Here is a 48546-nt window from a genome sequence, read left to right on the forward strand (position 1 = left end):
GCCCAAGTGACGATTAAGCGCTCATATCAAGAAGAAGTAGTGAGCAAATTAACGCCGCTCGCAAGCCAGTTTGACCAAGTGCAGTATGGCGCATTATCTTTTGACGCTGACAAGTATCCGTTATTTGGCTTTAAGTCGCACAACTGGGACAGCAACAAAAAGACCATTTTAGTAACCGGTGGCGTACACGGTTACGAAACCAGTGGTGTCCATGGTGCAATTCAATTTTTAGCCACTAAAGCCAAACATTACAGCCAGTATTTTAATATTGCCGTGGCGCCGTGTGTCAGCCCGTGGGGTTATGAAACCATTAACCGTTGGAACCCAAAAGCAATAGACCCAAACCGCTCATTTTATGCCAATAGCCCAGCTGAAGAGTCGGCGGCATTAATGGCGTTTGTGGCCACATTAGGTGAGGTGTATGCCCACATCGATTTGCATGAAACCACCGACACAGACGAGCTAGAGTTTAGACCTCTGTTATCTGCCCGTGATGGCGTTGAATACGATAAAGGCGTTATTCCTGACGGATTTTATTTGGTTGGCGACAGTGATAATCCAACCCCTGAGTTTCAAAAAGCCATTATCGATTCGGTGGCCAAAGTGACTCATATTGCACCAGATGATGACGGTCAATTAATTGAAGTACCGATTGAACAATTTGGGGTGATTAATTACCCGGTTAAAAAGCTCAGCCTGTGCGCAGGGATCACCGTGAATCATTTCAATACCACCACAGAAGTGTATCCAGACAGCCCACATGTCACGATTCAGCAATGTAACGATGCACAAGTGGCTGCCATTACGGGTGGCTTAGATTACATTGTGGATTATTTAAAGACTTAACAAAGTCGTTAAATTGTAAATGCTTTGCTGTTGCGGTTTTTCATTGCATCAACAGCAAAGCATTATGATTGGGTTTAGGTTGATAAATAGACCAAAAATCCTTACAATGTCGCGCTTTATATCTACCCCTTCGGCGATGCCGTATATCAGTTTAAATCTCACTATTATTTGCTTGGCATTTGGTTAAGAGCTGACATGAGTCATACAGATGTCAACTCGCACCATTAAGCTATAATGTGATACCGGTTTAAACACACAACACGATTTGGAATTTCATTTTGATTACAACAGCTAACATCACAATGCAGTTTGGCGCTAAGCCACTGTTTGAAAATATCTCTGTCAAATTTGGTGGCGGTAATCGCTACGGTTTAATTGGCGCGAATGGTTGTGGTAAATCCACCTTTATGAAAATCCTTGCCGGTGATTTAGAGCCTTCAAGCGGTAACGTATCATTAGACGTCAACGAGCGCATGGGTAAACTAAACCAGGACCAGTTTGCATACGAAGCCTTTTCAGTCGTAGACACTGTGATCATGGGCCACCGCGAATTGTGGAAAGTAAAGCAAGAACGTGACCGCATTTATTCATTGCCAGAAATGAGCGAAGAAGACGGCATTAAAGTGGCCGAGCTTGAAATGGAATTTGCTGAAATGGACGGTTACACCGCTGAATCTCGCGCGGGTGACTTACTATTAGGTGTCGGTATTGCTACCGAGCAGCACTTTGGTTTAATGAGCGAAATCGCCCCAGGTTTTAAATTACGAGTCTTGCTAGCGCAAGCGCTGTTTTCTGACCCAGATTTATTGCTACTAGACGAACCAACCAACAACTTGGACATCGACACTATTCGTTGGTTACAAGATATGTTGAACCAACGTAACAGCACCATGATCATCATCTCGCATGACCGTTATTTCTTAAACTCAGTGTGTACTCATATGGCTGACTTAGATTACGGTGAGCTGCGCGTATTCCCAGGTAACTACGACGAATACATGATGGCAGCACAACAGTCACGTGAACGTTTAATGAGCGACAACGCCAAGAAAAAGGCCCAAATAGCGGAGCTGCAAACCTTCGTTGCACGTTTCTCGGCTAACGCATCTAAAGCGAAACAAGCGACATCGCGTGCAAAACAGATTGATAAAATTAAGCTTGATGATATTAAAGCCTCTAGCCGTGTTAACCCGTTTATTCGTTTCGAACAAGAAAAGAAATTGTTCCGTAACGCATTAGTTGTTGAAAACCTAGCAAAAGGTTACGACACACCTTTGTTCAGCAAATTTGACCTGATGGTTGAAGTGGGCGAGCGCATTGCGATTTTAGGTCAAAACGGTGTGGGTAAAACCACCCTTTTACGTACCCTAGTGCATGACATCCCACAAGATGAAGGTACGATCCACTGGTCTGAAAACAACAACATTGGTTACTACGCACAGGATCACGAAGCAGACTTTGCTAACGACATGACTTTATTCGAGTGGATGAGCCAATGGCGTAAAGAAAACGATGACGACCAAACAGTTCGAGGTATTTTAGGCCGAATGTTGTTTGGTTCAGACGACATTAAAAAATCAGTAACAGTGTTATCTGGTGGTGAAAAAGGCCGTATGTATTTCGGTAAACTTATCATGCAAAAGCCAAATATTTTATTGCTCGATGAACCGACCAACCACATGGACATGGAATCGATTGAATCATTAAACAACGCCCTAGAAATGTACGAAGGCACGTTAATGTTTGTTTCCCATGACCGTGCATTTGTATCGTCACTTGCGACACGTATTCTTGAAGTCACGCCACAAGGCATTAATGACTTTAAAGGCACTTACGATGAGTTCCTTGCGAGTAAAGGTATTGAAGGTTAAGTTAATTCGCTTTCAACCAAGTTAATAAAAAAAGCCCTGAACATATGTTCGGGGCTTTTTGTTTTTATATTATTGATTTCGCAATATACTCAAGCCATTAAATGATTACAGGCAGGCAAATTTATGAGCATTACCCTCGAACAAGCTTCAACCACCTTGAATGAACTCAAATGTCGTACTAATTTTAATATTAAGAATGTCACCGAATACATGTTGCCAGAGCTCAAAGAACCCGTGTATTTGCATGTAGAGGGAAAAGTGCCATTATTGATTATCCGTCCAGCATTTGAAGTTTTCTCAAGTGAGTTAGCTACCATTGACGGCGTGCACGCCAAATACGACTATTACCACAATGCACAAATGACACGGTTTCCGACAAGGCAATACAAAGGCTTAAACGAAACCCACTACGGCCTCGCATTCCGTTTTGATAATGCAGAAGCAGTCAAATTATTCATTAAGCGATTGGTTGAAATCGTCAAAGGATAATCCACGATTTATTAGGAGCCCTTCACGCCATGACAGAACAATTTAATATCAATCAGTTTAATTGTTCCATTAGCGGTAAAGGGCAAAGCCTAGTATGGGCCCACGGTTTATGTGGTTGCATGCAAAGTGAAGATGCCATTGGTGTGTACGCATGGCATCGATTTCCTAAAAAACTCCAACTTATTCGTTACGATGCCATAGGTCATGGTTTATCAACCCAAGGTGAGTCGGTTGATGACTACCTTTGGCCAAACCTAGCTAAAGATATGTTGCGGGTCGCTGAACATTATCGCGCGACTACACCGCTTATTTTAGGTGGCCAATCAATGGGCTGTGCCACCAGTTTATTTGCTGTATTAGCACAACCAGAAAACGTAAAAGGACTGGTGTTAATGACACCACCAGTAGCATGGCAAGCCAGGGCCGCAAAAGTGGATTATTACCATAAAATAGCCAAAGCAGCGCGGATATTAGGCGGTAAAGGTCTTGCGCAAATGAACGCTAAACATTTAGATAAAATGCTCCCAAGTTGGATCATCGATGCCCACAAACATAGCGTATTAGGCATGCTGGACGGTTTGAAATCGATGAAACGTCAAACCTTAAATCAATTGTTTACTGCTGCAGCATTAAACGACTTACCCACTAAGCAACAGCTTTCCACGATACAAGTACCAACATTAATTTTGGCCTGGCAAGGCGATGAAGCCCATCCCATCGACAGTGCCATTAGCTTAAACAAATCGCTGCCTAATGCCACATTACACATTGCTAACTCAATGGACGATGTTAATGATTGGCCAGCATTAATCAGTGATTTTTGCATTGCTGTCGATCACTAGCGTGGATTACACCGTTTATGCCTCATAGTAGGTAGTCGTTTTGGTATTAAATTAATGCCAGCTAATTTAGTTGTGAGCTATGTTTGAGTTTCATTTGTTTGTCATACAAAAATAAATCAGATCAGTTAACCTGAGCCGTACTATGGTTGGGTATACACAACAAAGGAATCTCTATGAATTGGCAATGGATAAGTAACCTTAAAATATCGCGTAAGCTTGCTTTACTTGTATTGCCAGCGCTACTCACCAGTATTTTATTTAGTGGGTTGTATGTCAGTAATGAATACCGTACCCAGCAACAACTGCAGTTAGTTATCAACTTATCAAATGTCGCCATCATTAATAGTGCGCTGGTGCATGAGCTGCAAAAAGAGCGTGGCATGAGCGCTGGTTTCATTGGTTCAAAAGGGCGATCATTTAAAGACGATTTACCAAAGCAGCGAAACCAAACCGACAACCAAATCATGCGTTTTAAACAATTTGCTCAACAAGATGACTTTCCCATCCAACTTCAGTCCACTTACGACCAAGTCGCATCATCATTAATCCAATTAAAGACGATGCGTGATAAGGTCAATAATCTCGTTGTTTCAGTACCTGAGCAAGTTGGTTATTACACCCAAATGAACACGCTTTTATTGTCGATGGTCGATGAAGCTGCCAGTCAAAGCCTGGACAGCGAACTGTCGATGCGCCTCAAAGCATTTGCAGCTTATTTACAGTTAAAAGAACGAGCAGGTATTGAACGAGCTGTATTAAGTACTACTTTCGGCCACAGCGAGTTTGCTCCAGGCTTATATCGCAAATTTGTCACCTTAGTCGCAGAGCAACAAACTTATGCAGAGCGGTTTATCGCGGCAGCCTATGTCGGTAATATCAATGCATATAAACAAGCACTGCAAAGTAGCGCCATGGCAGACGTACAAGCCTTACGTGAAGTCGCATTTGCACAAGATTCTTCAGCCATGCTGGCTCAAAATCCAGAAGAGTGGTTTAAAATATCTACCGCGCGTATCGCAGTGCTGACTCAACTCGAAAAACAATTTGGTGATGATTTAACGCAGCTTAGCCACGAAAAATTGGCCAATGCGACCCAACAGATGTACTACACCGCGTTACTATTACTGCTCGCATTAGTGTTTGTGATTTTAATGAGCCTGAGCGTGTCGGGTTATTTACACCGTAGTTTAAGCGTATTGCACAAGCAAATGCTTCATGCCGGCACCCAATTTGATTTAACCACCCGTTTACCCCAGCAGTCGGAAGACGAATTTGGTCAAATTTCAATAGCGTTTAATCAAATGATGGCCGAGTTTGAAGAGATCATTAGCCAAGTGCGTGTTAATGCAGTTAATTTAGTTAATGCTGTTGAGCAAATGAATGGTTATTCGCGCTCAATGCAAAGTGATGTGCTTCAAGGTTCATCAGAGGCCGAGCAAGTTGCCTCGGCAATGACAGAAATGAGTGCCACCGTGCATGAAATTGCCGCCAATGCCGTACAAGCATCAGATGCCTCAGCTAAAGCGAACTTAGAAGCCCAAAATGGTGAAGTTGGCGTTAATAAAACCAGCGATGCCATTCAAATCCTGGCGCATGAGATTGCAGATGCCGCAGATGCAATTGGGCGTTTAGATGCTGATGTGCAAAGTATTGTGACCATTCTTGATGTGATCAGCTCCATTGCAGAACAAACTAATTTGTTGGCCCTAAATGCTGCAATTGAAGCTGCAAGGGCTGGTGAGCAAGGTCGCGGCTTTGCCGTAGTTGCCGATGAAGTGCGTACTTTAGCGCAACGCTCACAATCCTCTACCGAAGACATCAAAAATATGACTGAACGTTTACAATCGGGCGCTGCAGTCGCCGTTAACGCAATGAAACGTGGGCAACAACAAGCGCAAGTCAGTGTTGATGAGTCTAAGCATGCCGGTAATGAGCTTAAATTAATTGCAAATCATGTTAGCGTGATTGACAGCATGAACGAGCAAATTGCCGCCTCGACCCATGAACAGTCAGCCGTGGCAGAAGAAGTTAATCGCAATGCGATGAAAATTACAGAAATTTACCACCACACCCAACAAATATCACAACAACTTGCAGAGCTTAACGACAGCCTACTCAACGACGCCAGCAATATGTCACAGCAAGTGAGTAAGTTTACCTTATCAAAAGAATAGAAAGCTAAATCTACAGCAACACCTGGAGCCTACGACTCGTCGTTCCGGCAATGCTGTTAAGCCGGAATCCAGGTGTTGTTTTTTAGGGTTTTAGGCCCTAGGTTCTAGGAACTCGCAAGCTCGCCAGAGAGCGGACTTCGTCCTTCTAGAATCTAATAAACACCTGGCTCCTCAATACTGGAGCCTCAATACTGGATCCTCAATAAAAGCATTCGAGGATGACGGCATAGAGCAACATCAAACACCGTCAACTACCACGTCATTTGCTTGTTCATATTCAAACACCGCCCACTACTCCGTCGTTCCGGCAATGCTGTTGAGCCGGAATCCAGGTGTTGTTTTTTAGGGTTTTAGGCCCTAGGTTCTAGGAACTCGCAAGCTCGCCAGAGAGCGGACTTCGTCCTTCTAGAATCTAATAAACACCTGGCTCCTCAATACTGGATCCTCAATACTGGATCCTCAATAAAAGCATTCGAGGATGACGGCATAGAGCAACATCAAACACCGTCAACTACCACGTCATTTGCTTGTTCATATTCAAACACTGCCCACTACTCCGTCGTTCCGGCAATGCTGTTGAGCCGGAATCCAGGTGTTGTTTTTTAGGGTTTTAGGCCCTAGGTTCTAGGAACTCGCAAGCTCGCCAGAGAGCGGACTTCGTCCTTCTAGAATCTAAGAAACACCTGGATCCTCAATAAAAGCATTCGAGGATGACGTACTAGAACCTAGAACCTAGAACCTAGAACCTAGAACCTAGAACCTAACCCCTTGAGTCTGTAAGCGAAGCGTTCGGTAAACCGTTATCAGTCTACGCTTTAGTACAATGCTGCAATAATTTAATAAAAAACTCACTGCCTTTGCGTTCAGCAAAAGCAATATTGCGTTCAGGGATTGATTCGGGGTCATTGTAGTTTGCCAGGGCAACTTCCATGCTGGCTTCGCGAATGATGTGCAGGGTTGGGTAGGGCGCTCGATTAGTAAAATTGGCTACACTGTCTTGTGCTTCTCCATCAAAACAATAGTCTGGATGAAACGTCGCAAGTTGGTACACGCCTTCATAATCCTGCTGTGCTAATAAATCAGTAGCATCATCGACTAAATCCAAATACGCATAAAATCCTTCGAAACCGCGCGGTAAAATAAATAATGTGGTTTCTGTTTCTGGGTGATTGTCTAGGTAGTCACATTCTGCAATTAAAGCCTTCATAACGGCTTTTATTTTAGTGTGTTCAATGGCCACATAGCGAATACTGGCGCGCTCCACTTCTCTGCGAGCAAATGGGCAAATATTGTATTTCATGATGACATCAACAACCCAACGTTCGGTGTGGGCTATGCATTCATGTTGTTCCATAGAAAACCTTAACTGAGTTACTGTGGTGTTGCCGGTAGCATCATCGGGATAATTGACGCGACTAACAGCAGCGCCATCGACACATTAAAAATACGCTGCTGGCGCTCATTTTTTAATAAACGTTTTAATGCAACGCCAAAACTAAGCCACACGATTGCACAGGGAAACGCCACACATAAAAACACACTAGCAATCGTAATCACCTGGCTATTGAGTTCATGTTGTACTGAGGTGAAAGTGGCAATCGCACCCACGGCCATGATCCAGCCTTTTGGGTTAACCCATTGAAAGGCCGCCGCTTGTATAAAGCTAAAGGGTTTACTGACTTGTTTTCCCTCCATTTTGCTGCTGCTATTGGCAATGAGCCACGACAAATAGAGCAAGTAAGTCATACCAACTATTTTGATGACAGTATGAATAATCGGATACGCTTGAAATATAGCGCTTAAGCCTAACCCCACGGCTAAAATCATGGTGGGGAAACCTAAACTAATCCCTAATAAATGCGGAATACTGCGCTTAATGCCAAAGTTTACCCCAGATGTCATCAGCATAATATTGTTAGGCCCAGGAGTAATGCCGGCTGAAAACGCAAATAATGCTATCGCAAATACCAATTCCATATTGTTATCTTTTTGCCAAGGTAGGATTAAAATTTGTTGGCATTCTATCGATTAATGTTACGACAATCTAATAAAAAAGTAATTGCGGTTTAAGATTGAGATTAAACATTGTGATATCTCATTTTACGGGGTAGCTTAACCTTATCAATAATATGGTTTTTGGCGTATTTAAAATAGGACTCTCCCATGATAAATAGCTTAAGCAAGATGATTGTTATGGTTAGCATTGTGTTGCTAACGGCATGTACAACCAATGATATTACGCCGCCAGCTTCGCAACGTATAACCATGGTGACGAGCGGTGATTTATCGGTGTTATCCAAAACTTACGCGTGGCACGAAAGTCTGTTTGTTGTGCATACCGCCAATAAAATGGATGAAGAAGCGTTACGTAAACAGTTAGTCAAATCAGTGAATAAAGTCATGGCTGATAAAGGCTATCAATTGGTGTCTATTAACGACTCCCCGTACATGACGGTAGGTTTTGGTATGGCTTTAGCCACTGAAATGAGCGATAACGACATTTTAGCGAAGGTTGGTCTTGTACCAGGCCTTGCCACTAAAGATGCTAATGCACAGCAGCATAAAGGCTCGGTATTAGTGGCTTTTTTCAATCCTAATATTCAATCTCCCTTTTGGCGAGTATTAGCACAAGGATTTACTGAGCCTGAGCAAACCATTGAAGAACGAGAGGCGCGGTTTGATAACTTGATAAACATGATGCTAAACGATGTGCCTGCGATGTAAAACGTAAACCCAAAAAAGACGCTAACTGCGTCTTTTTTGGCGAACAAATGAATCAGCTATCAAGAAAGATTAGCCGTGTTGGACTTCTACTTCATACGAACCAAATTTACGGATGTTAATCACGCCAGTATCAAAAATTAAATATTGGCCTTTAATACCTTGTAAGGTCCCTGTGACCTCTAGCACTTTATCAAAATTATGCGATTTTACCTTGGTTGGAAACTCAGTAATCGGATAACTAATGGCCTGAATGTTGGCATCAAGGCGTTCAATTTCAATGTCTTGATGTTCACTTGCTAATGTTTGCAGTTTGTCTTCAATCAGCGGGATAAGTTTTGCCGCCTGCTCGACCAAATCGATATCATCATTGTGACCTTTTAACATGGCTTGCCAGTGCGTTTTGTCATTGATGAATTTGGCTAACTCGATTTCAATTAACCCTGACATTTTACGGGTCGATACTTTAAATATCGGTAAACCCTGAGTGGCACCCTGGTCAATCCAGCGGGTAGGGATTTGGCTGTGACGGGTAATGCCTACCTTTATCCCAGAGGTATTAGACAAATAAACATAGTGAGGCACAAAGCAATTCGACATGGCCCATTCTGGTTCACGGCAGGTACCTTGATCAAAGTGGCAGGTTTCTGGTTTCATGATGCACATGTCGCAGCTGGCTAACTTTGTCATACACACATAACAATGGCCTTGCGAATAACTCTTTTTGGTTTTTTTGCCGCAGCTGCTGCAAAAAATATTACCCGTGTGAGTCATGGTGAGGGTTTTACCGATTAATGGGTTTAGCGCTAAGCGCTCCTCACCCACAGGTAAATGATACTCCACCTCATGGTTGTCATTGAGGTGGGTTTTCAGTTTTGATAGCGTTCCAAACATGGTTAATCCATTTTATCGTCTTTATTTGTGGGCAGTTTAGCAGATGATGAAAATGGAATTTAGCCTTAATTTATCCAACATGGTTTATGTGCTGTTTATCTGTTAACTTTTTAAGTTGACTAGTTCAATTTATCTAACACTACGTCATCGCCCATTTCATACAATGAGGTGGCAATCATGTCTTCTTGTGCTAGATCGGTAAGGCCTAATTCCATTGTGGCTCTAAATAAATCAATACCAGTATGACTTGCAGTTTCAAACTGACTACTAAATTGCTCAATATTGATGCCTAATGCATTCATTTTGTTAGAGATATGCAACACAATCCCTGGGCGGTCATAAGCAACCAGGTTATAGCGTAATTGTTTAACAGGCTTTGCACTTAAACTGGTTTTAGAAAAGGTCAGCGTTAAGCCATCAATGCACTCTAACGCATCGACCAGTTCATCCCAATTTAATGCTGGGACTTCTAACTGTAATATTGCGGCAAAAACACCGTCAATATGACGCATTTCAGAATCTAACCAGTTACCATTATGACGACTAATAACATTGGCTACTTGTTCTACTAATCCTTTTCTATCAGGTGCTTGCAAAGTGATAAGGTAACGCATCATACGATATTTCTCCTATAAGTATTAGCTGTAACACAACTGTCATCTTTACGTCATATAATCGCAGCCACTTAAGATTGCGTTGTTGTTTACGGTAATGTGAATATTTATTGAATAAAGCTACTGTTGAGCCATAGTTTAGTCATACATAGTTTAGTCATAAATATTTATTGTTAACACAGTAAACTACACAATCAAAGCGCTAATTATGGCATCGATTAATTATTAGAGGTTCTTAATGGAAAGTCAGGTCAATCAACCTGGTTCTGCTGGAAAAAGTTTACTCGTTAGTAGACAAGCATCGCGCAGAGCATTTAAGGATAAAGCAGCTGAGTATGGAATAACAATTGGCGGCACCATGGTGTTTGTCGCCTTGTTATTGATTTTTTTCTACTTGCTGTATGTCATCAAACCCATTTTTGATGGGGCACATATAGAACCCGTTACCAGCATAAGTTATCAAAATGCTGATGCAAAAACCTTAATGGTCGGTGCCGACGAACAAAATGAAATTTTGTATCGTGTTACTGCGCTAGGCACGGTTGATTTTTATTCATCAGCAACGGGGCAATTGATTTCATCATTTACGCCGAAATTGCCAGAGGGGACAACCGTCACTAGCAGTGCTAAATCTAGCCCAAATGAACAACGTTTCGCTCTAGGGTTAAGTAATGGCCAGGTGATTGTTGTCGGTGTTGATTTTGCGGTGTCTTATCCTGATAACCAACGTCTCATTACGCCTAAACTTAACTATCCTATTGGTGATGAGGCGTTAACCATCAATCAAGATGGTGCAGTGTACAACATGGTGTTTGACTACAGCGGTAGTCGCATGAGTTTCGCCTATCAAGATGCCAATGGTGCTTGGAAGTTAAATCGCCAAGAAGGCGAAGAAAACATGATGACCGAAGAAGTTGAATGGACGGTTTCGGAAGTGTTCATTGAAGAAGCCCCTAAAGAAGTGGTTTCGGTATTAATGACCCCAGACCACCGCCAATTGATTTTAAGCACCACTCATCGCTTATTTGTATACAACACCCGTGATGCCGATGCGGTTGAACTACTACAAGTACTAGATGTAAAAAAAGGCAACGCCAAAATTAAGCAAGTTGATTTATTGGCGGGTGCAAGCTCAATTATGATCAGTTACGACAGTGGCGTAATTAGTCAATACTTCCAAGTAAACGGTGAGAAGGGCCGTTTATACGAGCTTATCCGTGAGTTTGACGATGTTGCGCCAGTAAGTTCAATGGCCACAGAGTTTTACCGTAAAAGTTTTGCGGTATTAAGTTCAGAAGGTGAGTTAACACTTCTTTATACTACCAGTCAGCGTAATTTGTTTGACGAAAAGTTTGACCTGAAAAAACCAGGTTTAATGGCCTTTAGCCCGCGCTCAAATGCATTAATCATTGAAGCTGACAACAAACTGAATTTACTTTCAGTGCAAAACGATCACCCCGAAGTATCGTGGAGCGCCCTGTGGCAAAAAGTGTGGTATGAAGGCTATCCCGAGCCTAAGTATGTGTGGCAGTCAACGTCAGGTTCAGATGACTTTGAAGCGAAGTTAAGCTTAATGCCATTAGCATTTGGTACCATGAAAGCGGCTTTTTACGCCATGTTATTTGCCGTGCCATTAGCCATTTCGGGTGCTATTTACACCGCTTATTTCATGACACCTAAAGTGCGTAATGTGGTTAAACCGACCATTGAAATTATGGAAGCATTGCCAACGGTTATTTTGGGTTTCTTAGCCGGTTTATGGTTAGCACCATTAATTGAAGATCACTTGCCCGGCATTGTGGTGTTATTGATGTTATTGCCAATATCAATATTAACCACAGCATTTGCCTGGAGCAAAATGCCAGAAACCTGGAAGCACCGCTTACCAGAAACCTATCAAGAACTGATGTTACTGCCAGTCATTATCTTTGTCGGTTGGTTCTCGTTCACCATTAGCCCAGTGATTGAAGTGGCACTGTTTGACGGTAATACACGTCAATTTATCACCAATGATTTAGGCATCACCTTCGACCAACGTAACGCGTTTGTGGTCGGTATTGCGATGGGCTTTGCGGTTATTCCAACCATCTTCTCTATTGCCGAAGATGCGATTTTCTCGGTACCACGTCATTTATCAAACGGTAGTTTGGCATTAGGTGCCACCAACTGGCAAACCCTCACACGCGTCGTGTTATTAACCGCAAGCCCCGGTATCTTCTCAGCCATTATGATGGGTCTTGGTCGCGCTGTTGGCGAAACCATGATTGTATTAATGGCTACGGGTAACACTGCAATCCTTGAGTGGAGTGTGTTTGAAGGCATGCGTACCCTGGCGGCTAACATTGCCGTTGAGATGCCAGAGTCGGCCATTGGTAGTTCGCATTATCGTGTGCTGTTCTTAGCGGCCTTTGTTTTGTTTGTATTCACCTTCTTCTTTAACACCATTGCGGAAGTGGTACGTCAGCGTTTACGCGAACGTTACAGCTCACTGTAAGGAAAGATGATGACTCAATATTTGATTAATTCGCCAATCGCCTTGAGAGGTTTGTGCAATGGGTAAGTGGTTTAAATCAGGTTCACCGTGGATTTGGATGACCGGTGGTGCCGTAAGTATCAGTTTAATTGCCGTACTTGGCTTATTACTGTTAATCGCGTGGCGTGGTCTTAGCTACTTTTGGCCAGCAGATGTTTATGAGTGGCAGCTTGAAGATAATCAAGGTGTTAAAAGCACATTAATCGGGGAAATTTATGACCGCGAAGAAGTGCCAACTGAGCGCTTATTGTCTGCAGGACACACATTTACACAAGACCCTGGTGAATTTGTCACACGTTATCTTGTTAAAACCGGTAACCGTGAGTTTGTTAGTTTAGATTTTCGTTGGATTCTCGCTACCGATATTGTTAGCCGAACTCAACCGGCTGACATCGCAAAACTAGAGCGGACTAAAAACGGTAATTTTTACGGTTACCCAATCGCAGTGATTGAAGACGGAAAGCGTTTAGAATTAACCAATGAAGCAGATATTGAAACGTCACTGATTAGCCATATTGAGCGTGCGGTTGAAATTTCAGAACAAGCGGTTGATTTGCAAAAATCTGACATTGGTGCAATTAACTATCAAATCGAACGTTTGCGCTTAAAGCAACGCAGCTATGAGCTTGATGGGGAGTTAACCGATGCACGTAAAGCCGATATCAAAGCGCAAATCGATCAACTAAATAAAGACTATTTAGTTCTTGAGAAAGACTTGTTTGCACTGCGTGACAAAGCTGCCCGCGACTCGGTAGTGATACGCGACATGCGTGGTCAAGAAGTGGTCCTCAAGTTAGACTCTATTTTAGATGTGGGTTATGTGAACCACATGAGCATCTTACAAAAAGTCGGTCACTGGTTTGTCGGAATTGGTCGTTTTATTAATGACGACCCGCGTGAAGCCAATACTGAGGGTGGGGTATTCCCAGCCATCTTTGGTACCGTGTTTATGGTGATGTTAATGGCCGTTATTGTGACACCATTTGGTGTGGTAGCCGCTATCTACTTACATGAATATGCTAAAAAAGGCCCAATTACTAAGATGATCCGTATCGCGGTGATTAACTTAGCGGGTGTACCGTCTATTGTTTACGGTGTGTTTGGTTTAGGTTTCTTTGTTTACATGATGGGTGGTTCTATTGACCAATTGTTCTTCCCTGAAGCATTGCCCGCACCAACATTTGGTTCGCCTGGTGTTATTTGGTCGGCATTAACCTTGGCTATCCTCACGTTGCCGGTTGTCATCGTGTCAACCGAAGAAGGCCTTAGCCGTATCCCTAGCGCAGTGCGCCAGGGTAGCCTGGCGTTAGGTGCAACCAAAGCCGAAACCTTATGGCGTATTGTTATCCCAATGGCAAGTCCAGCCATTATGACAGGTTTGATTTTAGCGGTTGCACGTGCGGCAGGTGAAGTCGCCCCGCTAATGTTAGTGGGTGTGGTAAAACTTGCCCCCACATTACCGATAGATATGAACTTCCCGTTTGTGCATTTAGAACGTAAGTTCATGCACTTAGGTTTCCATATTTACGATGTAGGCTTCCAGAGCCCTAACGTTGAAGCCGCTCGCCCATTGGTGTACGCAACATCGTTCTTATTAGTATCAGTAATTGTTGCACTTAACTTAACCGCAATCAGCGTGCGCAACCATTTACGTGAAAAATTCCGTTCGCTAGAACACTAATTAGCGATATCCTGAAGGAAAGAAAAAAATGATTTCTATTGATAGTTCAACAATGCAAACAGAAACAGTTGATTTAGTTAACTTACCCGCGCAGGATACCGCACTTGAGATCCGTAACCTTGATTTACGTTATGGTGACAAACAAGCGTTATTTGATGTGTCGATGAAGATCCCTAAAAAACAGGTCACTGCTTTTATTGGTCCAAGTGGTTGCGGTAAATCAACCTTGCTACGTTGTATCAACCGCATGAATGATTTGGTTGATAGCTGTAAAATTGAAGGTGAAATTTTACTTCATGGACAAAACATTTATGACAAGAAAGTGGATGTAGCATCACTGCGTCGTAACGTGGGGATGGTGTTCCAGCGTCCTAACCCGTTTCCAAAGTCAATTTACGAAAACGTGGTGTATGGCTTGCGTTTACAAGGTTTAAACAACCGCCGCGAACTAGATGAAGCTGCAGAACGCTCTTTACGCGGCGCCGCAATTTGGGACGAAGTCAAAGACCGTTTACACGACAATGCATTTGGTTTATCGGGTGGTCAACAACAACGTTTAGTGATTGCGCGCGCTATTGCCATTGAGCCAGAAGTATTATTATTAGATGAACCCACATCGGCTTTGGATCCTATTTCAACTTTAACCATTGAAGAATTGATCACCGAACTTAAACAGCAGTACACCGTGGTGATTGTGACGCACAACATGCAACAGGCTGCACGTGTATCAGATCAAACAGCCTTTATGTATATGGGTGAACTGGTAGAGTACGCCAATACCAACACGATTTTTACTACCCCTAAAAAGCGTAAAACAGAAGATTATATCACCGGTCGTTACGGTTAATTTTGTGAATAACGTTTTTGATTAACTTTTTGAATTAGGTGGGTATTATGGAAAAAATGATTTTAAGTAAACATATTTCGGGTCAGTTTAATGCTGAGCTTGAAGATATTCGTAACCGCGTATTGGCTATGGGCGGTTTAGTTGAGCGCCAGCTAGAACAAGCATTAGATGCGCTTGCTACCTTAGATACCGAATTGGCACAAACGGTCATCAATGGCGACCACAAAGTTAACGGCATGGAAGTGTCGATTGACGAAGAGTGCACCCGTATTATTGCTAAGCGCCAACCCGCAGCAAGTGATTTGCGTATGATTATCGCCATTACAAAAACCATTGCTGATTTAGAGCGTATTGGTGATGCGTGTGTGCGTATTGCTAAAGCGGCACTTGAGAACCGCGCCAACAACCAACAGCCATTATTAGTCAGTATTGAAAACATGGGTCGCCATGCAACGCGTATGTTGCATTCAACCCTTGACGCACTGGCGCGAATGGATGCTGATCAAGCGCTTGAGCTTCATAAAGCGGATGCCAAATTAGACAAAGAATACGAAGGTATTATCCGTCAGTTAATGACTCACATGATGGAAGACCCTCGCTCAATTCCTGGTGTATTAGATGTGTTATGGGCCGCGCGCGCAGTAGAGCGTGTTGGTGACCGTTGTAAAAACATCTGTGAATATGTGATTTACTATGTAAAAGGTAAAGACGTACGCCATGTGTCGTATGAAGAAATGGAAAAAGGTCTATAACTGTTTGACAGTTAATGCCAGATTTCATCGCAACGTTATGTAGCTAAAGCCCCTTGCGAGGGGCTTTTTTGTATCCTCAGATAAGGTTTATAAGTGAGCGGTTCGATGAAACCCTCGAGTATCTTAGCGACATTTTGGGATCTAAACGGTTAAGACTCAACATATTGCAACTGATTGGACATAATGACTGATTAACAAATAGCCATTGGTTCAAATTGTCCCTACAATTTTGTTAATGTGTTATTTACAGATTTTTTTTGAGACTTGTGTCTCATTTTAAATATGGCATTGTAATTGCTGTAACTTAGTATCTACTACCTACGGCAAGATTTATGAGATGTGAAATCAATCGTTTCGACAACGTCAATAAGATTTCAGGTGAGTTCAGTGGCGCATTTGCAGATTTAGGCACCTTCCTTCCTTTAGTATTAGGTTTAATCGCCCTTAATAACTTTTCTCCTCAAGGGATATTCTTGGGGTTCGGTTTTTTTGCCTTATTTACAGCATTTTATTACCGAAGACCCATGCCAGTACAACCGATGAAGGTGATTAGCGCGTTAGTCATTGCAGAAGGCATGTCCTTCGGTATGCTCCAAGCATCGGCCATACTCATGGGGATTATCCTGCTGGTATTAGCCTATAGCGGCATTATTCAATGGATGGCCAAACAATTATCGCCAGCAATCAGTATTGGTATCCAACTCGCAATAGGACTGCAACTCATTTGGCTCGGTGGTGTTATGATGAGCGAAACCTGGTTCATAGGGTTACTTGCCTTTTGCTTATTGTTCGCTAGCCGTTATATGCCCATGCAATATTTGGTCATGCCGTTAGTGATTATCCTTGGTATTACTTGGCAATATACCAGTGGTACACCTCCTAGTTTTAATTTTACCCAAGCCAGTGCATGGCAGTTAAGTTGGCCAAATAGCAATGAATGGGGCTCCGCTGCTATGTTATTGGTATTACCGCAATTAGCCTTAACATTAACCAATGCGGTGATTGCAGTGTCGGCAATGGCTAAAGATAAGTTTCCTGAAGATGCCGCTAAATTTGAGCCGCAACAATTTGCAAAAAGTTCTGGTTGGGCTAATTTATTGCTAGCCCCCTTTGGCGCATCAGCCATGTGTCATGGCGCTGGAGGGCTTGCTGTGCAATATCACTTTGGGGCCCGCACCTGGTTAACCCCCACCATTTTTGGCAGTACATGTATACTCATTGCTATTTTTTGGGGGCAGGGCATTGCCAGTGCTTTATCATTAATTCCACTCGCTGTTTTAGGCAGTTTACTGGTAATTGCAGGCACGCAATTGGCGTGGTCAAAACGTTTTATAGATGGTAAACCTTTTTGTATTTTTGTTATTTTTTCAACGGCAATAACATGCTTATTTATCAATACTGCAGTTGGCCTGGCTGTTGGCGTGCTATTAGAATTAGGCCGCCATCAATGGTTGAACGTCGCCAATACGAATAAATAATCCTTTTGTTTGGAACTCGTTAACGGCAATACAACAAGGCCATTAACGAGTTCGAAACCATGAACAGATTTGCAGTGACTAATCAGTAAACTGTGTTAACATTTTTATCCTGTTCTTTCTTCTTTTATGTGATCAATGAAAAAAACACTTGCGCGCGGATTAACTAATTTATTGCCCATGGTACTGTCCATTTGGCTGTTTTGGTCGTTATTTATTTCTCTTGATGGACTCGGTCAATTATTGCTTGAAATTGTTGGCGTTAAGTCAGTTTTTGTCGGTGCTGGCTTTTGCTTAGTCGCGAGTTTGATTTTTGTTGCAGGGCTGCTTTTTTCAGTGAGCCCAATAGCATGGGTATATGGCTGGATTGAAAATCAGCTAATGAAGTTTCCACTATTTAAGTCGGTATATGGCAGCATTCGTGATATTGCCAGTTTGATGAGCCGTGATGGCGAACCCAAAACGCAAAAAACCGTATTAGTAAAACAAGCCAATGGTGGTTATGTTGTTGGTTTTATTATGAGCGAGTCAGCGCCTCAACCATTGGCTGACGCATTACCAGATGGCGACTGGGTGCCGGTATTATTTCAGCTCAGTTACCAAATGGCTGGGGTAACCAGTTTGGTTAAACGTGACGATCTAATTTATGTTGACTGGTCATTTGAAGATGCCATGCGCTTTAATTTAACCGCCGGGATCGCTAATATCAAAGCAGTTTAATGGGTGTTTTATTACTAAGTACTGCTGGTATCGTGATTCAATATGAGCGTTACTTACATTACCAGTATTTATCGAATTTAGTTCTAGTTACTGAATAATCGTCAAATAACAGCGTATAAACAATTGCCCCATGCGATAACAGTCATTATCCTTGGGGTAATTTTTTTGTAATAAGTGGTGCATCATGTCAACCAATCAAAACCCAAGTAAATTAGATAAAGTCTTAGCCGAAGCCAGAGACTACAAAGCTACCCGTGAAAAGGGCTACCGCGAACAAGCATTAAAACTCTACCCATGGGTTTGTGGCCGCTGCACTCGTGAATTCACCCATAAAAACTTGTCTGAATTAACAGTCCATCACCGCGATCATAACCACGACAATAATCCTTCAGACGGCACTAACTGGGAATTATTATGCTTGTACTGCCACGACAATGAACACTCACGCTTTGAAGAGTTAATCCGTTATGGCAGCACCAAAGAAGCCAAACAAGAAGCCGCCACATTCAATCCGTTTGCAGACTTAAAAGCGATGATGAAGAAGTAGGGGGGGGACCCGCGTTTGGACAACACCCACACTTCATCATTCAAATAACGCCCACTAACCGTCTTTGTTCATTCGTACTCAGATGACGCTCACTATTACGTCTTTTGCACATTCGTATTCAGATGACGCATACTACTCCGTCGTTCCGGCAATGCTGTTAAGCCGGAATCCAGGTGTTGGCTTTGGGTTTTTAGGCCCTAGGCCCTAGGCCCTAGGCCCTAGATTCTAGATTCTAGGAACTCGCAAGCTCGCCAGAGAGCGGACTTCGTCCTTCTAGAATATAAGAAACACCTGGTCCTCAATAAAAGCATTCGAGGATGACGGCATAGAGCTGTAACAAACACTGCCCACTATTCCGTCTTTGTTCATTCGTATTCAGATGACGCATACTACTCCGTCGTTCCGGCAATGCTGTTAAGCCGGAATCCAGGTGTTGGCTTTTTGCTTTTAATGCCCAAGCAAGGTCAACAGCAACAACTGGATCCCTGATACAAGCGCTCAGGGATGACGTGCGAAGAGGTAAAGCATTCGCTTTTTCTACGTCGTTCCGGCAATGCTTTTGAGCCGGAATCCAGGTGTTGGCTTTTTGCTTTTAATGCCCAAGCAAGGTCAACAGCAACACCTGGATCCCTGATACAAGCGCTCAGGGATGACGTGCGAAGAGGTAAAGCATTCGCTTTTTCTACGTCGTTCCGGCAATGCTTTTGAGCCGGAATCCAGGTGTTGGCTTTTTGCTTTTAATGCCCAAGCAAGGTCAACAGCAACAACTGGATCCCTGATACAAGCACTCAGGGATGACGTGCGAAGAGGTAAAGCATTCGCTTTTTCTACGTCGTTCCGGCAATGTTCTTAAGCCGGAATCCAGGTGTTGGCTGTTAGGTTTTTACCCCTTGTTGATACGCTTTTCAGCATCTAGCCATTTGGCCCTAGACAAGGTTTGGTTATTCGTCTCACCCAAAAACTGTTGTTTCCTGTCGGCTAACTTATCAATAATCTGTTGTTGCTGTTCATCAGAAGCGCTCGACCAAATCACAATTTCATCAATGTGGCGAAAACAGCCCATACAATAATCGTCAGCATTTAAGCCACAGCGGGCGACACAAGGCGAGTGCATAGTTTACAATTCCGGTTTGGGTGTTCAATGCCGTGCATCCTAGCATTTCAATCGCCTAAGGTTAACTGTAATACCAACATGTCAGCACTCGATTATCAACAGACGTTCAAATCACTCGACTCATTGCTTGAAGCGTTAAAACCCTTATGGCAGCTGGTGGCCTTTGAGTGTGATCACTTACCCTGGCAGCAGACATTTCCTTGTTTAGCGCAAACCGTGTGGCAATTAGACGATGCAGAATTAGATAATCTAGATGCAGACCAACATAAACTGGTACAAGCGTTATTACCCAGCCTCATAAGCGACATTAAGCAAAGTGACAACCCAAATGCTGATGAACTGATTGAACGATTAAGCTTGTTAGTCATCACTTTGCCTACAAGCTCGATTACAGCAGAAGCAACAGACCAAGAACAAGCCGGTTTAGCCCATTTTAGCGCGCATATAAAAGGGCGGAAATGGCAGCAAATAACCGCTTTTGCTGAACAAATCAATCCGCAATACCAAACGACATTAACGCCTTTACCCATACTAGAATGGTGCGCAGGCAAAGGGCATTTAGGCCGTTTAGTCGCCAAGCAACAACAAGTCTCAGTGACCAGCCTTGAATGGCAAGCCAGTTTATGCGAGCAAGGCCAAGCGTTTGCTACACAATGGCAATTGCCGCAGCGCTTTATGTGTGCCGATGCATTTGCGCCGCTTAACCCAAATGAGTCCATTTTTTATCCGCAGCAACACGCCATTGCATTACATGCCTGCGGTGATTTACATGTGCGCTTATTAAACCTTGCGACTAAAGCTAACACTCAGGCGATATCAATTTCGCCTTGCTGCTATCATTTAATCCAAGATTCACATTATCAGCCACTATCGGCTCAGGCCAAAGCTAGTCAAATTAAGCTTTCAAGGCATGACTTACAATTGCCATTACAACAAAGCGTGATTGCCAGCCCTAAACAGCAAGCACTGCGTTTACAAGAAGTGGCATGGCGATTAGGATTCGATTGCTTACAACGCCAAATACGAGGCATTGATGCCTATTTACCTGTGCCGACGATTAAACAAAGCCAGCTCAACGGTAGTTTTGCCGATTTTTGTGTATGGGCAGCAAATTACAAACAGTTAGTGCTGTCTAAAGACATCGATTTTGATGCATTTTTACAACGAGGAATCACGCGACAACGGCTAACAAAACGCATAGACTTAGTCGCGCATTTATTTCGTCGTGCACTCGAAATGTGGTTGTTACTCGACCGCGTGTGTTTTTTGCAACAACATGGATACGAAGTTTCACTGAGTGAATTTTGTCCAAACAGTGTCACACCACGAAATGCGTTTATTCAAGCAATTAAAACAGAGACTTAAGCAAGGCGAACATTATTTTTACTGTTAAGCCTTTGTTTAATAGCTTGTATTTTATTGAAGTTGATAACAATCAAAGACGTTGTTAATCAACCAGCTTAACAGTCTTGCAAAAAAGTTCTCAAATAACCCTGCTTGGCTGCGGTTTTTGATTGAATAATGAAGCCATTCTTGTTCAAATGGCGGGTTAATAACGAATAACAACTATTCTAGGGGCTTTTGGCTAACTAGAGCGAAGCGAATTATACGGTTTAATGAAATATTCACGCGTCTTTATCAATAGTCTAGCTTATGAGCTAGCACCACAAGTAGTGTCGAGTAGCGATTTAGAATCTCGCTTAGCACCGCTATATCAAAAGTTTCGCATTCCAATGGGGCAACTTGCCGCATTAACCGGAATTACCGAGCGTCGTTGGTGGCCTAAGGGTCATCGTTTATCCGACGGTGCCATTGCTGCTGCACGCAAAGCGGTTAACGAAACCGGAATTGAGGTCAGTGAGCTTGGCGCTGTGGTTTACACAGGTGTATGCCGTGACCAACACGAACCGGCTACAGCTTGTCGTATTGCGGCTGAGTTGGGCGTGTCAAAAGACACCGCAATATACGATATCAGCAATGCCTGTTTAGGTGTGTTGTCAGGTATTTTAGATATTGCAAACCGTATTGAGCTTGGTCAAATCAAAGCAGGTATGGTGGTGTCTTGTGAATCGGCGCGCGACATTGTCGATGCAACCATCGAGCACATGCTTGCTGAACCCACAATGCAAAACTTTGCCCAATCACTTGCCACTCTAACGGGGGGCTCTGGCGCGATAGCAGTGGTTTTAACCGACGGCAGCTTGCCGCTCAAAACCACGCGCCAGCATCAGTTACTCGGTGCAAGTCATTTGTCGGCACCAGAGCATCATCAGTTGTGTCAATGGGGCCTGCAAGAAGCAGGGCACTTATTGTATCGCGAGTTTATGCGTACCGACGCAGTCACCTTGCTCAAAGAAGGCGTTGAACTGGCCAAACACACCTGGGAGCATTTTTTAGCCCAGCGTGATTGGGTGGTTGAACAAGTCGATAAAGTGATTTGTCATCAGGTGGGCGCATCAAACCGTCGCCAGGTGCTTAATGCGCTTAACATCCCGCACGAAAAAGAATACCCAACTTATCAAAAGCTTGGCAACATGGGTACGGTATCGCTACCGGTAACCGCCGCCATTGCGCACGACGCTGGTTTTTTACGTGTTGGTGATCAAGTCAGCTTTTTAGGAATAGGCAGTGGCTTAAACTGCATGATGTTAGGGATTAAGTGGTAACACTGAATTTTTGCATTTCATTATAAAAATAGTTTACAGGATGCATCATGCAAGACAACTTACTGCCCTTTAAAAGTCATTATTTAGACCGTAACGGCAATAAACTGCACTACATCAACGAAGGCCAGGGTGAGCCAGTGGTGATGGTGCACGGTAATCCTAGCTGGAGCTACTACTATCGTAACCTAGTCAGTGCATTGAGCGACCAGCATCAATGCATCGTACCAGACCATATTGGTTGCGGTTATTCAGACAAACCCGATGACCCACAATACGACTACACCTTAACTCATCGTATTGGCGACCTAGAAGCCTTACTCGACAGCCTAGATGTAAAACAAAACATCACCCTAGTGGTACATGATTGGGGCGGAATGATCGGCATGGGCTTTGCAGCTCGCCATCCTGAGCGCATCAAACGTATTGTGTGTTTAAACACAGCAGCGTTTCATTTGCCTAAAACCAAGCCGTTTCCGTGGGCATTGTGGATTTGCCGCGAAACCTTACTCGGTACTTTACTGGTTCGCGGCTTAAATGCGTTTTCATCTGTTGCATCGTATGTGGGGGTTAAGCGTAAACCCATGAGTAAAGAAGTGCGCGAAGCTTATGTAGCGCCGTTTGACTCATGGAAAAACCGCATTTCGACTTTACGTTTTGTGCAAGATATTCCATTAAAGCCAGGCGATCGTAACTACGATTTAGTGACCAGTATTGGCGACAGTTTAAGTCAATTTGCGACCGTACCCACCTTGATTTGTTTTGGCTTACAAGACTTTGTATTCGACAAGTACTTTTTAACAGAGTGGCGCCAGCGTATGCCGCATGCTCAGGTGCATGAATTTGCCGACTGCGGTCATTATATTCTCGAGGACGCCAGCGACGAAGTGATAGGGCTAATAAAAGACTTTATCGCTCAAAACTAAAGATTAAAAGGCTCATTTGAGCCTTTTATTTGTTTTAACCGTCTACAATGATTGCTTATGACTCAAATATCCACTCAAGCTAATGCCAATATCTGCCAGCACCTTCAACGTGCTGCACAAAGCACGCCGACAGCACTCGCGGTTGCCGTGCAACACGCTAAACAAGGTCAGTTTAATTACCAAGAAATCGACTTTGCGAGCTTACATCAACAATCAGACATGATTGCCAAAGGCCTTATTCAATACGGCATTACCCGCGGCATGAAAGCCGTGTTAATGGTTACCCCAAGCATTGAGTTTTTCTCGTTAACGTTTGCCTTGTTCAAAGCCGGGATCATTCCTATTTTGGTTGACCCAGGCATGGGCATCAAAAACCTTAAACAGTGTTTTGAAGAGTCGCAACCCGACGCCTTTATCGGTATTCCTAAAGCGCATATTGCCAGACGTATCCTCGGCTGGGGCAAGGGCAGTGTAAAACAGGTCATTAATGTCGGCGGTTCAGGGTTACAGCGCTGGTTAGCCAACGCAACAAGCCTTGAAACCATTACCGAAATCGGCCGAAATGAAGCTTATTCCTTTGAAATGGCCTTGTTAAAACCAGATGATAAGGCCGCCATTTTGTTTACCAGTGGCAGCACGGGCACCCCAAAAGGTGTGGTGTACAGCCATGCGATGTTTGAAGCGCAAATCAGCGCATTAAAAGATGATTATGGCATTAAGCCTGGCGAGCGCGACTTAGCGACCTTTCCGCTGTTTTCATTATTTGGTCCAGCCCTTGGCATGGCCTCAATTGTGCCAGACATGGACGCCAGCAAACCCATTACCGCCAACCCTGCCAACTTATTTGCCGCTATCGAGCAATATCAATGCAGTAATATGTTTGTTAACCCAGCATTACTTGAACGCTTAGGCCAAGCTGGCGAGCAAACACAGCATACATTAAACAGTGTTAAGCGAGTGATTTCAGCAGGCGCACCCGCGACCATTAGCTCGATTAAACGTTTCAGTAAAATGCTCAACCCCGGTGTGCAAGTGCTGAACTCTTATGGCGCGACAGAGTCATTACCCATCAGTATGATTGGCAGCGACGCGCTATTTACCACAAGTGAATTGACCGACCAGGGCAAAGGCATTTGTGTCGGCAAACCGATTTCGTCGGTTAACATCAGCATTATTGCAATTAGCGATGAGCCGATGCCACGTTGGGATAACGTTACGCCGTTGGCGCCAAATCACATTGGTGAAATCGTAGTCAGTGGCCCTATGGTTAGCCAATCTTATTATCAGCGTCAACAAGCCACCAAAAATGCCAAAATTTATGACGGTGAAGTTTATCGCCATCGTATGGGCGATGTGGGTTATCTCGACGATGAAGGCTTATTGTGGATGTGTGGCCGCAAAGGGCATATTGTCGACGCTAAACGCGGCCAACAGAAGCTTAAACGCTTTTTTACTATTCCTTGTGAGCGCGTATTTAATACCCATCCGCAAGTGAAACGCTCTGCTATCGTAGGCGTTGAAGTTGCGGGCGATACAGTACCTGTGGTGTGTATTGAATTAAACAAAGATATTGTATGTTCAACCGCTAACGTACTCTATCAAGACTTGATTAAACTCGCTGAACAATATCCGCACACCGAAGGTATTAACCGCTTTTTAATTCATCCAGACTTTCCGGTCGATGTACGCCATAACGCCAAAATATTCCGTGAAAAATTAGCGGTATGGGCACAAGCTAAGTGGCGAGAGTAAGGGTTCTGCATGCAATTGACTGATTTAGCAAAACAAGAACAACACGCACTTTCGCAACTCAGCGCTAAAGTGAACAAAGTGTTTGTTACCGGCGCAGGTGGTTTTTTAGGCTTAGCGATTTGTCAGCGTTTACTTGCCGCTGGCATTAACGTGGTTGGCTTTGCCCGTGGCGATTACCCTAATCTTGTTGAACTGGGCGTTGACATGCATCGCGGAGACATCAGCGATTTTGCCAGTGTAAAACAAGTTATGCAAGGCTGTGACATGGTGTTTCATGTGGCATCAAAAGCAGGTGTGTGGGGCAGTAAACAAAGCTACTACTCACCCAATGTTGATGGCGCAGCCAATATTATCAATGCTTGCAAGGCACTTAATATTCAATCACTTGTGTATACCAGCACCCCAAGTGTCACCTTTGCCGGCGTCGATGAAAACGGCATTAATGAATCAGCCCCTTATGCCAGTGAGTATTTAAATTACTACGGCGAATCAAAAGCCCTCGCGGAACAAATGGTGCTAGCCGCCAATAGCGACAGCTTAAAAACCACAGCGTTACGCCCACACCTTATTTGGGGGCCAAACGATCCTCATTTAGTGCCGCGAGTCATTGAGCGAGCCAAAGCAGGGCGCTTAAAGCTGGTGGGTAAACAAGATAAACTGGTCGACACCATTTATGTCGACAATGCCGCTTATGCGCATATTTTGGCAGGTGTTGATTTAGTTAATCGTGCTAACAGTGCCGGTAAAGCGTACTTTTTAAGTAACGACGAGCCCATCACTATGGCCGCGATGTTAAATCAAATTTTAGCCTGTGCCGATTTAGCGCCTGTAACAAAGCGCGTGCCAGCAGGTGTAGCCTACGCTGCAGGAGTAGTGCTTGAAACCGTCTATGGTTTACTGAATAAACAGCAAGAACCTATCATGACGCGTTTTGTCGCACGGCAACTCTCGACTAGCCATTACTTTGATATCTGCGCTGTCAAGCAAGATTTAGGCTACCAGCCCCTAGTGAGCATTGAGCAGGGCATGCAGCGACTAAAGCAGTCTTTAAATGCTGGTTCAGCAATGTAACATTGTATTTACAACTCATCGCACGCTTATTTATTACCAACAACTTGGCTAACCAGCAATCCGCTGTATCTTAAACCTGACTACTGCTAAAAATGACCTAATAACAAGGTAGTTCAGGGAGAATAAATGCAGCACAGTAAACAAACTCAATGGGATAAAGCCACACTCGCCATTCATGGTGGGCATCAACGCGAAGCTTTTGGCTCGCTCACCACACCTTTATATCAAACCGCCACCTTTGTATTTGACAGCGCAGAACAAGGCGGAGCCCGTTTTGCAGGTGATGAGCAAGGCTACATCTATACCCGTTTAGGTAACCCAACCACCGCAGAATTAGAGCGAAAAATGGCGCTGTTAGAAGGCGCAGAAGATGCCGCCGCAACCGCATCTGGCATGGCTGCCGTATCAAGCGCACTGTTAACGCATTTACAAGCAGGCGACCATCTTGTTGCCTCTAAAACCGTTTATGGTTGTACATTCGCGCTCATGACCAGCCAATTAACGCGCTTAGGCATTAACTGCACATTAGTCGATTTTACTGACATGCATGCTGTAGAGGCCGCGATAAAGCCAAACACCAAAGTATTGTTCTGCGAAACCCCAGTCAATCCGCATCTACAAGTGTTTGACCTTACCGCCATGGCAAACGTCGCTAAAGCGCATAATCTTGTGTCCATAGTAGATAACACCTTTATGACCCCATTGCTGCAACAACCGCTTTCACTCGGGATCGACATGGTGATCCACAGCGCCACCAAATACTTAAACGGCCATGGCGATGTGATAGCAGGGATAGTGTGCGGCAATGCAGAACATATGCATCGATTAAAGTTTGAAATACTAAAAGATTTTGGCGGAGTTATATCACCACACGATTCTTGGTTAATCTTACGTGGGTTAAAAACCTTAGATGTGCGCTTAACCCGCCATTGCGACAATGCAGAAGTGTTAGCGGAGTATTTAGATAAACACCCTAAATTCAGGCAGGTCTTTTATCCTGGCTTAACACACCACCAGGGCCATCGCTTTATCGGCAACCAAATGAAACGCGCCGGCGGCGTTATTGCATTTGAATTAACAGGTAACAAGCAAGACGCCATCAACTTCGTCAATCGACTCCAACTATTCACCATCGCCGTAAGCCTAGGCGACGCCGAATCGCTCATCCAACACCCCGCATCCATGACCCATTCACCCTACACTCCAGAAGCCAGAGCAGAGGCAGGCATCACCGATAACTTATTGCGTATTTCGGTTGGTTTAGAAAACGTACAGGACTTAATCTCAGATATAGAACAAGCACTGCTGTAGTTAAATTATACATGCGGTACGTCAACAGTAACACCTGGATCCCAGATAACAGTGCTGGCTGGTCCGTTATTTACCCTCTGATAGACAAAAAGTGGCAAAATAATCGGAAATAGGTGTTTACCTATTCGTCATCCCTGAGATTTTTGAGCCAGGTGTTGGTCTAATATGTCATCCTCGAGTGTTTTAATTGAGAAGCCATGTGTTGCTCTATGCTGTCATTCCTGAGATTTTAGATCCCGGATTTATAAGAGTTACCGGGACGATCCAGGTGTTTCTTTTGATTTTGCTTAAGAGCTTTTAAAGCCAACACCTGGATTCCGGCTAAAAAGCATTGCCGGAACGACGGGGTAGGAGTAATTGACGGTGTTTGGTGTTGCTCTATGTTGTCATCCTCGAGTGCTTTTATTGAGGAGCCAGGTGTTTCTCTTTGCTGTCTTACTCAAATGAATTTAACAAATCACGTAGCTTTGACCATTGATGACATGACCTAATTTTGTTTTACTAACTACTTTGCACTGACCGCCTTACTCTTTTAATTTTTATTTTTTGATATTAGCGTAAAGCTAAATAAGGATGTTTATGAAAGTTGTTATACCTGTTGCCGGTTTAGGTACTCGTATGTTGCCTGCGACTAAGGCTATTCCAAAGGAAATGCTGCCTTTAGTTGATAAACCATTAATTCAATATATTGTCGATGAATGTGTGAGCGCAGGGATTAAAGAAATTGTATTGGTGACCCATGCCAGTAAAAATGCGATTGAAAACCACTTTGATAAATCTTATGAGCTTGAATCTACATTAGAGAAACGTGTAAAGCGTCAGTTGTTGCATGAGGTACAGTCTATTTGCCCTAAAAATGTGACCATTATGCATGTACGTCAGGGTGAAGCTAAAGGGCTAGGACACGCTATTTTATGTGCAAAACCTTGTATTGGTAATAATCCGTTTGCGGTTGTTTTACCTGATGTCATTTTAGATTCGTATTCAGCTGATCAACGCACTGAAAATTTAGCGTCGATGTTAATTCGCTATCGTGAGTCTCAAGCTAGCCAAATTATGGTTGCGCCAGTACCAGAAGACCAGGTACATAAATATGGTATCGCTGATTGTGGCGGTGAAATCATTAACCCAGGTGATTCGACTAAAATCTTTAATATGGTTGAAAAACCAGAAACAGGTACAGCACCTTCAAATCTTGCCGTTGTTGGCCGTTATGTCTTGTCAGAAAAAATCTGGGATTTATTAGAGCGCACATTACCTGGTGCCGGTGATGAAATTCAGCTGACTGATGCTATTGATATGTTGATTGAATCAGACACGGTAGAAGCGTTTAACATGACCGGTAAGTCACACGATTGTGGTGACAAATTAGGGTACTTAAAAGCCTTTGTTGAGTATGGGTTACGCGACCCTAAATTCGGCGGCGACTTTAAGAAGGAGCTAGCAGGTTTATTAGAAGAGTATAGATAAATTTTGCTCTATGCCGTCATCCTCGAATGCTTTAATTGAGGATCCAGGTGTTTCTTTTGACTTTGCTAAAAGTTTTAAAGCCAACACCTGGATTCCGGCTTAAAGCATTGCCGGGATGACGAACGGTACAACTGGGTCCCGGCTTAAAAGCGTTAACGGGATGTCATACTAAAAACCTAGAATCTAGAAGGACGAAGTCCGCTCTCAGGCGAGCTTGCGAGTTCCTAGAATCTCGGTCCTAAAACTCACATCAATGCTTTGCCCTTAAGCAATTTTCGCAGCCACATTCTATTGGGACTGAGCAATGCTTGTAATTCCAGGTTGAGTGGAGACAGCTCGCCGCAAAGGTTTGCTGCTAGGCATTCGGCAACGAGTGGGCCTGAACTTAGGCCGCGTGAGCCTAGGCCGCCTAAAACATATAAGCCTTCATAAATAGGTGCCGGTGTGGTTTGCCAGTAACGTTGCCATTGGCTAGGTTTGTCTTTTGATTGCTGTTGTATGGCATAACGGTTAAATAACTCTTCAACATCAGTTGCTGATCCCATTACAGGGAAGTGGTCGCGACTGACCATCCTTACGCCGACTCTGGCGTCATTGTTTGAAACATCAATATCATTTGGCCAGTTTGAATTGGGGAAGCTTTGCTTCATCTTTAAGCTGTTTTCGTGTTGTTCTTGTGGGCAAAAATCGAGGTGTTTTGGATCTTTAACATAACTGGCTCCCACACAATGTAATTGTTGATGTTGCGGGGTTAAGTATCCGTTAGCACATATGACTGTTGATAAATTAGCTAATTCACCTTGTGCTGGTACATGGCTTACCTGGCCTCTGAACCCAGTAATTTGAAGCTGTTTTGTCTGCGGATAGTCGGTTAACTGTGCCCCAGAGGCGACAACTAATTGCGGGTGGGTCGCTATGGGTAACTCGGCGTTATCGGTATAAAGTTGCCAGCCTTGTTGACTAGATTCCATGCGTTTTATTTGACTATTATAGACAACCGTTACATTCGCTAATGTTTGCGCTTTGGAGATAGCCGCTTGTGCAAATTCAAACGGGCACACCCAGCCGCCTAATGGATAATAAAAGCCTGATTTATCGATATTGAGGTTAGCGAGTTGGCTGGCTTGTTTGGCATTAACTGTGGTCGCTATTTCGGCTGGCCAATGTTGGCCCTTGATGATTTTGTTTAGTCTGGTTTCACTGCGCTCGTCAAAACCTGTGTGCAAAACACCGCACCATTGATGGCCAATAATAAAGCCGTCATCGACTAACGATTGAATTTGACGACGACTGAATAAAAACGCTTGTTGAAAAAACTGACTTAGCGGGCCATTTTCTGGTGTGAGTAGTGGATAAATTGCGCCTTGTTTATTGCCCGATGCGCCCTGGCCAAGTTGTGCATCTTTACAATAAAGAATACTGCTTTTACCCCGTTGGGCTAACGACAGTGCAAGACTTGCTGCTGCAATGCCTCCGCCAATAATAGCTATTGCGTCATCTTTTTCGCTTGTTGAGGGTAAGGGGTTATAGGCAAATTGTTGATTAAGTTGCTGCCTCATCGCCTGGCGTTCTGCCATTGTAATATCATCAACGGGTTCTACTAAAAGAGTATTAAAACCACACAGGGTTAACTGTTTATCGATTGCCTTTTGGCTGGTGTCAGCGTTTGTTGTTTTTGACGCCCTGTAAAAGCTGGCGTTATCACTGCTGAGTCGAGCATATTGCCATAATACGGTTTGATTAAAATAGTGATCTATTTGGTTTGATTGACTCGTATCGGGTAAGGCAAGCCAATGTTGTATGCGTTGTTTGCCTGGTGTGGCGACCAGTTTAAGCTGTTTGATTGGTTCGCCATAATACACATCAATAATCAGCCGAGTGTTATTGAGGGTTAAACGCTGACAACCATCAATTGCAGCAAGTTCAGTATTAAGCAATGCATTAGCGTGTGGCATTAATGGATGCTTGGCGTGTAATAGCCCTTGTTGTTGCCACTGTTTTTGCAGCTGTTGTCGATTGATTGCTTGATGCGCAATAACAACAAGGTGGACGCTCAATTGAGGCGTTTTGTGAACTGCCGCTTGTAACAATAAGATTTCATGGGCATCGGCAATACCCAATTGGCCCAGAGTGACTAAATTACCTTTGTTATGTGCCGTGATTTGGCCGTCACGGGTTTGCAATACAGTGTCGATATACTGCTGTACTGATTGATAGTATTGATTATCGCCATTATCGCCCAACAATTGGTGTGTAAGCAGAGGTTGTTGGGTGTTTGATACAGATAATAAAGTGCTTTTACTCAAAATATTTTACTCAGGCCACATAACTTGGCATTATTTTACCTGCGTTTATGGAAAGCTGACCACTTAATTGCTTTAAACCAGCTATGATTGCCGCAATTAAGTACCGACATGTACCAAATGGATAGCAAAAAAATGAAAAGAGTTGTGATCACCGGAATGGGTGTTGTTTCAAGTATTGGTAATAACAAGCAAGAAGTAACAGAGTCGCTTAAAGCGGGTCGTAGCGGTATTACTCACTCAGCGCAGTTCGAAGAAATGAAGTTACGCAGCACTGTTTGGGGTGATATTAAAATTAACCCAGCTGACCACATTGATCGTAAAGCACTTCGCTTTATGGGTGATGCTGCCGCTTATGCATACATTGCGATGCAAGAAGCTATTGCTGACGCTAACTTAACTGAAGAACAATATTCTAATTTCCGTGTTGGCCTAGTTGCCGGTACGGGTGGTGCGTCGTCTAAAAACCAAGTTCAAGCTGCTGATACGTTACGTGAAAAAGGCGTTAAACGTGTTGGACCTTATATTGTGCCACGTATTATGGCCAGTACTGCGAGTGCGTGTTTAGCCACTCCATTTAAAATTAAAGGTGTGAACTATTCAATTAGTTCTGCTTGTGCGACTTCTGCACACTGTATCGGCCACGCTGTTGAGCTTATTCAAATGGGTAAGCAAGACATGGTATTTGCTGGCGGCGCAGAAGAAGTTGATTGGACGTTAACCATGGGCTTTGATGCTATGGGCGCGTTATCAACTAAGTATAACGACACACCAGAAAAAGCCTCACGTACCTACGATGCAGACCGTGATGGTTTTGTTATCTCTGGCGGCGGTGGTATCGTAGTTGTTGAAGAGTTAGAGCATGCTTTGGCACGTGGTGCAAAAATTTATGCTGAAATCATTGGTTATGGTGCATCTTCAGATGGCTATGACATGGTTGCTCCGTCTGGCGAAGGCGCTGTACGTTGTATGCAAATGGCACTTGCTGATGTTGATGCGCCAATTGATTACATTAACACTCATGGCACATCAACCCCTGTTGGTGACATGCGTGAGCTTGAAGCTTTGCGTGAAGTGTTTGGTGACAACGTACCGGCTATTGCATCGACCAAGTCTTTAACGGGTCACGCATTAGGTGCGGCAGGTGTGCATGAAGCCATTTACAGCATGATCATGATGGAAAGCAGCTTTATTGCGCCAAGCATTAACATCGACACTGTTGACGAAAAAGCAGCGGGTATGCCAATTGTGCAAGAAATGCGCGAGGCAGAACTTAACACCATTATGAGCAACAGCTTCGGTTTTGGTGGTACTAACGCCACACTAGTGATGCGTAAATACAAAGCATAATCTAGTGCTAGCAGCATAGACTGTTAAACCTTAATAAAGCCAGCATTGGAAACAACGCTGGCTTTTTTGTTTTACACAAGGTCAACAGCAACAATTGAATCCTTGATAAAAGATCTCAGGGATGACGAGAGAAGAGGTAAAGCATTAGCTTTTTCTTCGTCGTTCCGGCAATGCTTTTAAGCCGAAATCCAGGTGTTTAGTTTGTCATCCCGGTAACGTTTTTAAAGCCGGGATCCAGGTGTTAGCTTTTAGGGTTTTAGGCCCTAGGTTCTAGGAACTCGCAAACTCGCCAGAGAGCGGACTTCGTCCTTCTAGAATCTAAGAAACACCTGGATCCTCAATAAAAGCACTCAAGGATGACGGCAAAAAAGTAAAGCATTAGAGCAACGCTAGGCCAACTTCGTCATTTCACTAATGCTCACTACTCCGTCGTTCCGGCAACGATTTTTAGCCGGAATCCAGGTGTTGGTTTTTTGCTTTTACACAAGGTCAACAGCAACACCTGGATCGTCCCGGTAACGCTTATAAATCCGGGATCTAAGGTCTCAGGGATGACGGCTTTGGGGCAACACCTGGACCCTCAATAAAAGCACTCGAGGATGACGGCAAAAAAGTAAAGAATTAGAGCAACGCTAGGCCAACTTCGTCATTTCACTAATGCTCACTACTCCGTCGTTCCGGCAACGATTTTTAGCCGGAATCCAGGTGTTAATTTTTTGCTTTTACACAAGGTCAACAGCAACACCTAGGTCGTCCCGGTAACGCTTATAAATCCGGGATCTAAGATCTCAGGGATGACAGCTTTGGGGCAACACCTGGATCCTCAATAAAAGCACTCGAGGATGACGGCAAAAAAGTAAAGCATTAAATCAACGCTAGTCCAACTTCGTCATTTCACTAATGCTCACTACTCCGTCGTCCCGGTAACGCTTATAAATCCGGGATCTAAGATCTCAGGGATGACGGCGGTGGAATAACACCTAGTACCTAGAACCTAATCCCTCGAGTCTTTAAGCGAAGCGTTTAGGCATGACGTTTTTTCTCGTCCCTTAGGTTGCTTTGGTATAAGATACGGCGCATAAAATGCGATGTGTAGTCGTTAAATTCGCTAACAAATAAGATACCCGATGAAAATAATTGCTGATGAAAACATGCCGTATGTTGATGCCTTGTTTGGCGACCTCGGTGAGATAGAATATGTTAATGGCCGTAATCTAACCGCTGAACAGGTGTGTGATGCTGATGTGTTGTTAGTGCGCTCGGTAACTAAGGTTAATGCGGCATTGCTCGATAATGCACAAAAGCTTAAATTTGTGGGTAGTGCCACCATTGGTACTGACCATGTTGCTGTAGATTACCTCGCTGAACGAAAAATCCCTTTTACTAATGCGCCAGGGTGCAATGCCACTGCGGTGGGTGAGTATGCATTTATTGCAATGCTAGAGTTAGCTCAACGTTTTGGTGACACCCTACAAGGCAAAGTTGTGGGGATTGTTGGGGCAGGCAATACGGGCTCTGCTGCAGCTAAATGCTTAGAGGCATATGGCTTAAAGGTATTGCTGTGCGACCCAGTTAAAGAAGAGCAAGGCGATAGTAGAGAGTTTGTGTCACTGGACAGCTTAATCGCTCAGGCCGATATTATTAGTTTACATGTGCCAATTACTAAAGTTGGTGAGCATAAAACCTGGTATTTATTTGATGAGGCACGTTTAAATCAACTACGGCCCAATACCTGGTTGTTAAATTGCTGCCGTGGTGAAGTGATAGATAACCGAGCGTTAATTTCCTTTAAGCAACAACGCGACGATGTAAAACTGGTGCTCGATGTATGGGAAGGTGAACCAAACCCTATGGCTGAGTTAGTTGCCTTAGCTGAGTTTGCGACCCCGCATATTGCAGGTTACAGCCTAGAAGGCAAAGCTCGTGGTACTTTTATGCTGTATCAAAAATTGTGTGAAGTGTTAGGCCTGGAGGCGAATAAATCGTTAACCATCTTGCTACCGCCATTTCAATTTAGCCAGGTTTATCGTCAAGATGAACTGAGTGAAGGGCAGTTATTATCCTTGTCACGTTTAGTGTATGACTTACGTGATGATGATAGAAAGTTTAGAGATTGTTTTGCCACGGCCGCAGGGTTTGATCAAATGCGTAAAAACCATACTTACCGTCGTGAGTACAGTGCCATTACACTTAAGAGCGAAGCGCCAGTGATTCCATTAGATCATTTGATGTTACGTACATTAGGTTTTAATTAATTACAGTGTTTGTTCGCAGCGATAAATGGGCAGGGTAATGATAAAAGTACGCTTTTTTGCCCAGTTGAGAAAAAATCACTTGAAAGCCGGCTTTTTTAATACATTAACCCTAGTAAAGCACAGCGAAATTAGGGTAGATTGATTGCTCAAACAGGATAATAGGAGTCGAGCGTTAATTATGTCTCAGGAATTTAATGTAGTCGTTTTAGGTGCATCGGGCGCAGTGGGTCAAACTATGATTGAGATCCTCGAGCAGCGTAATTTCCCGGTTGCTAAGTTGTTTCCATTAGCGAGCAGTCGCAGTGCTGGCGAAACGGTCAGTTTTCACGGTAAACAAGTAGAAATTCTTGACGTAGAAACGTTTGACTGGAGCCAAGCTCAAATTGGTTTCTTCTCTGCAGGTGGCGATGTGTCTGCTAAATGGGCACCAATTGCTGGCGATGCGGGTTGTGTGGTTATCGACAACACTTCACACTATCGTTATGACATCGACGTGCCATTAGTGGTACCAGAAGTTAACCCAGAAGCGATTGCAGATTTTCGTAACCGCAACATCATTGCTAACCCAAACTGTTCAACCATTCAGATGCTGGTTGCACTAAAGCCAATTTATGATGCGTTTGGTATTTCGCGCATTAACGTTGCGACATATCAGTCAGTGTCGGGTACCGGTAAAAAAGCCATTGAAGAATTAGCGGGTCAATGCGCTAAATTACTCCAAGGTTTACCTGCTGAACCTTCTGTTTATCCAAAACAAATTGCGTTTAACGTATTACCGCAAATTGATGTGTTTATGGAAAATGGCTACACCAAAGAAGAAATGAAAATGGTGTGGGAAACGCAGAAGATTTTTGGTGATGACGAAATCGTTGTTAACCCAACTGCAGTACGTGTCCCTGTGTTTTATGGTCACTCTGAAGCGATTCATATTGAAACACTTCAACCTGTTGATGCAGAAGATGTTAAAGCAGTATTACACAATGCCCCAGGTGTTGAGTTATTTGAAAGCGATGACGAATACCCAACTGTTGTGACTGAAGCTGCGGGTAATGACCCAGTGTATGTAGGTCGTATCCGTAAAGATATTTCTCATTCGCACGGTATAAATTTATGGGTTACTGCCGATAACATTCGTAAGGGTGCGGCATTAAACAGTGTGCAAATCGCTGAAATTTTGATTAGAGATTACTATTAATTGAGCGTTGCTCAAGGTTAATTCATTAATCAATAAGTGATTTAGTTTAAAAAGCCTGCAGCCAGCAGGCTTTTTTTGTTTTGCTTACGCCAGTAGTAGCAGGGCTGGCGCAACTAGTTTATAGTCGTAAATGTATCATTTTTAACATCTATACTGCTTTTTTAAGTGCAAAAGTTAGCTTAAAACCGATGTGATTTGATATAGTGATGACATATACCCAATCAACTTGAAGCGACGTGTTTCAGAGCATCTTCAGGTTGATTGGGTATAAATATTAATGATAAAAATTGCCTACAGCCTGTTGCCAAGATGGCAACTCAATTGCGCTTAAAGGGAAGGATTGGATGACTTTGCGTACTTCTTATATTCTGGGTTTAATTGCCTGTACGACCGTTGGTTTCACCAGTTTACAGTTGATTGATTCTGCACATGCTGAAACATTGAACATCACTGGTCCAAATGGCGAGGTTAAGCAACAAGCTAAGCGCCAGTATGGTCCAACAACGTCAAGAGACACCTTTTGGAGTATTGCCCAAAAAGTCAGACCCAATGATCGCGTGAGTGTTTACCAGGTCATGGCGGCATTATTCGACGCCAACCCGCATGCGTTCAGTGGCAATAACTACAACACGCTTGAACGAGGGATGATTTTATTAATCCCGTCTGCTGATGTGATGGCTGCCATTCCAGACAGTGTTGCGCGTCGTCGCGCAGAACAAGATGACCGCCAAGTGAGCCGCCCAGCTCCAGTTACCCCACAGCCCGTTGCCACTAAACCTTCTTCAATCGTTGAAGTCGTTAAAAAGCCGAATGCAGATAAACCGTTGCAAATTGTGCAAAAAACACCCGCCGTTGAAGTGCAAACTCAAGCATTAAAACAAGCCAATGCTGCAAAAGTTAACGATCTCAATAGCGTGCTAGACAAAGCTAATGCTAAAACCTTGATGCTCACTGACGAGCTTGCCCGCGCGCAAGACGAATTAATGGTCAGTAATAATGATAATCAAGTGCTTAAAAATAAAATTGAGCAGATGTCGTTAAATATTTCATCGCTTGAAGAAGATTTACAACTGCTAAGTGAGAAACACGATAAATTAACAATCGCTTACGAAAAACTATTACAACAAGTTGATAATAAAGAACCTGTAGTAGAAGAACCCGCAGATTTTTGGCGCAGCTTAACAGACAACACCATGATGCTAATTGTGGCCGCTTCGGTGCCGCTATTATTACTGTTTGGGCTTATTTTTTGGTTATTAACACGTCGTAAAAAAGCCGCAAAACAGACCGAAAATGAAATTGAAACAAACGAAAAAACTGAAACTGTAGCTAAACAAGCAAGCACTGCGCTAGACGAGGAAGACAACGCTGATGATGTTGTGATCCATTTAGATTCTGATGACGATGAGTCCATTGACGATTTATTAAATTTAGACAGTGCTGAATTACAACCTGAAGCCTCAATGGCGGACGGCAGTGAAATGGACATGGCGTCTGAAATGTTCGTGGGTGAAGACACCGACGATGATGAAGGTTCGTCGTTAGATGATTTATGGGCCGAAGCCATGGAAGAGCAAGACTCTGAACTGGAGCCGCTCGATGACGATGATGATTTAGACAGCCTATTAGCTGATCTTGATGATGGCAGTACAAATAATAATGATGAATTAGATGATTCTGCAGAAAACGACATTGATTCACTGTTAGCCGAATTCGATATGCCGCCAGAAACCGAAGAGCCTGCAGTAGATGAGCAACCTGAGGCTGTTGATGAGTCACTATCAAACGATGACGACATTGACTCTTTGTTAGCAGAATTTGATATGCCAGCAGAAACAGAAGAGCTTGCAGTAGATGAGCAACCTCGGGCTGTTGATGAGTCACTATCAAACGATGACGACATTGACTCTTTGTTAGCAGAATTTGATATGCCAGCAGAAACAGAAGACCTTGCAGAAGATGCTGAACCTCAGGCTGTTGATGAGTCACTATCAAACGATGACGACATTGACTCGCTGTTAGCTGAATTCGATATGCCAGCAGAAACTGAGACAGAGCAAGTCCAAGAAGTTGATGATGAATCAGAATCTAGCGAAGACTTAAATGAAGAATCAGCGGATGATTCAAATGTTGCAGCCGATGACGACATTGATTCGCTGTTAGCTGAATTTGATATGCCTGCAGAAACTGAGACAGAGCAAGTCCAAGAAGCTGATGATGAATCAGAATCTAGCGAAGACTTAAATGAAGAATCAGCGGATGATTCAAATGTTGCAGCCGATGACGACATTGACTCGCTGTTAGCTGAATTTGATATGCCTGCAGAAACTGAGACAGAGCAAGTCCAAGAAGCTGATGATGAATCAGAATCTAGCGAAGACTTAAATGAAGAATCAGCGGATGATTCAAATGTTGCAGCCGATGACGACATTGATTCACTGTTATCTGAATTTGATATCTCAGCAGAAACCGAGACCGAGCCTCAAAGCGAAACCTCACTAGACGCTGACGGCATGGCAGAGGCATCTGATCGTGATGAGCTACTTGCAGAGCTTGAAATTGATGATAGCGATGACGAAGTCAGTGATGATGATATCAATGCATTACTCGCAGAATTAGAAGTAAGTCCAGATGAAGAAGCTGCACAAGCGTTAAATAGCGAAACTGTCACTGAGCAAGACGATATTGCGGCGTTAATTGCGGCAGAGCTGCAAGATGAAGATGATATTGAAGAAAGCACAGAGGCTGATGACCAGGACATCGATGCGTTATTGGCAAGTTTAAATGAGCCTGTTATTGAATCTAGTGTAGCCGATATAAGCGCTGCGGAAGAGGATCCAGCAGATGATAAAGGTGAAGATTTATCTGAACAAATTGCAGCTGAATTAGCCGATGAGTCTGATGAAACTGAAACACTCGCTTCTGACGATGATGATATTGATGCCTTACTCGCAGGCTTTGAACAAGACGATGACGAAGATGATATTGCCGCACAAATTGCTGATGAGTTAGACGACAGCGACGATGATGTGGCAATATCTGCCGATGTGGCCGACAGCAGTGATGAAGATATTGATGCGTTGCTTGCCAGTATAGATGAGCCCGAAATCACGCCAACATTAAATCTTGATGATCAAGACGAAACACAAACCACTGACACATATGAAGTAGATGATTCAAGTGACGTTGACGACCAGGACTTATTTAATGAGCTTGATGAATACTTAAATGATTTAGACAACTCGCGTAATCAAGTTGATGCTGAAGCTGAGCATGACAACACCTTTTTTGACCCTGATTTAGATGCGTTGTTGGCTGAAAGCAGTGAGACTGAGTCAGCTGAAGAGATCGATGCTAAAACTGATGATACTGGTGTGAGTGATGAGACCGAATCATCAGATGATGAACTTGAATTTAGTCTAGAAGATGAAGACATAGATACGCCTTTAGTGGAAGACATCAGTGACGAAGATGCAGAAGATGAGCTAAATGCATTACTGGCTTCAATGGGTGATGACGATGTCAGCCTGTCGTTAGATGATGATGCACAAGAAGCTGATGGTTCTTCTCAAAACACTGGGGCGAAAGCTAATAGGGACTCTGGTTTCTTTAATGATTTAAAAGCCAATAAACCTAAACCTGCAATGCTTGATTGGGAAAGTGATTTACTTAAGGCTGCTGAAACTGCCGTGGATGAGCAAGAGTCACAACCTACTGTTAGTGATGATGATTTATTAGCGGCATTTTCACAGTCGTTAACAGAAGATGACAGCGATAACTTCACTTCTGAAGATGATTATCTTCTCAATGATGACAACCTCACGGTCGACGAAGCACTTGCCGCGTTAGACGAAAATGAACGCAGTAAGTCAGCTCAATATAATGTCAGCGATGACGACTTAATGAGTTTTGAGCGTGAAAACGGCTATATCGATATTGATAAACTGCTCAATGATGCCGATGAAGACATAGATAAAACCGATCAGTATAAAGACGTAGATGTTGATGTCGGTGAAGTTAACTCGTTAATTGGCAACGCGGATATGGTTGATGTCGATGACGAAGAAAACTCAGTTAATGCTAAATTAGATTTAGCCCGTGCCTACATCGAAATTGAAGATCAAGACAGCGCCAAAGCCTTGTTAAAAGAAGTGCAAATTGATGGTAATGATCGCCAAAAGGCAGAAGCGGCAAACTTACTTAAAGGTTTTCGTTAACCAATAACGTGTTGAGGTTCAATTGATTAAACGGCGCAGATATCTGCGCCGTTTTTTTCAACCGCAAAAAATAGCAACTTACGTTATCCCTGAAATCTTAGATCCCGGGGGGTATAAGCGTTACCGGGACGATCCAGGTGTTGTTCTATGCCGTCATCCTCGAGTGCTTTAATTGAGGGCCAGGTGTTGCTCTATGCCGTCATCCTCGAGTGCTTTAATTGAGAAACCAGGTGTTGCTTTAATCTGTCATCCCTGAGATCTGTTATCAGGGATCCAGGTGTTTCTTTTGACCTTACGTAACAGAGTAAAAGCCAACACCTGGATTCCGGCTTAAAAGCATTGCCGGAACGACGTGGTAGTTGACGTCATCTGTGTACGAACCAGCAAATGATGGAGTAATTGACGGTGTTTGGTGTTGCTCTATGTCGTCATCCTCGAGTGCCTTAATCGAGGGGCCTGGTGTTTCTTTTGACCTTACGTAACAGAGTAAAAGCCAACACCTGGATTCCGGCTCAACAGCGTTGCCGGAACGACGTGGTAGTAGGCGTCATCTGTGTACGAACCAGCAAATGACGGAGTAGTGGACGGTGTTTGATGTTGCTCTATGCCGTCATCCTCGAGAGCCTTAATCGAGGATCCAGGTGTTTCTCTATGCCGTCATCCTCGAGTGCTTTAATTGAGGAACCAGGTGTTGCTTTAATCTGTCATCCCTGAGATCTGTTATGAGGGATCCAGGTGTTTCTTTTGACCTTACGTAAAAGAGTAAAAGCCAACACCTGGATTCCGGCTCAAGAGCGTTGCCGGAACGACGTGGTAGTTGACGGTGTTTTATGTTGTTCTATGCCGTCATCCTCGAGTGCCTTAATTGAGGATCCAGGTATTGCTCTAATCTGTCATCCCTGAGATCTGTTATCAGGGATCCAGGTGTTTCTTGTGATTTTGCTTAAGGGCTTTAAAGCCAACACCTGGATTCCGGCTTAACAGCGTTGCCGGAACGACGGACTGTACACCTGGATTCCGGCTCAAGAGCACTGCCGGAACGACGTGGTAGTTGACGTCATCTGTGTGCGAACCAGCAAATGACGGAGTAATTGACGGTGTTTTATGTTGTTCTATGCCGTCATCCTCGAGTGCTTTAATTGAGGATCCAGGTGTTTCGCTATACCGTCATCGCTTGCTTAAATGTGTATGAATTATTGCAGTAATCAAGAATATTCAGGTTGATTGAGGATAAGTTTGAAAGTAGGGGCTCTCATGTCATTGACTCCTCTATTCATTAGCGTCAACAAGAGTGCCTATATGCAATTACATAATGTCTCAAATTGGTATAAACTTCGCGGCATTAATGAGTTGAGGAAATTGAAATGCGAGTTGCGTTAGGTATTGAATATGATGGTAGTGGTTTTTTCGGATGGCAGCGCCAGGCCGATGTCGTTTCAGTGCAAGCTCAGCTTGAAAAAGCTTTATCCTATGTGGCAAATGAATCGATAGAAGTCTTTTGTGCCGGCAGAACCGATTCTGGGGTCCATGGCACAGGCCAGGTGGTTCATTTTGACACCACAGCGAAGCGTCCATTAACCGCATGGACATTGGGCATTAATGCTAATTTGCCCGACACCATTGCCGTGCGCTGGGCTAAAGAAGTCGACGACAGTTTTCATGCGCGCTTTAGCGCCACTGCTCGCCGTTATCGCTATGTGATTTACAATCATCAATTACGCCCTGGGATATTACGCTCAGGTGTAAGCCATTATCATGGTGATATTGATGAAACCTTAATGCACCAGGCTGCACAATTATTGTTAGGTGAAAACGACTTTACCAGTTTTCGTGCCATTCAGTGCCAATCCAATACACCATTTCGTAACGTACATAAAGTCACGGTTACCCGCCAGGGGATGTATGTAATGGTTGATATTCAAGCTAATGCATTCTTACATCATATGGTCCGGAACATTGTGGGCTCGTTGCTTGAAGTTGGCCTTGGCAATAAACCGATTGAGTGGATAACTGAGTTACTGGCACTTAAAGATCGCAATCAAGCTGCAGCAACGGCAAAGCCCAACGGTTTATATTTAGTCGATGTGACGTACCCAGAGCAATATCAACTGCCTAAACTGGCACTTGGGCCGTTATTTATGTTGGATTAAGCCATTGTTCATTAGCTTAATTAACGTATAACTAACCTGCTTTTGTGATACAAACTATGACACAATATCGGCAATAAAAATCAATTACCCTTGTGGTGAATCAGACTCGCAATGTAATTGATCCATTGAGTTAAAATAAGCCCAATGTTGTTATTTGGCTTATTTACCCCTTTTCTTAACCTGAGTTAAGGTTAAACAGGTAACGCGTCAGTAGAGTTTAAATGGTATTTATATATGTCGACCATCAATGAAGTCAATGTCCCAGAGCAAGATGCTAGCCTAGCACAATGGCTAGATTATTTACTGGCTATACACCCAAGCGAAATCGACATGGGATTAACCCGGGTTGAAAAGGTCGCTAAGCGGTTAAATTTATTATCGTTAGCCCCAAGTAAAGTGATTACCGTTGCCGGTACTAATGGTAAAGGCACAAGCTGTGCGATGTTAGAGTCTATTTTGCGTCAGTCTGGTCTGTCTGTTGGGGTATATAGCTCGCCGCATTTATTACGCTATAACGAACGGGTGCGAATTAACCAACAAGATGCCAGTGACGCAGCGCTAATCGAAGCATTTTGTGCGATTGAAGCGGCGCGTGATGATATTTCACTGACCTTTTTTGAATACGCAACACTCGCAGGTTTGTATTTGTTTAAAGCTGCAAACGTAGATGTGGCTATTCTTGAAGTGGGTTTAGGTGGGCGCTTAGATGCCACCAATATTATTGATTCAACGGCAGTGATCTTGACCTCAATAGATCTTGACCATCAAGAGTATCTTGGAGACAGTCGTGAATTGGTTGGCCGTGAAAAAGCCGGGGTATTTAGGCAACATTGTCTTGCCGTAGTGGGCGAACCTGACTTACCTAAGTCGGTTAAAGATTATGCCGAGTATATGCATACTCGCTTGTATCGCGTGGGTTATGAGTTTAACTATCAAGTGTCTGATAGTGATTCTGCACGGTGGGATTTTACATCAGCGCAAAGCAACTATTCTGGTTTACCTGTGCCCAGCTTACCCTTACCTAATGCTGCGAGTGTGGTAGCGTTAATCTGCCAAGTATGGCCGCAGATCACTGAGCAACAAATTGCCGATGGTTTAGTCAACGCCAAACTCGCAGGGCGCCTAGAGCAAGTGAATCAGCAGCCAATAGTTTTACTGGACGTTGCTCATAACCCACATGCTGCACGCTATTTAGCTAACCAGTTACAAGTCTATCAAGGCAAACGGGTTGTGGCCGTGTGTGGCATGTTAAAGGATAAAGATATCAAAGCGGTAATCGAAACACTTGCACCGCACATTAGCCAGTGGAATCTAGTGAGTTTAGATAATCCTCGCGGGGCATCGGCGCAATTATTATATGATGCATTGCCACAGGCGAGCCAACAAAACGCACAACTATATCAAGATATGAGCAGCGCGTGGCACGGCGTACAAAAAGACATAAACGAAGACGATGTGGTTATTGTGTTCGGTTCTTTTTATACTGTTGCGGGCGTTAAATCATACATAGGTTAATTTTTTAAAAGGGAATTCGCTTTGAATCGTCAATTTCAAAATCGTTTGGTCGGAACCATCGTGCTTGTGGCCTTAGGGGTGATTTTTTTACCTGACCTATTAGATGGTAAAAAGACTCAGGTTGTAGAAGAATTTACTGAAATACCATTACGACCTTTAGCCAAAAACACCCACAATTCAAATGGTAGTGAACAGGCAGAGCAAACTGCAGACACCATTGAAGAGTTTCAGGTGTTAACTATCGCGGAGCCGCAAGACCTTGGCAGTGATGTGGTTGAGCTGGGTGACGATAAGCCTACAGAGGTGGTTCAAAAAGTTGACCCAAAACCACAAGCAACAACACCCGTTAAACCCAAACCGGCAGCCGTAGTGGCGCAAACCAAAACACCAGCCAAAGCCGCGATAACCGCAGGTTACACGTTACAGCTAGGTGGTTTTAATAACGCGGCCAATGTCAGTACGCTTGTGACACAGCTGCGCAAAGCAGGTTTTACTGCTTATACCTTGCCTGTTAAACCGGTTGACGGAAAATTGACTCGGGTATTTGTTGGCCCTGAAGTGTCTGAAGCTAAACTTAAAGCTCGCCAGGAGCCTATCTTTAAATTAACCGGATTAAAGGGCAAGATCATCGCCTACAATCCTCAAGAACATTAACCTGTTCAGACGGTAGACTCAGTGCGTGGTTGAAAATATTAAATTGATTGTTCGCAATCGCGCATGAATAATTTATGCAATCAGGGGTGAGAAACATCTCTGTCTCTGTTAGAATCGCGCCGTCTTGAACCCTATACCGGATCCCCATTTTCATGGTTTGGATTGATTACGCAATTATTATCATTATCGGGTTATCAACTATTATTAGTTTGATCCGCGGATTCGCAAAAGAAGCCATGTCACTTGTGGTTTGGTTTGCCGCTTTCTTTATCGCTAGCCAGTTTTATCTTGATCTTGCCGTGCATTTAACCCAAATGCAGGACGAGTTAGTGAGAAACGGTGTCGCGATTACCATTCTATTTGTCGTTACCCTGATCCTAGGGGCTTTAGTCAATTATTTATTAGGCCAGTTAGTGTCTAAAACTGGCTTGTCAGGCACAGACCGTGTACTTGGTTTGTGTTTTGGCGCCATTCGTGGTGCTTTGATTGTAAGCGCATTACTGTTTTTTATGGATGCATTTACTGCGTTCCCAGACACCGTTTGGTGGCAGGACTCAGTACTTGTACCCGAATTTGGCGTGGTTATTCAGTGGTTTTTTAACTATCTCGAAAACACCTCAAGCTTTGTACCCAAAATCTAAAACTATAAACATAAAACACCTTACAGTGAGGAACCTTACCCATGTGTGGTATCGTCGGAATAGTAGGAAAATCAACAGTTAACCAAACCATTTATGATGCACTGACTGTGCTTCAACATCGTGGACAGGACGCAGCAGGCATTGTGACTGTAGACATCAATGCGTTTCGTTTACGTAAAGCAAATGGCTTGGTTAAAGATGTGTTTGAACCCAAACACATGCAACGTTTACAAGGCAATGCGGGTATTGGCCATGTGCGTTATCCTACCGCGGGTAGTTCTAGTGCATCAGAAGCACAACCGTTTTATGTTAACTCGCCGTTTGGTATTTCGTTAGCGCATAACGGTAACTTAACTAACACGCTTGAGTTAGCTGAAAGCTTGGTCAAAAAACGCCGTCATGTTAATACCACCTCTGACTCAGAAATCTTACTTAATTTATTAGCCGATGAACTACAAGAAACACGTAGCTTGTCATTAAGTGCTGATGAAGTATTTGATGCCGTAGCTAAAGTACATGCGCAAACACGCGGTGCTTATGCTGTGACAGCGATGATTATTGGCCAAGGCTTAGTTGCGTTTCGTGACCCATTTGGTATTCGTCCATTGGTGCTTGGTAAGCACGAAACGGCAACCGGTACTGAATACATGGTCGCATCTGAAAGCGTGGCGTTAGATGCCGTAGGTTTTGAAGTGATGCGTGATGTTGCCCCAGGTGAAGCGATTTACATCTCACTTGATGGTCAGCTCTTCACTCGTCAATGCGCTGTTGACCCAAGTTATGCACCGTGTATCTTCGAGTTTGTGTATTTTGCACGCCCAGATTCAAGTATCGACAAAATATCTGTGTACGCAAGCCGCGTTAACATGGGTGCCAAGTTAGGTGAAAAAATCAAAAAAGAATGGGAAGATCACGACATTGATGTGGTTATACCTATTCCTGAAACCTCTTGTGATATTGCGCTTGAAATTGCCCGTGGTATGGGCTTACCGTACCGCCAAGGTTTTGTAAAAAACCGTTATATTGGCCGTACCTTTATTATGCCAGGTCAGCAAGAGCGTAAAAAGTCAGTTCGCCGTAAGCTCAATGCAATTAATACCGAGTTTAAAGGTAAAAACGTGTTGCTAGTTGATGACTCTATAGTACGTGGTACCACGTCTGAGCAGATCATCGAAATGGCCCGTGAAGCTGGTGCTAAGAAAGTGTACTTTGCTTCAGCGGCACCTGAAATTCGCTTCCCGAACGTGTATGGCATCGACATGCCGACTTCAAATGAGTTGATTGCTCATGGTCGTGATGCAGATGAAATTGCAAAAATCATTGGCGCAGATGGGATTATCTTCCAGGACTTAACTGACTTAGTTGAAGCCGTAAGAATGGAAAATCCAGAGATTAAGCGCTTTGAAACCTCAGTATTTGACGGCCACTACATTACCAACGATGTGAACCAATCTTACTTAGACCATTTAACTCAGTTGCGTAATGACGATGCCAAAGCCAACCGCAGCAAAGATATTGGCACCAACTTAGAAATGCACAACGAGTGTCATCCATAAGTTAACCGCGTTATTGCTTCGACTTAAAAACCAGCATAAACATGCTGGTTTTTTTATGGGTTTAAAATAGCTTAAATGCTAAAACCTAAAACCTAAAACCTAAAACCTAAATCAACACCTGGATCGTCCCGGTAACGCTTATAAACCCGGGATCTAAGATCTCAGGGATAACGGCATAAAAAATATGTCGCCCCGCAATGCTTCCTACTCCGTCGCCCTGGCAATGTTGTTGAGCTGGGGTCCAGGTGTTGCTTTTTCTACGTCTTCCCCGCAATGCTTCCTACTCTGTCGTCCCGGCAATGTTTTTGAGCCGGCGTCCAGGTGTTGCTTTTTCTACGTCTTCCCTGCAATGCTTCCTACTCCGTTGCCCCGGCAATGTTGTTGAGCCGGGGTCCAGATGTTGCTTTTTTGCGTTTAAGAACTGATGAAGCATTAAGGGCAACAGCAACACCTGGATCGTCCCGGTAACGCTTATAAATCCGGGATCTAAGATCTCAGGGATGACGGCATAAAAATACGTCGCTCCGCAATGCTTCCTACTCCGTCGTCCCGGCAATGTTTTTGAGCCGGGATCCAGGTGTTTGCTCTACGCTTTTACAAGCCCTCAATAAACGGGACTCTTCTGATTTCTAAAAGCGAACCATTCGATAATCTTGTAGCGCTTGTGCAGCTTTTTGCGGATTTGACAAACTTATCTTTTGATAATGCCTGAGCACTTTGTCTAAATAGCGCTGTGCAATATCAAGCTGTTGCTCTGAATTGACTTGCCACAGTTTATTGCCCACAGGGCTAATAAGGGGGCTAGGATCATTGTCATGTGACGATGCTTTACTGTGGTGAGATACATACAATATTTCATAAAAACGACGATTTTCTTCAAGCAAGGTTTCATCAATTAAACGGCAATCAAGTTCAATCAATTTTTGACGTAATTCGTACTGGTGATGTACAGGACAGAGCATAAAATCAATTTGCAGTTGAGGTTTTTTTTGGCAAATAGAATTAATAAGCTCGATCATCAAATCGCCACCCACCCCGGCGATAATAACCAATGGTGTTTCTGGGTAATCTGACAAAGGAATTTGGGCAACATCCATACAATGGACTTGCCACTGTGGAGGATTTTGCAGTGGGTAAAAGCGTTCGAGCTTATGTTCAAGCTGTTGCATCAAATTTGGCACAATATCGACAAAATGTATCGTCGGTGCCGCCTGCCTTGATAATAACGCCGCACCTAATAAACCATGGTCGCAGCAACAATCCCAAATGTGCGTATAGCCTGTTGGGATCATGTCATTAAGTTGAGTTAAGCGTTGACCAAGTTTCATTGAGTTATACCAATTCCATTAATTATGTGACCAATCAGAGTCACTCAGATTGTTCAGTTTGAGGCGCAT

36 protein-coding genes (1 of these 36 cut by a window edge) are annotated in these 48546 nt (G+C 43.6%); 29 read left to right on the forward strand and 7 right to left on the reverse strand.

Annotated features, from left to right (window positions below):
* The 5 genes from IEY42_RS06160 to IEY42_RS06180 all read left to right on the forward strand — a co-directional run.
* Positions 1-846: the 3' portion of a M14 family metallopeptidase gene (locus IEY42_RS06160; RefSeq protein WP_188924433.1), read on the forward strand. 75 nt of this gene lie to the left of the window's left edge; the window shows 846 of its 921 coding nt (coding positions 76-921); the start codon falls outside the window, past its left edge; the stop codon is at positions 844-846.
* 278 nt (positions 847-1124) lie between these two features.
* Positions 1125-2717, forward strand: a complete 1593-nt coding sequence (locus IEY42_RS06165) for an ABC-F family ATPase (RefSeq protein WP_188924434.1) — start codon at positions 1125-1127, stop codon at positions 2715-2717.
* A 123-nt stretch (positions 2718-2840) separates the two neighbouring features.
* Positions 2841-3206, forward strand: a complete 366-nt coding sequence (locus IEY42_RS06170; RefSeq protein WP_188924435.1) for a hypothetical protein — start codon at positions 2841-2843, stop codon at positions 3204-3206.
* Between the two features lie 29 nt (positions 3207-3235).
* Entirely contained in the window at positions 3236-4048 is an 813-nt protein-coding gene (locus IEY42_RS06175; RefSeq protein ID WP_188924436.1) for an alpha/beta fold hydrolase, read from the forward strand.
* A 173-nt stretch (positions 4049-4221) separates the two neighbouring features.
* Entirely contained in the window at positions 4222-6222 is a 2001-nt protein-coding gene (locus tag IEY42_RS06180; RefSeq protein ID WP_188924437.1) for a methyl-accepting chemotaxis protein, read from the forward strand.
* An 808-nt stretch (positions 6223-7030) separates the two neighbouring features.
* On the opposite strand, the gene IEY42_RS06185 is transcribed toward IEY42_RS06180, so the two are convergent.
* A complete protein-coding gene (locus tag IEY42_RS06185) occupies positions 7031-7576 on the reverse strand; it encodes a DUF1415 domain-containing protein (RefSeq protein WP_188924438.1) in 546 nt (181 codons plus the stop codon).
* 17 nt (positions 7577-7593) lie between these two features.
* Positions 7594-8199: a LysE family translocator gene (locus tag IEY42_RS06190; RefSeq protein WP_188924439.1), complete on the reverse strand. Its 606-nt coding sequence runs from the start codon at positions 8197-8199 to the stop codon at positions 7594-7596.
* A gap of 186 nt (positions 8200-8385) precedes the next feature.
* Between IEY42_RS06190 and IEY42_RS06195 the strand changes: the two genes are divergently transcribed.
* Positions 8386-8946, forward strand: a complete 561-nt coding sequence (locus IEY42_RS06195) for a DUF4136 domain-containing protein (protein WP_188924440.1) — start codon at positions 8386-8388, stop codon at positions 8944-8946.
* Between the two features lie 69 nt (positions 8947-9015).
* Here the strand turns inward: IEY42_RS06195 and IEY42_RS06200 are convergent, their stop codons facing one another.
* Together IEY42_RS06200 and IEY42_RS06205 are read right to left on the reverse strand one after the other, a co-directional pair.
* Positions 9016-9837: a DUF2797 domain-containing protein gene (locus tag IEY42_RS06200; protein WP_188924441.1), complete on the reverse strand. Its 822-nt coding sequence runs from the start codon at positions 9835-9837 to the stop codon at positions 9016-9018.
* A gap of 119 nt (positions 9838-9956) precedes the next feature.
* Entirely contained in the window at positions 9957-10454 is a 498-nt protein-coding gene (locus tag IEY42_RS06205) for a glycine cleavage system transcriptional repressor (protein WP_188924442.1), read from the reverse strand.
* A gap of 235 nt (positions 10455-10689) precedes the next feature.
* Between IEY42_RS06205 and IEY42_RS06210 the strand changes: the two genes are divergently transcribed.
* The 7 genes from IEY42_RS06210 (at position 10690) to IEY42_RS06240 (ending at position 19006) form a co-directional block, all read left to right on the forward strand.
* Positions 10690-12945 (forward strand): ABC transporter permease subunit, encoded by a 2256-nt coding sequence (locus IEY42_RS06210; protein WP_188924443.1) that lies wholly within the window; start codon positions 10690-10692, stop codon positions 12943-12945.
* Positions 12946-13003: 58 nt separating this feature from the next.
* Complete coding sequence (pstA, locus tag IEY42_RS06215) at positions 13004-14665, forward strand: phosphate ABC transporter permease PstA (protein WP_188924444.1); 1662 nt, start codon at positions 13004-13006, stop codon at positions 14663-14665.
* A 28-nt stretch (positions 14666-14693) separates the two neighbouring features.
* Positions 14694-15512, forward strand: a complete 819-nt coding sequence (pstB, locus tag IEY42_RS06220) for a phosphate ABC transporter ATP-binding protein PstB (protein WP_188924445.1) — start codon at positions 14694-14696, stop codon at positions 15510-15512.
* 47 nt (positions 15513-15559) lie between these two features.
* Entirely contained in the window at positions 15560-16264 is a 705-nt protein-coding gene (gene phoU / locus IEY42_RS06225; RefSeq protein WP_188924446.1) for a phosphate signaling complex protein PhoU, read from the forward strand.
* A gap of 332 nt (positions 16265-16596) precedes the next feature.
* Entirely contained in the window at positions 16597-17742 is a 1146-nt protein-coding gene (locus tag IEY42_RS06230) for a putative sulfate/molybdate transporter (protein WP_188924447.1), read from the forward strand.
* Positions 17743-17877: 135 nt separating this feature from the next.
* On the forward strand, positions 17878-18459 hold the full coding sequence (locus IEY42_RS06235; protein ID WP_188924448.1) for a DUF502 domain-containing protein: 582 nt from the start codon (positions 17878-17880) through the stop codon (positions 18457-18459).
* 184 nt (positions 18460-18643) lie between these two features.
* On the forward strand, positions 18644-19006 hold the full coding sequence (locus IEY42_RS06240) for a YajD family HNH nuclease (RefSeq protein ID WP_188924449.1): 363 nt from the start codon (positions 18644-18646) through the stop codon (positions 19004-19006).
* 883 nt (positions 19007-19889) lie between these two features.
* Here the strand turns inward: IEY42_RS06240 and IEY42_RS06245 are convergent.
* A complete protein-coding gene (locus tag IEY42_RS06245) occupies positions 19890-20120 on the reverse strand; it encodes a DUF1289 domain-containing protein (RefSeq protein WP_188924450.1) in 231 nt (76 codons plus the stop codon).
* Between the two features lie 27 nt (positions 20121-20147).
* Here IEY42_RS06245 and IEY42_RS06250 point away from each other — a divergent pair, with 27 nt between their 5' ends.
* The 7 genes from IEY42_RS06250 to galU all read left to right on the forward strand — a co-directional run bounded on the left by IEY42_RS06250 (position 20148) and on the right by galU (position 29313).
* A complete protein-coding gene (locus IEY42_RS06250; protein ID WP_373292790.1) occupies positions 20148-21485 on the forward strand; it encodes a methyltransferase in 1338 nt (445 codons plus the stop codon).
* Between the two features lie 251 nt (positions 21486-21736).
* Positions 21737-22786: a 3-oxoacyl-ACP synthase III gene (locus IEY42_RS06255; protein WP_188924451.1), complete on the forward strand. Its 1050-nt coding sequence runs from the start codon at positions 21737-21739 to the stop codon at positions 22784-22786.
* 47 nt (positions 22787-22833) lie between these two features.
* The gene (locus IEY42_RS06260; RefSeq protein ID WP_188924452.1) at positions 22834-23709 is read left to right on the forward strand and encodes an alpha/beta fold hydrolase; all 876 of its coding nucleotides are present in this window, start codon (positions 22834-22836) and stop codon (positions 23707-23709) included.
* A gap of 57 nt (positions 23710-23766) precedes the next feature.
* Positions 23767-25461 carry an olefin beta-lactone synthetase gene (oleC, locus tag IEY42_RS06265; protein ID WP_188924453.1) on the forward strand — a complete coding sequence of 565 codons (1695 nt, stop codon included), beginning with the start codon at positions 23767-23769 and terminating at the stop codon, positions 25459-25461.
* 9 nt (positions 25462-25470) lie between these two features.
* The gene (gene oleD, locus IEY42_RS06270; protein ID WP_188924454.1) at positions 25471-26532 is read left to right on the forward strand and encodes a 2-alkyl-3-oxoalkanoate reductase; all 1062 of its coding nucleotides are present in this window, start codon (positions 25471-25473) and stop codon (positions 26530-26532) included.
* A gap of 126 nt (positions 26533-26658) precedes the next feature.
* On the forward strand, positions 26659-27843 hold the full coding sequence (gene megL / locus IEY42_RS06275) for a methionine gamma-lyase (RefSeq protein ID WP_188924455.1): 1185 nt from the start codon (positions 26659-26661) through the stop codon (positions 27841-27843).
* A 579-nt stretch (positions 27844-28422) separates the two neighbouring features.
* Positions 28423-29313 (forward strand): UTP--glucose-1-phosphate uridylyltransferase GalU, encoded by an 891-nt coding sequence (gene galU / locus IEY42_RS06280; protein WP_188924456.1) that lies wholly within the window; start codon positions 28423-28425, stop codon positions 29311-29313.
* Between the two features lie 245 nt (positions 29314-29558).
* Here the strand turns inward: galU and mnmC1 are convergent, their stop codons facing one another.
* Positions 29559-31619 carry an FAD-dependent 5-carboxymethylaminomethyl-2-thiouridine(34) oxidoreductase MnmC1 gene (gene mnmC1, locus IEY42_RS06285; RefSeq protein WP_229779942.1) on the reverse strand — a complete coding sequence of 687 codons (2061 nt, stop codon included), beginning with the start codon at positions 31617-31619 and terminating at the stop codon, positions 29559-29561.
* Between the two features lie 132 nt (positions 31620-31751).
* On the opposite strand from mnmC1, the gene fabB reads away from it, so the two are divergent.
* From fabB to purF, 9 genes are all read left to right on the forward strand, one after another.
* Positions 31752-32966: a beta-ketoacyl-ACP synthase I gene (gene fabB / locus IEY42_RS06290; RefSeq protein ID WP_188924457.1), complete on the forward strand. Its 1215-nt coding sequence runs from the start codon at positions 31752-31754 to the stop codon at positions 32964-32966.
* Positions 32967-34093: 1127 nt separating this feature from the next.
* Positions 34094-35221 carry a 4-phosphoerythronate dehydrogenase gene (locus IEY42_RS06295; protein ID WP_188924458.1) on the forward strand — a complete coding sequence of 376 codons (1128 nt, stop codon included), beginning with the start codon at positions 34094-34096 and terminating at the stop codon, positions 35219-35221.
* A 178-nt stretch (positions 35222-35399) separates the two neighbouring features.
* Complete coding sequence (locus tag IEY42_RS06300) at positions 35400-36416, forward strand: aspartate-semialdehyde dehydrogenase (protein WP_188924459.1); 1017 nt, start codon at positions 35400-35402, stop codon at positions 36414-36416.
* A gap of 344 nt (positions 36417-36760) precedes the next feature.
* Positions 36761-40633: a FimV/HubP family polar landmark protein gene (locus IEY42_RS06305; RefSeq protein WP_188924460.1), complete on the forward strand. Its 3873-nt coding sequence runs from the start codon at positions 36761-36763 to the stop codon at positions 40631-40633.
* A 1364-nt stretch (positions 40634-41997) separates the two neighbouring features.
* Positions 41998-42783, forward strand: a complete 786-nt coding sequence (truA, locus tag IEY42_RS06310; RefSeq protein ID WP_188921114.1) for a tRNA pseudouridine(38-40) synthase TruA — start codon at positions 41998-42000, stop codon at positions 42781-42783.
* Between the two features lie 234 nt (positions 42784-43017).
* Entirely contained in the window at positions 43018-44298 is a 1281-nt protein-coding gene (gene folC / locus IEY42_RS06315) for a bifunctional tetrahydrofolate synthase/dihydrofolate synthase (RefSeq protein WP_188924461.1), read from the forward strand.
* A 21-nt stretch (positions 44299-44319) separates the two neighbouring features.
* Positions 44320-44952, forward strand: coding sequence for an SPOR domain-containing protein (locus IEY42_RS06320; RefSeq protein ID WP_188924462.1), 633 nt, complete (start codon positions 44320-44322; stop codon positions 44950-44952).
* A 152-nt stretch (positions 44953-45104) separates the two neighbouring features.
* Positions 45105-45593: a CvpA family protein gene (locus tag IEY42_RS06325; protein WP_188924463.1), complete on the forward strand. Its 489-nt coding sequence runs from the start codon at positions 45105-45107 to the stop codon at positions 45591-45593.
* Positions 45594-45634: 41 nt separating this feature from the next.
* Complete coding sequence (gene purF, locus IEY42_RS06330; RefSeq protein WP_188924464.1) at positions 45635-47149, forward strand: amidophosphoribosyltransferase; 1515 nt, start codon at positions 45635-45637, stop codon at positions 47147-47149.
* 629 nt (positions 47150-47778) lie between these two features.
* On the opposite strand, the gene IEY42_RS06335 is transcribed toward purF, so the two are convergent.
* Positions 47779-48477 carry a tRNA (adenine(22)-N(1))-methyltransferase gene (locus IEY42_RS06335; RefSeq protein WP_188924465.1) on the reverse strand — a complete coding sequence of 233 codons (699 nt, stop codon included), beginning with the start codon at positions 48475-48477 and terminating at the stop codon, positions 47779-47781.
* Positions 48478-48546: the final 69 nt, after the last annotated feature.

The organism is Shewanella algicola, assembly GCF_014648035.1.
In the GTDB taxonomy this organism is placed as follows: Bacteria; Pseudomonadota; Gammaproteobacteria; order Enterobacterales; family Shewanellaceae; genus Shewanella; species Shewanella algicola.

What these genes read in the sequence shown, in the direction of transcription:
- IEY42_RS06170 (WP_188924435.1), top strand. Translation starts at nt 2,841, where the DNA reads ATGAGCATTACCCTCGAACAAGCTTCAACCACCTTGAATGAACTCAAA.
- IEY42_RS06175 (WP_188924436.1), top strand. Translation starts at nt 3,236, where the DNA reads ATGACAGAACAATTTAATATCAATCAGTTTAATTGTTCCATTAGCGGT.
- IEY42_RS06180 (WP_188924437.1), top strand. Translation starts at nt 4,222, where the DNA reads ATGAATTGGCAATGGATAAGTAACCTTAAAATATCGCGTAAGCTTGCT.
- IEY42_RS06185 (WP_188924438.1), bottom strand. Translation starts at nt 7,576, where the DNA reads ATGGAACAACATGAATGCATAGCCCACACCGAACGTTGGGTTGTTGAT.
- IEY42_RS06190 (WP_188924439.1), bottom strand. Translation starts at nt 8,199, where the DNA reads ATGGAATTGGTATTTGCGATAGCATTATTTGCGTTTTCAGCCGGCATT.
- IEY42_RS06195 (WP_188924440.1), top strand. Translation starts at nt 8,386, where the DNA reads ATGATAAATAGCTTAAGCAAGATGATTGTTATGGTTAGCATTGTGTTG.
- IEY42_RS06200 (WP_188924441.1), bottom strand. Translation starts at nt 9,837, where the DNA reads ATGTTTGGAACGCTATCAAAACTGAAAACCCACCTCAATGACAACCAT.
- IEY42_RS06205 (WP_188924442.1), bottom strand. Translation starts at nt 10,454, where the DNA reads ATGATGCGTTACCTTATCACTTTGCAAGCACCTGATAGAAAAGGATTA.
- IEY42_RS06210 (WP_188924443.1), top strand. Translation starts at nt 10,690, where the DNA reads ATGGAAAGTCAGGTCAATCAACCTGGTTCTGCTGGAAAAAGTTTACTC.
- pstA (WP_188924444.1), top strand. Translation starts at nt 13,004, where the DNA reads ATGGGTAAGTGGTTTAAATCAGGTTCACCGTGGATTTGGATGACCGGT.
- pstB (WP_188924445.1), top strand. Translation starts at nt 14,694, where the DNA reads ATGATTTCTATTGATAGTTCAACAATGCAAACAGAAACAGTTGATTTA.
- phoU (WP_188924446.1), top strand. Translation starts at nt 15,560, where the DNA reads ATGGAAAAAATGATTTTAAGTAAACATATTTCGGGTCAGTTTAATGCT.
- IEY42_RS06230 (WP_188924447.1), top strand. Translation starts at nt 16,597, where the DNA reads ATGAGATGTGAAATCAATCGTTTCGACAACGTCAATAAGATTTCAGGT.
- IEY42_RS06235 (WP_188924448.1), top strand. Translation starts at nt 17,878, where the DNA reads ATGAAAAAAACACTTGCGCGCGGATTAACTAATTTATTGCCCATGGTA.
- IEY42_RS06240 (WP_188924449.1), top strand. Translation starts at nt 18,644, where the DNA reads ATGTCAACCAATCAAAACCCAAGTAAATTAGATAAAGTCTTAGCCGAA.
- IEY42_RS06245 (WP_188924450.1), bottom strand. Translation starts at nt 20,120, where the DNA reads ATGCACTCGCCTTGTGTCGCCCGCTGTGGCTTAAATGCTGACGATTAT.
- IEY42_RS06250 (WP_373292790.1), top strand. Translation starts at nt 20,148, where the DNA reads ATGCCGTGCATCCTAGCATTTCAATCGCCTAAGGTTAACTGTAATACC.
- IEY42_RS06255 (WP_188924451.1), top strand. Translation starts at nt 21,737, where the DNA reads ATGAAATATTCACGCGTCTTTATCAATAGTCTAGCTTATGAGCTAGCA.
- IEY42_RS06260 (WP_188924452.1), top strand. Translation starts at nt 22,834, where the DNA reads ATGCAAGACAACTTACTGCCCTTTAAAAGTCATTATTTAGACCGTAAC.
- oleC (WP_188924453.1), top strand. Translation starts at nt 23,767, where the DNA reads ATGACTCAAATATCCACTCAAGCTAATGCCAATATCTGCCAGCACCTT.
- oleD (WP_188924454.1), top strand. Translation starts at nt 25,471, where the DNA reads ATGCAATTGACTGATTTAGCAAAACAAGAACAACACGCACTTTCGCAA.
- megL (WP_188924455.1), top strand. Translation starts at nt 26,659, where the DNA reads ATGCAGCACAGTAAACAAACTCAATGGGATAAAGCCACACTCGCCATT.
- galU (WP_188924456.1), top strand. Translation starts at nt 28,423, where the DNA reads ATGAAAGTTGTTATACCTGTTGCCGGTTTAGGTACTCGTATGTTGCCT.
- fabB (WP_188924457.1), top strand. Translation starts at nt 31,752, where the DNA reads ATGAAAAGAGTTGTGATCACCGGAATGGGTGTTGTTTCAAGTATTGGT.
- IEY42_RS06295 (WP_188924458.1), top strand. Translation starts at nt 34,094, where the DNA reads ATGAAAATAATTGCTGATGAAAACATGCCGTATGTTGATGCCTTGTTT.
- IEY42_RS06300 (WP_188924459.1), top strand. Translation starts at nt 35,400, where the DNA reads ATGTCTCAGGAATTTAATGTAGTCGTTTTAGGTGCATCGGGCGCAGTG.
- IEY42_RS06305 (WP_188924460.1), top strand. Translation starts at nt 36,761, where the DNA reads ATGACTTTGCGTACTTCTTATATTCTGGGTTTAATTGCCTGTACGACC.
- truA (WP_188921114.1), top strand. Translation starts at nt 41,998, where the DNA reads ATGCGAGTTGCGTTAGGTATTGAATATGATGGTAGTGGTTTTTTCGGA.
- folC (WP_188924461.1), top strand. Translation starts at nt 43,018, where the DNA reads ATGTCGACCATCAATGAAGTCAATGTCCCAGAGCAAGATGCTAGCCTA.
- IEY42_RS06325 (WP_188924463.1), top strand. Translation starts at nt 45,105, where the DNA reads ATGGTTTGGATTGATTACGCAATTATTATCATTATCGGGTTATCAACT.
- purF (WP_188924464.1), top strand. Translation starts at nt 45,635, where the DNA reads ATGTGTGGTATCGTCGGAATAGTAGGAAAATCAACAGTTAACCAAACC.
- IEY42_RS06335 (WP_188924465.1), bottom strand. Translation starts at nt 48,477, where the DNA reads ATGAAACTTGGTCAACGCTTAACTCAACTTAATGACATGATCCCAACA.